At 57.5% G+C, this 57,671-nt stretch carries 45 protein-coding genes and 1 pseudogene (1 of these 46 running past the window's edge); 30 read left to right on the forward strand and 16 right to left on the reverse strand.

The window, feature by feature from the left end; genetic code table 11:
• Positions 1-409: 409 nt before the first annotated feature.
• From AB4Z23_RS15020 to AB4Z23_RS15030, 3 genes are all read right to left on the reverse strand, one after another.
• Entirely contained in the window at positions 410-2,263 is a 1,854-nt protein-coding gene (locus AB4Z23_RS15020) for an ATP-binding protein (RefSeq protein WP_441360305.1), read from the reverse strand.
• Positions 2,256-3,449: a hypothetical protein gene (locus AB4Z23_RS15025; RefSeq protein ID WP_441360306.1), complete on the reverse strand. Its 1,194-nt coding sequence runs from the start codon at positions 3,447-3,449 to the stop codon at positions 2,256-2,258. Before AB4Z23_RS15025 ends, AB4Z23_RS15020 begins: the two co-directional genes overlap by 8 nt.
• A gap of 82 nt (positions 3,450-3,531) precedes the next feature.
• Positions 3,532-4,629: a GTP pyrophosphokinase gene (locus AB4Z23_RS15030; RefSeq protein WP_441360307.1), complete on the reverse strand. Its 1,098-nt coding sequence runs from the start codon at positions 4,627-4,629 to the stop codon at positions 3,532-3,534.
• A gap of 798 nt (positions 4,630-5,427) precedes the next feature.
• Here AB4Z23_RS15030 and AB4Z23_RS15035 point away from each other — a divergent pair.
• The 5 genes from AB4Z23_RS15035 (at position 5,428) to AB4Z23_RS15055 (ending at position 11,244) form a co-directional block, all read left to right on the forward strand.
• A complete protein-coding gene (locus AB4Z23_RS15035; RefSeq protein ID WP_441360308.1) occupies positions 5,428-6,531 on the forward strand; it encodes a hypothetical protein in 1,104 nt (367 codons plus the stop codon).
• Positions 6,532-6,791: 260 nt separating this feature from the next.
• Entirely contained in the window at positions 6,792-9,458 is a 2,667-nt protein-coding gene (locus AB4Z23_RS15040) for an SMEK domain-containing protein (protein ID WP_441360309.1), read from the forward strand.
• Positions 9,455-9,820, forward strand: a complete 366-nt coding sequence (locus AB4Z23_RS15045; protein WP_441360310.1) for a hypothetical protein — start codon at positions 9,455-9,457, stop codon at positions 9,818-9,820. Before AB4Z23_RS15040 ends, AB4Z23_RS15045 begins: the two co-directional genes overlap by 4 nt.
• Positions 9,810-10,205 carry a hypothetical protein gene (locus AB4Z23_RS15050; RefSeq protein ID WP_116494590.1) on the forward strand — a complete coding sequence of 132 codons (396 nt, stop codon included), beginning with the start codon at positions 9,810-9,812 and terminating at the stop codon, positions 10,203-10,205. The genes AB4Z23_RS15045 and AB4Z23_RS15050 overlap by 11 nt, the downstream gene beginning before the upstream one ends.
• A 4-nt stretch (positions 10,206-10,209) precedes the next feature.
• Positions 10,210-11,244: a radical SAM/SPASM domain-containing protein gene (locus tag AB4Z23_RS15055; protein WP_441360311.1), complete on the forward strand. Its 1,035-nt coding sequence runs from the start codon at positions 10,210-10,212 to the stop codon at positions 11,242-11,244.
• Positions 11,245-11,351: 107 nt separating this feature from the next.
• On the opposite strand, the gene AB4Z23_RS15060 is transcribed toward AB4Z23_RS15055, so the two are convergent.
• Both AB4Z23_RS15060 and AB4Z23_RS15065 read right to left on the reverse strand, forming a co-directional pair.
• On the reverse strand, positions 11,352-15,191 hold the full coding sequence (locus AB4Z23_RS15060) for a hypothetical protein (protein WP_441360312.1): 3,840 nt from the start codon (positions 15,189-15,191) through the stop codon (positions 11,352-11,354).
• Between the two features lie 82 nt (positions 15,192-15,273).
• Complete coding sequence (locus AB4Z23_RS15065) at positions 15,274-16,407, reverse strand: RHE_PE00001 family protein (RefSeq protein ID WP_441360313.1); 1,134 nt, start codon at positions 16,405-16,407, stop codon at positions 15,274-15,276.
• A gap of 481 nt (positions 16,408-16,888) precedes the next feature.
• On the opposite strand from AB4Z23_RS15065, the gene AB4Z23_RS15070 reads away from it, so the two are divergent.
• Entirely contained in the window at positions 16,889-18,097 is a 1,209-nt protein-coding gene (locus AB4Z23_RS15070) for an MFS transporter (protein ID WP_111804160.1), read from the forward strand.
• A gap of 100 nt (positions 18,098-18,197) precedes the next feature.
• On the opposite strand, the gene AB4Z23_RS15075 is transcribed toward AB4Z23_RS15070, so the two are convergent.
• On the reverse strand, positions 18,198-19,286 hold the full coding sequence (locus tag AB4Z23_RS15075; RefSeq protein ID WP_035199154.1) for a hypothetical protein: 1,089 nt from the start codon (positions 19,284-19,286) through the stop codon (positions 18,198-18,200).
• Positions 19,287-19,633: 347 nt separating this feature from the next.
• Between AB4Z23_RS15075 and AB4Z23_RS15080 the strand changes: the two genes are divergently transcribed.
• The 7 genes from AB4Z23_RS15080 to AB4Z23_RS15110 all read left to right on the forward strand — a co-directional run bounded on the left by AB4Z23_RS15080 (position 19,634) and on the right by AB4Z23_RS15110 (position 26,852).
• The gene (locus AB4Z23_RS15080) at positions 19,634-20,071 is read left to right on the forward strand and encodes a hypothetical protein (RefSeq protein WP_441360314.1); all 438 of its coding nucleotides are present in this window, start codon (positions 19,634-19,636) and stop codon (positions 20,069-20,071) included.
• Positions 20,072-20,200: 129 nt separating this feature from the next.
• A complete protein-coding gene (locus AB4Z23_RS15085) occupies positions 20,201-20,710 on the forward strand; it encodes a cytochrome P460 family protein (protein ID WP_080850132.1) in 510 nt (169 codons plus the stop codon).
• A gap of 183 nt (positions 20,711-20,893) precedes the next feature.
• Positions 20,894-22,648, forward strand: coding sequence for a cytochrome c biogenesis protein DipZ (locus tag AB4Z23_RS15090; protein WP_441360315.1), 1,755 nt, complete (start codon positions 20,894-20,896; stop codon positions 22,646-22,648).
• A gap of 46 nt (positions 22,649-22,694) precedes the next feature.
• On the forward strand, positions 22,695-23,453 hold the full coding sequence (locus AB4Z23_RS15095) for an alpha/beta hydrolase (RefSeq protein ID WP_441360316.1): 759 nt from the start codon (positions 22,695-22,697) through the stop codon (positions 23,451-23,453).
• A 201-nt stretch (positions 23,454-23,654) separates the two neighbouring features.
• Positions 23,655-24,701, forward strand: coding sequence for an alpha/beta fold hydrolase (locus tag AB4Z23_RS15100; protein ID WP_441360317.1), 1,047 nt, complete (start codon positions 23,655-23,657; stop codon positions 24,699-24,701).
• Positions 24,702-24,798: 97 nt separating this feature from the next.
• On the forward strand, positions 24,799-25,539 hold the full coding sequence (locus tag AB4Z23_RS15105; RefSeq protein ID WP_112650479.1) for a response regulator: 741 nt from the start codon (positions 24,799-24,801) through the stop codon (positions 25,537-25,539).
• Positions 25,536-26,852: an ATP-binding protein gene (locus AB4Z23_RS15110; protein WP_441360318.1), complete on the forward strand. Its 1,317-nt coding sequence runs from the start codon at positions 25,536-25,538 to the stop codon at positions 26,850-26,852. Before AB4Z23_RS15105 ends, AB4Z23_RS15110 begins: the two co-directional genes overlap by 4 nt.
• Positions 26,853-26,964: 112 nt before the next feature.
• On the opposite strand, the pseudogene AB4Z23_RS15115 reads toward AB4Z23_RS15110, so the two are convergent.
• A pseudogene (locus AB4Z23_RS15115) lies at positions 26,965-27,087 on the reverse strand (type II toxin-antitoxin system VapC family toxin); the annotation flags it as partial.
• Positions 27,084-27,332 carry a plasmid stabilization protein gene (locus AB4Z23_RS15120; protein ID WP_441360319.1) on the reverse strand — a complete coding sequence of 83 codons (249 nt, stop codon included), beginning with the start codon at positions 27,330-27,332 and terminating at the stop codon, positions 27,084-27,086. The gene AB4Z23_RS15120 and the pseudogene AB4Z23_RS15115, both read right to left, overlap by 4 nt.
• Positions 27,333-27,913: 581 nt before the next feature.
• Here AB4Z23_RS15120 and AB4Z23_RS15125 point away from each other — a divergent pair.
• The 11 genes from AB4Z23_RS15125 (at position 27,914) to AB4Z23_RS15175 (ending at position 39,533) form a co-directional block, all read left to right on the forward strand.
• Positions 27,914-28,330: an organic hydroperoxide resistance protein gene (locus AB4Z23_RS15125; RefSeq protein ID WP_065660157.1), complete on the forward strand. Its 417-nt coding sequence runs from the start codon at positions 27,914-27,916 to the stop codon at positions 28,328-28,330.
• Positions 28,308-28,466 (forward strand): hypothetical protein, encoded by a 159-nt coding sequence (locus tag AB4Z23_RS15130; protein WP_441360320.1) that lies wholly within the window; start codon positions 28,308-28,310, stop codon positions 28,464-28,466. Before AB4Z23_RS15125 ends, AB4Z23_RS15130 begins: the two co-directional genes overlap by 23 nt.
• A 300-nt stretch (positions 28,467-28,766) precedes the next feature.
• Complete coding sequence (locus AB4Z23_RS15135) at positions 28,767-29,576, forward strand: cyclase family protein (RefSeq protein ID WP_441360321.1); 810 nt, start codon at positions 28,767-28,769, stop codon at positions 29,574-29,576.
• A 754-nt stretch (positions 29,577-30,330) separates the two neighbouring features.
• Complete coding sequence (locus AB4Z23_RS15140) at positions 30,331-32,208, forward strand: TRAP transporter large permease (protein ID WP_013761236.1); 1,878 nt, start codon at positions 30,331-30,333, stop codon at positions 32,206-32,208.
• Positions 32,209-32,273: 65 nt separating this feature from the next.
• Positions 32,274-33,284, forward strand: a complete 1,011-nt coding sequence (locus AB4Z23_RS15145) for a TRAP transporter substrate-binding protein (RefSeq protein WP_441360322.1) — start codon at positions 32,274-32,276, stop codon at positions 33,282-33,284.
• Between the two features lie 76 nt (positions 33,285-33,360).
• The gene (locus tag AB4Z23_RS15150; RefSeq protein ID WP_441360323.1) at positions 33,361-34,164 is read left to right on the forward strand and encodes an SDR family NAD(P)-dependent oxidoreductase; all 804 of its coding nucleotides are present in this window, start codon (positions 33,361-33,363) and stop codon (positions 34,162-34,164) included.
• Position 34,165: 1 nt separating this feature from the next.
• Positions 34,166-35,029 carry an IclR family transcriptional regulator gene (locus AB4Z23_RS15155; RefSeq protein ID WP_174047533.1) on the forward strand — a complete coding sequence of 288 codons (864 nt, stop codon included), beginning with the start codon at positions 34,166-34,168 and terminating at the stop codon, positions 35,027-35,029.
• Complete coding sequence (locus tag AB4Z23_RS15160; protein WP_441360324.1) at positions 35,026-36,195, forward strand: acetyl-CoA acetyltransferase; 1,170 nt, start codon at positions 35,026-35,028, stop codon at positions 36,193-36,195. The genes AB4Z23_RS15155 and AB4Z23_RS15160 overlap by 4 nt, the downstream gene beginning before the upstream one ends.
• The gene (locus AB4Z23_RS15165) at positions 36,192-37,832 is read left to right on the forward strand and encodes an acyl-CoA synthetase (protein ID WP_441360325.1); all 1,641 of its coding nucleotides are present in this window, start codon (positions 36,192-36,194) and stop codon (positions 37,830-37,832) included. Before AB4Z23_RS15160 ends, AB4Z23_RS15165 begins: the two co-directional genes overlap by 4 nt.
• Positions 37,833-37,863: 31 nt before the next feature.
• Positions 37,864-38,643: an SDR family NAD(P)-dependent oxidoreductase gene (locus AB4Z23_RS15170; protein WP_065705476.1), complete on the forward strand. Its 780-nt coding sequence runs from the start codon at positions 37,864-37,866 to the stop codon at positions 38,641-38,643.
• On the forward strand, positions 38,640-39,533 hold the full coding sequence (locus tag AB4Z23_RS15175) for a PCC domain-containing protein (RefSeq protein WP_441360326.1): 894 nt from the start codon (positions 38,640-38,642) through the stop codon (positions 39,531-39,533). The genes AB4Z23_RS15170 and AB4Z23_RS15175 overlap by 4 nt, the downstream gene beginning before the upstream one ends.
• Positions 39,534-39,571: 38 nt before the next feature.
• On the opposite strand, the gene AB4Z23_RS15180 is transcribed toward AB4Z23_RS15175, so the two are convergent.
• Together AB4Z23_RS15180 and AB4Z23_RS15185 are read right to left on the reverse strand one after the other, a co-directional pair.
• Complete coding sequence (locus tag AB4Z23_RS15180; protein ID WP_035199191.1) at positions 39,572-39,979, reverse strand: PPC domain-containing DNA-binding protein; 408 nt, start codon at positions 39,977-39,979, stop codon at positions 39,572-39,574.
• Positions 39,966-40,532 carry a hypothetical protein gene (locus AB4Z23_RS15185; RefSeq protein WP_025596087.1) on the reverse strand — a complete coding sequence of 189 codons (567 nt, stop codon included), beginning with the start codon at positions 40,530-40,532 and terminating at the stop codon, positions 39,966-39,968. Before AB4Z23_RS15185 ends, AB4Z23_RS15180 begins: the two co-directional genes overlap by 14 nt.
• Before the next feature lie 161 nt (positions 40,533-40,693).
• Here AB4Z23_RS15185 and AB4Z23_RS15190 point away from each other — a divergent pair, with 161 nt between their 5' ends.
• On the forward strand, positions 40,694-41,212 hold the full coding sequence (locus AB4Z23_RS15190) for an Lrp/AsnC family transcriptional regulator (RefSeq protein ID WP_038493488.1): 519 nt from the start codon (positions 40,694-40,696) through the stop codon (positions 41,210-41,212).
• A 154-nt stretch (positions 41,213-41,366) separates the two neighbouring features.
• Here AB4Z23_RS15190 and AB4Z23_RS15195 read toward each other — a convergent pair whose 3' ends face one another.
• Together AB4Z23_RS15195 and AB4Z23_RS15200 are read right to left on the reverse strand one after the other, a co-directional pair.
• On the reverse strand, positions 41,367-42,950 hold the full coding sequence (locus tag AB4Z23_RS15195) for a hydantoinase B/oxoprolinase family protein (protein ID WP_441360327.1): 1,584 nt from the start codon (positions 42,948-42,950) through the stop codon (positions 41,367-41,369).
• Between the two features lie 2 nt (positions 42,951-42,952).
• On the reverse strand, positions 42,953-45,046 hold the full coding sequence (locus tag AB4Z23_RS15200) for a hydantoinase/oxoprolinase family protein (protein ID WP_025596085.1): 2,094 nt from the start codon (positions 45,044-45,046) through the stop codon (positions 42,953-42,955).
• A gap of 159 nt (positions 45,047-45,205) precedes the next feature.
• On the opposite strand from AB4Z23_RS15200, the gene AB4Z23_RS15205 reads away from it, so the two are divergent.
• Positions 45,206-45,880: a TetR/AcrR family transcriptional regulator gene (locus AB4Z23_RS15205; protein WP_025596084.1), complete on the forward strand. Its 675-nt coding sequence runs from the start codon at positions 45,206-45,208 to the stop codon at positions 45,878-45,880.
• Here AB4Z23_RS15205 and AB4Z23_RS15210 read toward each other — a convergent pair.
• The 3 genes from AB4Z23_RS15210 to AB4Z23_RS15220 form a co-directional block, all read right to left on the reverse strand.
• Complete coding sequence (locus tag AB4Z23_RS15210) at positions 45,853-46,617, reverse strand: IclR family transcriptional regulator (protein ID WP_013761249.1); 765 nt, start codon at positions 46,615-46,617, stop codon at positions 45,853-45,855. The genes AB4Z23_RS15205 and AB4Z23_RS15210 overlap by 28 nt on opposite strands.
• Positions 46,618-46,786: 169 nt before the next feature.
• The gene (locus AB4Z23_RS15215; protein WP_421387746.1) at positions 46,787-48,439 is read right to left on the reverse strand and encodes a hydantoinase B/oxoprolinase family protein; all 1,653 of its coding nucleotides are present in this window, start codon (positions 48,437-48,439) and stop codon (positions 46,787-46,789) included.
• On the reverse strand, positions 48,436-50,487 hold the full coding sequence (locus tag AB4Z23_RS15220; protein ID WP_111789176.1) for a hydantoinase/oxoprolinase family protein: 2,052 nt from the start codon (positions 50,485-50,487) through the stop codon (positions 48,436-48,438). Before AB4Z23_RS15220 ends, AB4Z23_RS15215 begins: the two co-directional genes overlap by 4 nt.
• A 476-nt stretch (positions 50,488-50,963) precedes the next feature.
• Between AB4Z23_RS15220 and AB4Z23_RS15225 the strand changes: the two genes are divergently transcribed.
• The 4 genes from AB4Z23_RS15225 to AB4Z23_RS15240 all read left to right on the forward strand — a co-directional run bounded on the left by AB4Z23_RS15225 (position 50,964) and on the right by AB4Z23_RS15240 (position 56,247).
• A complete protein-coding gene (locus AB4Z23_RS15225; protein WP_441360328.1) occupies positions 50,964-52,493 on the forward strand; it encodes an ABC transporter substrate-binding protein in 1,530 nt (509 codons plus the stop codon).
• Between the two features lie 126 nt (positions 52,494-52,619).
• Positions 52,620-53,567 carry an ABC transporter permease gene (locus tag AB4Z23_RS15230; RefSeq protein ID WP_013761253.1) on the forward strand — a complete coding sequence of 316 codons (948 nt, stop codon included), beginning with the start codon at positions 52,620-52,622 and terminating at the stop codon, positions 53,565-53,567.
• Positions 53,564-54,406, forward strand: a complete 843-nt coding sequence (locus AB4Z23_RS15235; RefSeq protein ID WP_013761254.1) for an ABC transporter permease — start codon at positions 53,564-53,566, stop codon at positions 54,404-54,406. Before AB4Z23_RS15230 ends, AB4Z23_RS15235 begins: the two co-directional genes overlap by 4 nt.
• Before the next feature lie 17 nt (positions 54,407-54,423).
• Positions 54,424-56,247 (forward strand): ABC transporter ATP-binding protein, encoded by a 1,824-nt coding sequence (locus AB4Z23_RS15240; RefSeq protein ID WP_441360329.1) that lies wholly within the window; start codon positions 54,424-54,426, stop codon positions 56,245-56,247.
• Between the two features lie 170 nt (positions 56,248-56,417).
• Here AB4Z23_RS15240 and AB4Z23_RS15245 read toward each other — a convergent pair whose 3' ends face one another.
• Positions 56,418-57,671 carry the 3' portion of an NAD(P)/FAD-dependent oxidoreductase gene (locus tag AB4Z23_RS15245; RefSeq protein WP_441360330.1) on the reverse strand. It continues 75 nt past the right edge of the window, so 1,254 of the gene's 1,329 nt are visible here — the last part of the coding sequence; its start codon lies off the right edge, out of view; the stop codon is at positions 56,418-56,420.

Here is a 57,671-nt window from a genome sequence, read left to right on the forward strand (position 1 = left end):
GCAGCCGCGTGAGAGCGGCGACCGGATGTGAGGTTGTATAGGCCCGAGAACCGGGCCGGTAATTGCTATGGGCTCAGACCGTGGATCCGCCTACGAAGGAGAAATTCGATGCCACTCGAATGAACAATTGACAAAAATCCTGATGTGAAGGGATACGAACCAACGACACTGTTACTATAAAAGTCCGAGCGCGAAAAATTCCCTCAAGCGATTCAATAACTTGGCCAAGCTCGAATGACAGATTTGGGGCGTTCCTGACCGTCCCGTCCGGGGAGCAAGGGTCGTGTCAATGCCCGTAACTGCGACCCCACCATCACACCCTTTATTGAAGGCCAAGCAGGAATACAAGAATGCAGATGATCGATAGTGCCTATAGCGACGGAGACCATCGTTGTTGAAGTTGGTCGCGCTAGACTCCTTTCTCCGATTTGGTCAGCACTTTTCCGCGCCACCGATCGATGACGCTGTCGAAGTCAACGTGTCGCCAATCGGAATTCCATTCCTTAAGGTAATTCACGCTTCGCGAATGCGGTTCCGGCACTGGAAGCGCAAAATGGCCGACCGTGGGCATGAGGGGCGCGTCGCCTACTATCAAGAACTCACCCTGCCCCAAATTAGGCAGCAAGTCACCCAGCCCGGCTGACAGGTCAGGAAGAAGAGATTTCACGTAGGCCTGATCGAGGGCATTTGTCAGGCGCAGGGAAATGAAGTTCGAACACTGTGAAAATATAGTCTCCGAAACCTCTGAAGGGCGCTGGCTGACCACCATTAAAGTCACCCCATACTTACGCCCTTCCTTGGCGATGCGCTCAATCGATTTCCTAGATGCGTCGTATGCGGCACCACCCGAGCGCGGCAGGTAGTTGTGGGCTTCCTCGCAGACAACAAGAATGGGCACATCGCTGACGGCCCCCCTTACATGCCGGTTCTTGGAATAATGGAAACCGAAGTCAAAAATCATCCTCGAGATCAAGCTGACAACGATGCTCAGGACTTCGAAAGGTATCCCGCTCAAGTCGACTATCGAGACGTTCGACTTCGTCATGTAACCTACAAATTGCCGGACGACGTCGGCGAAGTCGCCGGTTGCCAAGTCCTCACCGTCCTCTTTCTTTGGATAAAAGAGGAACTGCAGTCTAGGGTCCGCTAAACGCGTGTGGAGGCGCAATATCATGCGATCGAATTCGCCGTTGAACGGGCCATTGGATGCTTTTGTAGCTACTGCCTGCGAGGCTACGATAAATGACTGCACCGCGTCGAAATAGAGTTCATCCCGATCCGACACCAGTGTTTCGTTAGCGAGTTTCGGCTTACCTTCCCCCGCCAGCTTGCCAATAACCTCATTGTTCATGTTCTCTAGATAGGTCACGACCTCGTCGATCGAGAAGTAGACCGGCGTATCGAATGAAAGATTGGTAAGTGTTGGATTGTGCCTACACTTGTTGCGGACAACCGCGTGCCGGAACTGCGAAATCTGGTTGTGCGAGTTGTGCTCGTTACTCTCGATGAAAATTTGTTCAAGTTCTTGCGCATTCATAAGCCAGTACGGCAACCGCAGATTATCAACGCCTAGCAGGTTAAGTGTGAAGGCTTCGCCTGCCTCCAGATTAAACGCAGCCGCATATTCGGCATGGATGTCGAAGATGACGATATGCGAGTTCTTCTGCGCCGCCTTGTGGGCATTGGCTTTAGATTCGATACCTACGGCGGTTTGCAGGATCTTGGCGACGGCACAGGATTTGCCTGAACCGGTCGAACCGACTACCGCCACGTGCTTACTAAAGAAACGGTCACCGTCGATCTTGAGCTTTATGTCCGGCGAGATGCCCAAAGTCCCGAGGGCGAATGGAGACTTGATCTGGTGCGAGAAAATCCCCTCAAGCACTGCTGGAGGGGTTACATAAGCGTATTCTGTGGGGACCGGTAGCGAATGGGAACCGCGAGAAAACTCACCATCTTCTGAAAGCGTACCGATCGGCTGAGTGTCAATCTGAAAACGAAAATTTCCGGAGATTCCGTCAGAGCTGTCCTCAGAATGCACCTCAGAAGAAGGACCCATAGGGTGCCGTTCGGCGTGGGTTGCCCGCACCCCCGTTATCGAGGCTAAAAGATACAAATTGTTCCCAGAAGCGACGAGTAGGTATTGGCCTACTCCCAGCATCGACTTGTACTTCTCGAAATTTTCGGCCGAGGAGATCTCGATACGGACGAGCGAAGGCGAGCTGTCGGTCACACTGCCGATTGGGGTCCCAAGGTCATGCATAGTCGCTCCTTAATTGCAAAATGTATTCGAGATCAGAAAGGCGTTCGATCTCAAAGCCATGGACATTTACATCTTCGTGCTTCCATTCGTCGTCGGCGACGTTGATCAGGAAAAGTTCGTCGGGTCGCCGTTGTGGCCCCCCGATGACTTCATTGCGCTTGGCTAGACGCAGGCTGAACTCCATCCTGAATGGGTTGCGGATGAGAATGGGCCGTCGGAACAACTCTTTGATAATAACATCGGTCCCGCCGACCTTTCCGGTTTCGCAGCGAAGGCCGGCGTCGTAAAGACGTTTTTGCAGGATGCTTAAGTCGTAGTCGCCAGTCAGCATGAATAGCGGCGGGTTCGAATGAAGGTACTTACTGCTGTAACGCTGGACGAACGCCTTGATGAATCGGACGATGTCGTCGTCGAAATTCACGATCGTGAGCGGGTCGATAACGAAAACGCGCCCTCGAGAGTTGTGGGCCAGACAGGGTCTGAGGCTCTTGCGCAGGCTGGAGAACATTTTTCCCTTGGTCGCGAGCTCTCGCGTCCAGCGGGTGAACGTCACTCGGCGAACCTCTCGTAGGCCAGCCAGAAAAACTTTAGGCTCAACCGTTCGGTCGTTGACGTCAGACCGCGTAGCAAGATCCACGATACGTTGGATCGCATTCGGGAAGATCACGGCATCGATGTCGTCGGGATCGAACCCCTTGTCCATTAGGGAGGCCAGCACAGCGACCTGTAAATCCTCTGCGGATGGCCCGAACTCAATGGCAAAGCGATCCAAAAACGCGTCATAGTCTACGCTGGTATCGATGCGCGCCACGATCGCCCTCAAGGCTTCTCCCTTGGTGGACAGAACCGTCTCAAGGTCATCCTTGGTAAGAGCCTTGATGCCTGACTCGCCAGGAAAATGGCAAAAGAGGCGGTAGCTCACTTGGGGATCCGTGCCCGAATTTTTGGAAAAGTGCTCGAGCATAAGCAGAATGGGCTTGTAAATCTTACCCAGCGTGTATTTTTCGGCCTGTTCGTGATATTTGCACTGGACGGCTGTGGTGAGACCCGCGGCGATGACGTCTACGTCTTCGATCGCGCCCTCGATGGTGATTTTAGCGCCATCGCCTGCTGCCAGGATTTCCGACAGATACTTTAGGAATTGGTAGAGATAGCCTTTTATAGAGTACTCTGCAGTCCTAGCCATTTATGCCCTTCGTCTACGTGTCGGCCAGTCCCGCAGATGTGGCCGCCCCTTTGCTCCTACGCGTAAAAGCTGCACATCCAAGCTAGCCGACCGTCGCATCAACTTTTTGATCCGCCCGCCAAGCATCGAAGCTATCGCGCGCCCTGTCCGTCAGGAGTGATGAAAATAAGTCCGGATCAGCTGCATAAAGGCTGTGCCTCATGACAGTGAATGGATTGAGTTGAGTACTATCGGCGCGGGTCTCGAAGTCGGCTTTGTACCGCCGCACTTCGCCTATCGTCTCTCGTAGATAGTAGTTGAATTTGCCCCGGCTGATGTCGGGTTTGAGGTCAATCACCTGCTGGGTGAAACCATCTACCTTGTGGGGCTCAAACTCACGCCCCGGGAAAAAATGCTTGGCGATCCGCAACAGGCTGAATGCGTTGAGTGGGGCATATCGACGAGGCGCTTCGTCGACAACAGCTTCGGTCTCGGCAGGAACGACTGCCGATTCTTCCTCAATCTCGGCGTAGGCGTCGGTTCGCTCGATCTCTTCAGCGGTCCCGTCCCGAATGGCTCGAAACTCCCGGTCCGCCAGCTCGAACAGGGCAGCGAGGGTATTGATGCGCCGCTTTAGACCGTTCGGGATCGACTTCTTGTATTTGATTTTGTGATCGAGAATACTCCAAGAATCCTGCACAACTGTCCGGATCTGAAGTTCAAATGGATAGTTCGCATAGGCGGCATACTCCTTCAGTTCCCTTCGACTTTCACTCAGGCGCAGATCTAGATGCAAGCCCTTGTATCCGAAGGCATCCGCCGTTTGCTCCATCTGCGCCGTCTTGTCGGTGACACCCAGCACATCGAACTCGGCTGATATGAGCCCTTTCACCCGCTCGACATCGTCCCCATAGAAGCAGACGATGCGCAACCCGATCAGATCAGAAATATGATCTCGAATGGCGTAAGCCGTTTTCGAGCTTTCAAGCTCGGTTTGATACTTCAGCCGAAACTTGCTTAGGCATTCCTCGCGTTCCTTGATCCGCCCTTCGACCTTCGCGCCTGCAATCGCTGCATCGGTCGCAAGAAGCGAACGTATCATGGTGATGAAGGCGTTCCGAGCCGCTTCCATCGTACCCCACGAGCTGTCGTAGAAGTTGCGAAATACGACTTTCTCCGTTTCATAATCCTGCGACGCCATTATATCCCCCAGCTTCCCGCCGTAACCCTACGTTGATATTTGCCCGAAGTGAATATTAGTCGGAGATTATCATTGATTTTTCACGCGAAAATCGCCCTAGCCACGAAATAAGTGTTTAAACAGAGATATTTAGCGAGACATAATTGCTGGAGAAGGCGCAATTCCTCGGTGCGACGGCGCTCCAGTAGCCATCGCTTAGAATATCGCTTCGTGTAGCGGACAGCCGCCTTGCGGGATGATTGTGGGAGATCCGGATCTGGGCCTGGAAGTCGTCAGCAAAAGAGCACGATAGGGTCCTCCCGGATTGGCAACTGCGCGGCAAAGATTGTTGTGAGGCAGCTGGCGGATGGCGTGACTTTCGAGTTTCAAGCCAGCAATGTGTAAATATAGATTGCCAAGGAGGACAGTCCAATCGCAAAGATCGAGAAGCAAAGCGGATTTACGCCGACGGAGCAACATCTGTCGAAGCTGGCGGATGAGACCTTTCTCGATCTGTGGTCGTGGCCAAACGTCTTCAAGAAGCCAGGACAGGAGCTCTGCGACTTACTGGTCGTCTGCGGTGATGATGTCATTATTTTTAGCGACAAATGCATCAATTGGAGCGACGCCTCTGTCGAGACGGCATGGCCACGCTGGTACAAAAGAGCTATCGCGGACTCCGCCGGTCAAATCCGAAAAGCGGCGGCCTGGCTGCGCAGCAAGCCCGATGCACTTTTCCTAGACGCAAAATGCCAAAATGCACTACCGATCCGCCTCCCGCCAATTGATCGGCGAAGAGTATACGGTGTCTGTGTCGCCATGGGAGCTGAAGCGGCAGCCTCCAAATATTTCAATGATCCGGATGGCACGTTCCTGATCCTGCCTCACCTCAAAGGTTCAGACCACGTCAACTTTCAGTCGGAACTACATCGACCATTCTCGATTGGCGACGTCGATCCTGCAGGACCTTTCATTCACGTATTCAATACGATCGCCCTAGGTATCGTCATGCGAGAGCTCGATACGATCACCGATTTTACTCGCTACCTTGCAGCGCGTGCCTCACTGATCCGATCCTCGACGCTGCTGGCATCGCCGAGCGAGGCGGAGCTCGTCGCGAATTATCTTCAGACGATTCGAAAAGACGGGTCTCATGCTTTCCCCAACAGCATGGACATTAAAGGTGCATCAGGGAATGAAAAGCTCTCCTTTGTGCAAGGAGAGTATGCGTACCTGGTGAGGTCTCCGGAGTATCAGCGGCGTCTTGCAGCAAATCGGTCGTCTTACCTGTGGGACCGGTTGATTAAGCTATTCACGGCCGGAACGCTGAACGGCACCCAGCACCAGCTATTCGATGAGGTTCCAACGGTGGACTCCTCGGAGCGAGCTCTCCGCATCATGGCCAGGGCTACGAGACTACAGCGCCGTCATTTCGCAGAGGCACTTAGCGGAGCGATCGACACCTGCGAGGAACAAAAAGCAGCACGATTTGTAAGAGTGCTGATATCGTTCGATCCGTCGACCAACGATAAAATGGCCTATGTTTTCTTGGTTATGCGCGAAACCGACACCATGAGTGTCGCTATATTCAGACGTATGAGGGCTTCGATCCTCCAAGCCTACTGCCTATCTGCGTTGAACGACGATAGAGAATTGAAGCTATGTGTTGGCATTGCCGTCAATGCACAGTCTGATCAAGGTGCATCGGAAGAGCTGATTGCTTTGGAACAGCAAGAGTGGACACCAGATTTCATGGAGATATTGCAGACCGCCAAGCATCAATTCGACATATCCCTCAATGCTACCATGCTCTCAACCCGCGTTGTCCACCAGATGGAATTCCCCGCAGATCCCAAATTCTCGGGAATGTCGCGACAACAGCGGAGGGCACTTGAACGTCAGCTTGCAAAACAGCGCAGTTGATCGATATGGCGAGAAGCGTGCTGCAAGGGTCTCAAATCTGGCCCTGCGTCAGCGCTGTTTTCCGTCGCAGTAGGCGCATGGTATGCATGCCGTTCTGTCGCTCGTCGCGGTGGGCGCTGGCGTGTCCGCCGTATCGGAAAGTATGGCAAGCTTTCGGCCGAATCGACTTGCATATCGCGCAATAGCCGAGCCGAAAACAGTAACGTAGAGGCGACATCTTTCTCGTCTCGATCACTAGTCTGGACCATGAGCGCGCAAAAATGAACAGTTTGGAATACCTGGCCCAAATCAAACGCTACTTCACGCAGGTGATCGTTGAGATCAAATGCAACAATGCATGCGACCATTTCGACATCAACAAAGTTGCTGAGAATTTCTTCATACCGATCCTTTCAATAATCTTCAACTGTCCCGACATCGAGAACCAGAACGTTATCCGCCCCAACTTTCCCTCGGTTGATCTGGGATCAAAATCGAAACGTCTGTCGTTCCAGGTCACGTCTGACCCGTCGAGCGCAAAGGTCGTGTACACGCTGGAGAAGTTTCGCGAGCATTCCCTCGAAAAGGAGTTCGACGAGGTCTACATCCTCGTAATTACCGAGAAGCAGCGTTCGTATACGTCCGAGGCTTTGAATAATGAAGTTTCAAAGCATTCGATCGCGTTCGATCCCAATGCCCACATCATCGATTACACCGACCTAATTGCGCGCGCCTCCGCTTTACCCGTTGAGAAGCTATTGGAGCTTAGCGAGGCTCTTAGAGCGGAATTCAGCAGATATTCAAATTACGAGAAATTCAAGGGTGACCTGGACGCGTTCTTGCAGTTCAGCACCTTGAAGATCGAGGTGGAGAAGAACACGAAAAAATACATTCCTTCGATCTTCATAGAGCCAACCAAGACAAAAGAAACCACGCGCATATTTGCCCATCCGGTTTTCTTTGGTCGAAAGATTGAAGACAAACTTCGGGAAATTAATTTTGATAAGCTCAACACTCATCTCGAAAAAGTCGGCATTGAAACTTTTCAATCGGAAATTTGTCCCGTTTCCGACGCCGACTTTCCCAGCACGCTGAAGGACGTTTGCTCGCACCTACAGGATCGCCGACGCCGAATTGCGCATGAGGCGAACCGCGTTAAGCCTCTGGGCTTCGAGCCGAAAGAAACTCGTGGTCGGTATGAGGTCGCACCGGAAAAAACCGCGATATATTCTATGCTGAAGTTCCCTATCGAGGGCTGTGCTAGCTCGATTGAATGGAAATATGATGAAGCGCTGCAGTTAATAGGAACCGCCGAAGCCAAGTGCTTATTGATCACGAGTGCAGCTGGTCAGGGAAAAACGAACTTCATCTGCGATTTGGTCGAGAACCAGTTTGGAAAGTTTGGCATACCGTCCGTTTTCATCCCGGCAAGAGAGTTGAACAAGTACGCTCATCCAAACCGAATTCTCTCCTTCCTTAGCCAAAATCGATATCTGCCCGTCAGGGACACCGTGCAAGGAGTGCTGGAGATATTTGACCAGGTAGCAAGCGGCGTCCAGATGCCTTTTGTGATCGCTATCGATGGGATCAACGAGGTTAAAGATCTCGATGGGTTCCGGGACGAGCTCTCCGACCTCCTGGGCGCTGTCGCTCAGTATGACTTCGTGAAAATCATCATCACGTGCCGAACTGAGTTTTTTGATAACAAGTTCTCTAAACTGATGAACGAGCCGTTTTGGGGGTCAATTATCCGCATCAAAGACCTTAAGGCTGAGATGTCAGACGAGAGCTTGAAGCGCATGCTGGCCTCGTATCTAGCACACTTCAAAGTAGACGCTGACCTTTCAGGCAGCGCCGCCGCTTTCCTGAAGAGCGACCTGCTGTTGATGCGAATTTTCTGCGATCTGCATGAAGGCAAGGCCCTCGGACACGTGGCGGATATTTACAAGATTAAGCTTTATGAGAGTTATCTTTACCGGAAAGCGGAACAGCTGCCAAAGCCGCTCAGAGCTGAATTTCTTCCGAGCCTCTATGCTATCGTCGACCAAATGCTCCGTGAGGATCGCTTCCATAGCGTAAGCGTTGCTGGGTATTCGAAGGATCAGTTGGAGGTGATCGACCTCTTGATTGCAGAAGACATTATTCTGCGCCGGGAGCCTGCGGAAAAAACGTTAGAGACCATGTTCGACGAAACAGTCTCTTTCACTTACGACGAACTGAGAGATTTCGTTATCGCGTTTTACTTGGTCAACCGGGTCGGAAAGGCTGATTTTTCCGAATTCTCGGGAGTTGTAGACCGGCTTCGGAAGCTCCAAGTTTATGAGGGCGTATTTAAATACGCATACCTGTTGGCTCGTCAAAAAGGGGAAAAGCAGGTGTTGGAATTCCTCGAAGCGGCCGAGGACTTCGATATTCACTATTCGATCGCTATCTCGACGCTACCGCATGAGTACCAAGACGACAGTGACCGTGAGCGGGTAATTGAGTATCTCTCGACCCTTCGGAAGCGAGAAATTGTCCAACGTATTGGATCATTTCTGTTCCATCGCGACGCCCCAGATCAGATTTTGAACACGCGCCTGCTTCTGGAGATCATCAATAAACTTGAGGATGATCAAGCTCCAACCTTTTTCTATCATCTCTTCAATACAAGGGCACATGTTCCGAGCTTTGAGCGGGACGCGATAAAGGATTTTCTCTCCTCTTGGAACAAAAATATCGGTGTAAAGGAAGATTTTGATGACATGCTCGTCTTTGTTATTCAGCTATCGTTTCTTGCGGATGCTGGTTTGAAATATGACCTGCGTGAGACATTGGATGCCATACGAGCTAGCGGCGAATTCGAGCACTGTTTCGCTTTTGTGGAGCAAGCCAAATGTGGGCGAATGGCGGCCTTCTCGCGCGCTATTGAAGGAATGAAAATTAAGAAAACCGAGGTGAGCGAATGAAGGAAAGGAAACTGATCTTGCCTCTCCCTACAATTCCCTCGCAGTCCGAATTCTTCGAGATGATGTCAATTAAACCGGGAGGTCTTGCTGCCCAGTTGGTTCAGGATGTCTATAAGGTTCTCTTCATCTATTCGGTTGACTTGAAAGCTGAGTACCGGCGTTACTACAGCGTGGAATACGACCAGTTTTCCGACTATTTAAAACTCTGCCACGGTGTGCGGATGCCCGAAGCTGATGAAAATCAGACGTACATTTTGCACGTAGGCAGATTACCGCAAATGCTGGATTTGGAACAAGGCGGCACGTACCTGAAACCGGTTATGGCTGCACTGCGAAATTGGAGGGCAAGTCATGAAGCTTAAGATGGACTTTGTTTCGAACAGTTCCTCTACGTCCTTTATCTACATCTCGGATCGACAATTCACGAGGGACAGCTTTTTCGAAGCGATTGGGGCCAGTGACGAAGGCCCAATAGGCGAACTCTTTTCTTCAATGTTTGACGAGCTCAATGATGCCATTTCTCGGGGCGACCGGATCACCAGCGTCGAAGGCGCAAACTCAACTCGCGATTTCGACCTGACACCCGAAGTCCTCGACCGTATAAAGAACGCGATTGCGGACGGTACCCCGGTTATTCGTGGGGGATTGAGCAGCGATGGCGCTCTGGCGGAGTCTCTCCTCTGCACGACCATCTTCGAGATCGATACTGACGCCATTTTCATCAACGCGTACCCCAGCTACTGGTAGTTCAATGCTGAAAGTAAATCGCTACAGCGACGAGGGTTACTCGACCTTCTTCAACACGAAGACCGGCTTCTTCGCGCGCGTCGAGGATAAAGGAATGCCGGAACCGTTCTGGTCGCCTCATGGTCCAGAGTTGATGGACATATCTATCACCAACTGGTGCGACAAAGGTTGCGTGTTCTGTTATAAGAAATCGACCAAAGCTGGCCATCACATGAAGCTGGCGAACTATAAGCATGTTATTGATTCAGCGGCCAATATGGGGACTTTTCAGGTCGCGTTAGGTGGAGGCAACCCCAATCAGCATCCTGACTTCGTCGATATCCTGCGGTATACGTATGAAAAAGGGATAGTTCCGAACTATACCACCAACGGCCGAGGCCTAACGGACGAAATCTTGGAGGCGACCAAAAGCTACTGCGGTGCCGTGGCAGTGTCTGCGTATCCGCCCTATGATGAGACGGCGGCCACAATACGGCTGCTTACCAAGTTCCAGATCAAAGTGAATATCCACTTCATCCTTGATGCGGACAGTGTGAACACGGCTATAGACTGGATGACTGCGCCACCGGAATTCCTTGGAGGGATCAATGCGCTGGTTTTCCTGAACTATAAGCCGGCCGGCCACAAAGTTTTTGAATCGAAGTTGGCGCGCAACAGCTCACGGCTTGATGAATTCTTCAAATTGGCCACCTCCAAGGAATCTAAACTCAAGGTGGGGTTCGACGCGTGCTGTGTCAGCGGCGTATTCGGCCGTACAACCACGAGCTCGACAGTTGTAGACGCATGTGACGCGGGACGGTTTTCGCTTTTTGTAGCGGAGGATATGCGCGTTTATCCATGCTCGTTTCAAAGCGGCCTCGCTGAAGGGGACCTGTTGTCGGCGGATAGGCCTCTGGAAGATATTTGGAGGAACTCACCTAACATGAAGGGTTTCCGAGACTACTTCCGCTCCGACCGATGTTCCGGGTGCAACCATCAGAGCTCCTGTATGAATGGCTGTCCCATATTCGAAGATCTGGTCGTCTGCGGTAATCGGTGAATCGACATCGGCAACAAGAATGGTCGCATTATCCTCAGTTTTTATACTTTTGATTACTAAAACTAGATCAAACTTAGTCCCATTTCTGGTCGTTTAAGGACACAATCTTAGCGAACTGTAACTTCCGTCAGAGGGCCGCGAGCTTCGCCTTCCAATATCCGGAACTTCACGAATGCGACCTCCGCGGCCGTTTGATCGATTTTTCCCGTGAGGACCTTATGCGGGCTCATGCAAAGCGGTTCGGCGATCGTCAACCCAGCTTTCAGATCGTCAAATTCTCCTACGAGACGAGACCAAAGCTGATCGGCGTATTCTAGCGCGAGCAATCTGTGCTCTGCACCATTGCTGGCCGCCTCCTCTAGAGCTTGGCGCTGGCGTTGGAACGAGTCGATAATCTGAGAGAGAACCTCGTCCTCCTCAGCATGAAGCGTGACCACGCCTCGCGCCAGGAATATCCCGGAAGCTTGCAGGCTGGCTGCAAACAACTTCTCAAAATTCTGTACAAGAACCGTCGATACGAAGGGCATATCTATATGCTCACACCATTCCTCTTCGAATTGAAGGTCAGGAAGGGTCAATTCAGAGGTCGGATTCATCGCGAGTGGCGCGATAATTTTGCTATTGATTTTCGGCACGATCCTGAACATCCAATCCCTTTTGAGATATTCGCGACCGAGAGCTACCACCGCCTCAAAACCAGAGTTGTAATCGTCAAAATTTTCCACGCTAACAAGTATGGCCACCTCTTTCGCTGGCCAGAACGCCGAGTATTTATCAAATGGTCTTGTGATGCATTGAACGTGGATACCCGACTGCCGCAATGCCGATTCCAGCCCGCCCAATACCTCGGTCATACGCTGTTCTGCCGCAGTGCGTGAACGCCGAGCGGTTGTCTGAACCGCCTTTCCGAGATCAGCTCTACCGGCTACTTTTATAGCCGTTTGAACGGAGACCGGAGAGCTGTCCTCCCCGAACTCCCGCAAAATCGATGCTACATCGGCGAGACGCCGCGCCAAGGATCGCAATTGATCCATTGGAGGATTTGGTACTGTACGCCAGATCGCAGAGTTTGCATGCGAGCGGGCTTGCTCGGCGAGGTCTGCGGCAAAAGCTGCAGTGGCTTTCACACCAGATTCCGCCGTAACCTTATTCATCCGGCCTATCAGATTGCCCAGAATGCCGGTCAACAATGCGCCAAGGGTATCGCTTATCGATTCCGCGGTCGATCCGGGAGGTGACAATTCCTTGGGTCCGGCATAAGCAAGGTCGTTGACACGGCCGAGTATGTCATTCACTCCCTCTGCCAGGACCTGGGCGTCCTTGACTTGTTTTCCCTTGATCCATGTTTCGGAGAAGGTGCGAAAAATCTTCTCCGTCCTAGCCACAAGATCTGCCATTTCACCAGCATAGCTGGTCAACGTCCCAGCCGATGATCTTGCCGTGACGATCTGATTAAAGGCCCTATTCCAGGATACGCGCGAGGGGGCGGGAATGTTCTCTCTCGGCATATTCTTTGACCAGGTCGCATAGGCACCGACGCGAATGGGCGCCCCTTCAGCATTGACTGCATCCGATGCCGCCGCCTCGGAACTGGGCGTTAAAGCGATCAAGGTGTCGCAAATATCGCAGACCGTCTTATGCGGTTCGGTCTGAAAATCTTCGGCGAGCAGAAACCAGTTTGATCTGATCGTCCTGCCATGCTTGCCAGCTTCAAAAGCCGGCTCGGTTACCCAAGGGGTTTGACGATGGAATGCAGCCAAAAGTGCATCCTCACCACCGAATGATTTCACAAGCGAAGCTGCCAGATGGGGATCGATATGGTAAGCGGCAGCCAACAATGTGGACAGTTCCTTGATGTCCGGCTCGCCGTCTCCGGCAATTTCCGGCGCCATCGTTATTTTTATCGGGGTGCCGCCATTGAGGGGAGCCAGAGACGCAAACAGCTTTGCGGCGTCCCGAAGGCTCGTGCAGGGCGAAATCCCGACTCCCGTCGGTAACAAATCAAGGCATTCTCCTCTCAGGTCGCGTTTCGGGGCCGCACGAAAAGCCAGAATAGATTTTTGAAAACGGTCCCAATTTTCGTTTTCAGATAGTTTGGGGATGTCGAGTTTAGGATCTGAAAACATCGCCGCAATAGACCAGTTGGCCTTTGGAACGCCGTGCTCTTCCAACACAGCTATGAATGTCCGGGCATGCTCTTCGAGACTAGCCAGTCCGAGCCCATGCAGGGTTGCCGACCAACACTCGAAATCATTCGACTGATGGAGCGTTTGCGCAATTTGTTTCAGGGCCTCCGTCACCCCCGCATCGTCCAGATCGCTGAGGAGAGATCGGACAATCTGCGGCACCGTCTCGATTGATGCGGCTCCGAGGCCTTTCCAAAGTGAAACCGACGACAGATAAACGGCTTCGTCGTGCGAAGCCTGAAGAAGAGCAGCCGAGCGGAGCGCGTGCAGGCCGCCGAGAATTCCAGGACGGCTTTCGCGGACAAGATGCTCGTCCATCAAACGCCGCAGGGCCCGGCCAACCGTCGTTGCAGGGATGCCCAGACAACCCACAAGCCTCGCTACCTCAATCTCTCCGTTTCGGGAGAAGATTGCGGACGTGCATCTAATGATGGAAAGTTCATCTTCCCGGCCTTCACGTTCGCGCAGACGAATCTGATCTGTGACTACTTCGCTGAGACGATGGCCTTGCGTAAGAATGTGAACATATTCTAGCATAAGGCCATTAGATTGCTCGAAGGCTTCGCGCCAGTGCTCCCAACAGGTTTTCGCGTCCGCTCGCAGTTTCGTCCAGACTGTTTCAGCCAACTGCCCGTCCAGTTTCACATCAACTATGCCGATTTCAGACCTAGCCATAAGGAGTTCGATGTTTTCGCGCCGTGCCGATGCAAAGAGATAGACGCCTGGAACAGCCCTCAAATCCTGGGAAAGGACATTCCACAAGTCAGCGTTGCTCGGGTCTAAATCATCAAATACCAATCCGATTAAATTCTTATCCGAAGGACGGCGTGAATGGACAAAGCGCATTAACGCCGCAACATCGTTGACGGTGGCCGACGAAGTGACCTGCAGCCAGCGAACTTCGCCTGCGAGCGCGCCGGCCGCAAGCCAGAGCAGCGCCGACTTTCCGGCGCCGGACGGCGCCGAGAGAACCACCTGACGACGGGCGCGCAACGCCTTTATGATGCAGTTCGTCTCAGAAGGGCGCGGCACAACCAGCCCCGCCGCAATGTGACCCGGCTGCACTTTGGTCCCGAGGTAAAATCCCGGTTCATTGAGAGGAGTCGTGAAATCGACGCCTCTGAGCGTACCGGAGAGCAGCGCGTCATCGATCGCAGAAGGATCCTGAGCCGCGAGCAACTCGTTGATGCGTTTTTCAATTTCCGTCGGTGAAAGGCGGCGCCTGTTTTCGTATAAAGCGGCGGCATTGAAAGTGGCGGCTTCCGCAACCAGCCTATAGATGTCGCTGGCAATACCTTCCACGATTATTTCCGCAACGCGCAGTTTGCTCGAAAGCAACTCGATGATTTCTGTTTCGGGTGATTTACAGACAATGACGTCGGGCAAGTCCGGTTCGAACAGAGCCTCTAACGATTTCTCGGAGACGCCTTGGCGATTTTTTTCGAGCGCAACGACACAACGCGCGTTGATTTGGGCGCCCGACGTTGCCTTTACTGCCATCGTGGCCAGTATATCACGGACCTTGCTCTCTCCAAACGAACCTTCTCTACGCGATTTAACTTGAACCCGGACATGCCCGGCCTCGAGCTCAATAACGCAGTCCTCAAATCCCTCTGGAACGACGAAGCCGTTAGGAGCCAGCCCGGCCCACTGCCTTAGCGCGATCAATGTCACGATAAGGTGCTGGTAGTGAAATCCGCGATGCGCCCAGGCGCCGCTACGCGATTTCTTCCATTCATTTGAAAGCTGTTCTTCTGTCATGTCCGGAGATTTGCATGACTTACTCGGTCTTCAAAGGCCTCACATCATATCTCCACTCCTTCCGGCCAGCGAAACGGCCTTTTTAGATAATTCCCCAAGCCCGAAACCTCCCCCTCCCCGTCATCTCGCGCAGGCCGAGTTCCAAAACGATCCGCCTCGCCGCCTGCGGCGTCACCTCGAGCGTCTTTGCCACCATCCCGGCCGACACCAATAGCTTTGCCATCACCAGCTCAACTAGCTCCGGCAGTTTCGACGACGTCCGCCGTCCCTCCAGTTTTCGGTCCATCATCGTTTTCGCCAGCGTCAGCCGGTCATGCTCTTTCAAGCCGATCTCGGCGGCTGCCAAGAATCCGTGAGCAATGGCGAGCAACCGGGTCTCCCGGTCACGATGCCGGCGCCGGTCGACCGGAATGGTTTTGAGGCCCAGATTGATGGCGGCCAGGTGCGGGCCGATGGTGACGCCGGCCTGGCGCAGGGTGGAGGCGGCCAATAGCCGGCCGAGCCAGGGTGCATGCTGCAGGACGGCAAGCTCGTTCCAGGCATCGAGGGCGGCGATGGTCTGCAGCACCGCCGGCAAGTTTTCGGCCTGGCGCAGCACGCCGCGCCATTCGTCGAGCCGGGCATCCTCGTCCCAGTCGATATCATAGATCATCGGATTTTGTTCGGCAGCTCGGCCGGGCTTCCTTGCTTGCGCGATCGCGGCGTCCGAGCGCACGAGCACTGCGTCGATGGCGGCATAGTCGATGCCCGGAAGATCTTCGACGTCGCCGCCGGATTCCGCCTCCCCTTCCGGTTCGATCGCGACCGCTGGCCGAATAACTGCGGCCGTCGCCGTCTCGTCCCCGCCGCCCGAACCGATTTCCGAGGTTTTCCGCAGCGAGCGGATGCCGTCGGCCGATAGTGACCAGCCGGGGAGTTGTGCGGCGATCCGTCGGCGAGTCCGCAAGACGTCTCGGGCGATTGTCAGTTCGTGGGTCGGTGTGCGAATGTCCCGCGTGGCATCATGGAGGACGAGGTCTTCGAGATGCACGAGTTCGCCGTCGATCCACAGCGAGGCACATGCGTCGGCGAAGTGGGATCGTTCGATCCAGCCCGCGCCAAGTGGCGAGCGGCCAATGCGCTCGTCAAGACGGGTCAGCGCGACGCCGGCGTCGAAAGCCGGCCGCATCAGGGCTGTCATGCTGATTTTGGAAAAATCGTAAGCCATTGAAATCATGGTAAATGATTTGCTAAAGGAACTCTATATAAATATTGAGGTTCCTAACTGGGTATGATTGCCGGTTGGCGTCGCAACCATCGATAAGTACTTCTTATCATCAGTAGACTTGACGGATTCGCAGTAAATCTATATCGATATATTCATTATTTATATTGATCTATACTTAAAGAAGCCTTGCGAATGAGATTCCGGTCAACCAAACGCCCGCGCATTGAGGGCGCGCAAGTGGCAATCGTCGCTGGCCCTGAGGACTAAGAAGTCCATCCGGATCAATATTGCCGCATCAAGCGGTGGTTCCCCTGGGATCGCAAGGCAAAGAAGGATGGCACGGATACGTGGGATAGTCCGGCCCGCACAGTGCGCAAGGAAGATTGTGCAACGCACAAATTTTGGAGGAATAGGTATGAAATTCGGATTTTTAGATACATATCATCCGAAAAAATTCGGTTAAAACTCTCCCAACTCAAGGAGAGACACCATGACGGACACGACATCAGAATTTGATGGGTCAACAATTGGCCTGGAGGCCGCAGAGGAACCCGCATGGACCGCCGCAACCTGGTTTGCGGTTCTTTCGATGGCGGCCACCAGCTTTGCGCTTGTATCGGCCGAGTTTCTGCCAGCGGGATTGTTGACGCCCATGGCGCGCGATCTCGGCATTACAGAGGGCACGGCGGGACAGGTTGTCACGGCTACAGCCTCCGTGGGTGCTGTGACCGCGTTGCTCAGCAATGTTCTCATCGGCAAACTGAACCGCAAGACCGTGCTTGTCGGTCTCAGCGCGCTGGCGATCGGCTCCAACATTCTCGCATCAGTTGCTGCCGATTTCTGGCTATTGCTGGTCGGCCGGGCCGGACTGGGTATTGCGCTCAGCGGTTTTTGGGCACTTTCGGTTGCTGTCGTGGCGCGGTTGGTCGGCGCGAATTCGACCGGGCGCGGCATGGCTATTGTCACACTCGGCGTTTCACTCGCCACCATTGCGGCTCCCTCCATGGGCGCCTTGATCAGCGACTGGGTGGGATGGCGCATTGCCATGTCGATGACGGCGGGGCTTGCCGTCATTGCCATGCTGCTACAAATATTCAGCCTGCCCTCGCTGCCGGCAAGTACGAGCAACAGTCTTTCCGATGTTTTCCGCCTGACGCGGCGGCGCAGCGTTCAGCTGGGGATGCTTGCCATCCTGTTGCTGATGACGGGGCATTTTGCCGGTTCGGTCTATGTGCGTCCGTTCCTCGAACAAGTGACGCTGCTTGAGACCACGCCGATTGCTCTTGCCCTGCTCGGCTTTGGCGTTGCTTCCGTGATCGGCAATGTGCTGGGTGGCCGCATGGCGGACAACAGTATCCGCCTCGCGCTCATCGTTACCGCCGCCCTGATGGCATTTGCAACAATCGCCCTCGTCCTATGGGGTGTTCATAGCAGCGCCGCATTCGCGCTCGTCGCGCTTTGGGGTCTTGCCTTTGGCATGGCGCCCGTGGTGCTGCCGACCAACCTTTCCCGCGGCGCACCCGACGCTCTGGAAGCAGCAGGCAGCCTGATGGTTGTTTCTTTCCAGGTGGCTATCAGTATCGGGGCTGTTGTCGGCGGCTATATCGTGGATTCCTACGGTGCCACTGCGCCGCTGGCGCTGACCGCGATACTGGCGGCATCCACGGTAGCACTTGCCTTGCTGCAGCGTCGCGATTGACCCTGTCCGTGACGGCAGATACCTAAAACGAAAGTCCCGCCCGGAATTTGGTCCGGGCGGGACATTTGTGAAAAGCCGATTTTTCTTGCCGTCGCTCTGGTTACTTGCGGTAGGAAAGACCACCCCAGATACGGCCTTCGTCTCTGTGTCGGCCACCGTGGACTGCGCCGATATAAGCAGCGGCAGCGGAAACGAGTGCGGAAGCGGCCAGCAGGAACGCGGTCAGAATGCCTGCGACGCGCGCTTTTTCTGCAGCATCCGCAGCTTTGGCCTTGGCATCGTCCAACGCCTTCTGCGCCTCCGCCTTCAGGGTTTCGACCTGCTTCTGCGCTTCATCGACTTTCTTCTGCGCTTCCGCCCTGACGGCCTGCACGCGTTCAACCGTCTGGTTTACGCGCGTTTGCGCATCCGTCTGGCTGATGTTTGTGCGGGCAGCGACCTGGTTGGCAAGCCATGTCTTATCGGCATCAGATATCTCACCGGTTGCAAGCAGATTGCCTAGGATGCCGCTGATCTGGCGCTGATAATCGCCGGCGCTCTGGTCACCCGTCAGAGGGGCGGCGGGCGCATCGGTTCTCAAAAGACTATCCGTGAAATAGTCGATTGGATTGGCTTTCAGGCCCTGCGGAAGCATTTGCTCGATGCTGGGCGCTGCAGCCTGACCGGCGCCTTGCGCCAGACCACCTGCTGCACTGCCAGCGCCGGAAATGATGCCGCCCGCAAGTTGGCCAGCACCCTGAACGGCGCCACCGACTGCGGAACCCGTTGCCTCAACCGCGGTCTGCGCCACGCTGCCGACAGCCTTGGCGCCACCGGACAGAACGCCGAGCGCTAGAAACGCCGAGACGACCGTGCCGAGACCCCATACGACCAAGCCATTCACACCATCGCGGACGGTCAATTCGTTCCTGTCGGCAGCGCCGGCAGGCCGACGCATGCGGCCGGCAATATAGCCACCCAGCATGTAGGAGCCGACCATGGAAATGATAACGAAGAGCGCGGTTATGATGAGCCAGACTGTGCTGACCTCGCCACCATTGTCCGCCGAGATTGAACTAAGGCCCAGGCCGCCCGCAAACGCGGTGAGAATGGCCATGGCGCCCGAGGAAATGACGGCACCGGCGAAAATCGCTGGCCAATCCACATAGCTGCGGTTTGGATTCGTTTCGATACCCGTTGGATCAACCATCAGCGTAGCCCCAACAATGAGAGGATGAACAGGACGACGACGACGAGGCCGACTAGATAGATGATGGAATTCATGCGATCTCCTCCGAATGGACGATCAATCCTCCGCGTAGCGGCGATTATATGCAGTGAGACATGCGAGCTGATTGCTCCTTCACCAAACTCGCCGCGCTCCAAAAAGTTTCACGACTTCTCGTTGCTTCGGAATGATTTTGCGCAATACCGCCGGCGAGGTGACGAAAGAAATGTGCTTGTGGTCGGCAAAAAGAGGTCGCCGAACGCAGGCAAGCAGCATGACCAGCCAGAGGCAAGCCACCCGAACCAGATTGCGACGGAAGGAGATATGCAATGTCTGCAATCGATCGAATTGGCTCCACCGCCTCGCTTTACATACGCCCGCGGCCACAGGACGTTTCCCAGGCCGTGCCCGATCCCACACCCGAACGGTCGGCATCGTTGATCGGAGGGGGCGCCGCGCCTTCGCTCTCCTCCAATCTTGCCAACGCACTCTGGTCGCTCCGGGGGCAAGAGGGCGGAATAGAAGAGACGCCGCTTGAGGGCGGCGGCACAGGCTCCGATGAGGACGAGCTTAGCCGCTGGGCAAATATGAGCCTTGGCGAGAAAATCCGGGCCCAATATCTGGAGGCGCGGGGATTGTCCGAAGGCGACCTTGCCGCCATGCCGCCCGACGAGAGGAAGGCAATAGAGGACGAGATCCAGAAAGCGATAAAGTTCGCGATGGAGGCTCCAAAAGACGATGACGTGAGCGTGCTCGCCGGCCTTTAAGCGTGACATGCCTTCGGGGGCACTGCGCACTGCTACGATCTGATACATAAATGCGGGTTTCAGGAAACATGCCGGATACCTGCAGGGCAGATCATTGCCTGATCTATTTCGGATCAGGCAGGAGTTCCCATGAAGAGGCAGATTTTCTTCGCCGTCGCCCTATCGGGTGCGGCAGCAGGTTTTGGAACCGTTTATTCGCGCTCAGCGGACACGCCGCCGGAACTTGCCTCTCCCATCTATGGTGTCACGCTTCCTGAAGGATATCGTGACTGGAAGTTCATCGCGCCCGCGCAGGAAGCGCCGCCGCTGGACGAGCTTCGCGCTGTTCTGGCAAACGATGTCGCCGTCGACGCCTACAAGAGCGGAACCCTGCCCTTTCCCGACGGCTCGATACTGGTGAAGCTCGCTTATAAGCGGCAGCAATCCACGGAGTTTCCGCCGGCCACGGTTCCGGGCGCGGCGACCACAGTGCAGGTGATGGTGAAGGACTCCAGGAAATATGCCGCCAGCCACGGCTGGGGCTTCGGGCGGTTTGTCAACGGCAAGCCGGTGGATGCCGCCCAGCATGAGACGTGCCTCTCCTGCCACGAGGGCAACGTCAAGGACCATGATTTCGTCTTCACGCGATATGCACCGTAACCGATGCCGGGGCTCGGGCGATTTCGCCTTCGCGACTGTTCGCGGAAAGGCGGCCTCTACACTCGATTACAAATTCACCGAAGCCCGGACACATCAGGGATACGTGAGGCCGAGAGATTGGCGCCATCGCCGGGTCGCCTTCGCCGCCCGGAGCCCCGAACTCCTGCCTGAAAGGACACGATGATGACGTTTCTGGTCATTGCCTATCTCGGAGGGGCGCTGACAATTCTCAGCCCCTGTATCCTGCCCATCCTTCCCTTCGTTTTTGCGCGGGCGGGGCAACCGTTCCTGCGCAGCACGCTGCCACTGCTTACGGGAATGGCGGCAACCTTTTGCGCCGTCGCCACGCTTGCCGCTGTTGGCGGGAACTGGGCGATCAGCGCCAATGAATATGGCCGGCTCGCGGCTCTTGCGCTGCTTGCGGTCTTCGGTGTCGGCCTGATTTCGCCCCGGGCGGCCAGCATCATCACCCGCCCGGTCGTCGAACTCGGCAACCGGCTCGCCAATGCCGCCGGCAAGCCCGGGTCAGTACCGACGATTGCGGGCTCGCTGATACTCGGCATCGCCACCGGCCTTTTATGGGCACCCTGCGCGGGACCAATCCTCGGGCTTGTTCTGACGGGGGCGGCCCTGAAGGGGGCCAATCTGGAAACGAGTCTGCTGCTTGCCGCATACGCCGCCGGGGCAGCGACATCCCTTGCCGTTGCCATCCTCGTCGGCGGCCGGGTATTTGCGGTTATGAAGCGGTCTCTGGGTTTCAGCGAGCGGATTCGCCAGGCGCTTGGCGCGGCGGTGCTTGCCGGCGTCACGGTCATCGCGCTCGGTCTGGATACGGGTTTCCTGTCGCAGATTTCCTATGCGAGTACGGCACCCTTCGAACAGCAGGTGCTCGATCGGCTCCACACCGCCAAAGCGCCTGAAGCGGCGACCGAGGCGGGCGCCAGCGCCAGCGCTGCTGCGGCCCGGTCGGAGCTGCCGGTTGAGGGCAAGGCTCCATCCCTCGACGGCGCCGTCGAGTGGCTCAATTCCTCACCGCTCACGCGCGAACAATTGCGCGGCAAGGTCGTCCTCGTCGACTTCTGGACTTATTCCTGCATCAACTGCATCCGCACCATTCCCTATGTGCGGGCCTGGGCAGACAAATACCGGGATCAGGGCCTCGTCGTCATCGGTGTCCACGCACCCGAATTCGCCTTTGAAAAGAAGATCGACAATGTCAGGCAGGCCGTCGCCGGCTTCAAGATCGATTACCCGGTGGCAATCGATAATGATTACAAGATCTGGCGCGCCTTTGATAACAGCTATTGGCCGGCGCATTACCTGATCGATGCCAAGGGCCAGATTCGCTACCACCATTTCGGCGAAGGCGATTATCGGCAGACAGAAGAGGCGATCCAGGACCTGCTGCGCGAGGCCGGCAGCAGCGCTTCCTCCAGCGCACCGGTGAGCCCGGAGGCGACAGGGGCTGAAGCCGGTGCGGATATCGGGCACATGCGCTCCGGCGAAACCTATATCGGCTACCGACAGGCTGAGAATTTTGCATCGAACGAGGCGGTGCGCGCGGACACGCCGCGCGACTATTCCGTCACAACGCCTTCTCTCAACGAATGGGGACTTTCCGGTACCTGGACGGTTGGCGCGGAGGCGGCCACACTTGATGCGACTGATGGCGGCATAACCTACCGCTTCAGCGCCCGTGACCTGCATCTGGTCCTTGGACCGGCAAGCGCCGGAAAACCGGTTCGTTTCCAGGTCACCGTCGACGGGCATCCGCCGGGTGCGGATCACGGCGCCGACACGGACGCCGAGGGCAATGGCGTTGTCACCTCAACCCGTCTTTACCAGCTCGTCCGCCAGTCCGGCACCGTCGAAGCGAGAACCTTTGCCATCCGCTTCCTCGACCCCGGCGTGCAGGCCTATGCCTTCACGTTCGGCTGAACCCGCATTTTCCTTCCCTTTCACATTAAACCAAAGGAAAAACATGATGCGCCGTCGTCTCATGCCAAAATTCGCGCTTGCCGTCGCAACCGCACTGATCGCTTTTGCCGCACAGGCGGCAGAGGTGAAGAATATTGTCATAGTCCATGGCGCGCTGGCCGATGGTTCGGCCTGGCGCCGGACGACAGAGATCCTTCAAAGTCGCGGTTTCAACGTCACGATCGTGCAAGAGCCCATCACCTCGCTTGCCGATGATGTAGCGGCCACCAACCGTGTCCTCGATCTCCAGCAGGGCCCGAGCCTGCTCGTCGGGCACAGCTACGGCGGCATGGTGATTTCGGAAGCCGGCAATCGACCGGACGTGGCCGGGCTGGTCTATATCGCCGCTTTCCAGCCGGAGAAGGGAGAGAGCCTTCTCGACCTCGCCGGCTCCAAACCGCCGGCCGGCAACGGCATCAAGCCGACGAAGGATGGCGCGTTCCTTTATCTTGATCCCGCCGTCTTTGGACAAGATTTCGCCGGCGATCTGCCGCGTGAGGACGCGGCCTTCATGGCAAGAAGTCAGGTCTTCGCCGCCAAGGCCGCCTTTGCCGCCAAGGCCGACGAACCAGCTTGGAAAACAAAGAAAAGCTGGTCGATCGTCGCAACGCAGGACCGGTCAATCAACCCCGATCTCGAGCGTGACATGGCCAAGCGCGCCGGCAGCGCGGTGACCGAAATTGCGGCAAGCCATGCGGTCTTCGCCTCCCAGCCCGATAAGGTTGCAGACGTCATCGAACAGGCCGCCCGGCAATCCTCAAAGTGAGCGCACCTCCATGAGATCAAATGCAGCCGCCCCAGACACTGGGGCGGCTGTTTGCGTTGGAGGGGCGAGCCAAATGTATCAGTCTGTATCCGGAATGCGCCCTGCTACAAAACCATTCACATTCGCCTCCCCTAGGACACATCGAGGATACACGCACCCCGTTAACTGTCCGGCATCCAACACGGACAGGAGAGACAGCAAATGACTTCCGAGATCAATTTCCAGCGCCGCCGCTTCTTTGGCATTGCCGCAATGACGGTTGCCGCCGTCGAATTCGCTTCAGTAGGCCTTGCTCATGCAAAGGGCGAAGCGCCTGCGCCTCAGCCGTCAACCGGACGCGACGGAGCGACCTCCTTTGGCGCCCTTAAGCAGGTTGAAGCGGGTGTACTCAGCGTCGGTTACGCAGAAGCCGGCCCCGCAGACGGCCCAGTCGTGCTGCTGTTGCACGGATGGCCTTATGACATCTACAGCTATGTTGATGTCGCACCCATCCTTGCATCGGCTGGATATCGGGTACTCATCCCCTATCTGCGCGGATATGGCACGACCCGTTTTCTCTCGGACGACACGGCACGCAACGGACAGCAGGCGGCGCTTGCGGTCGACATGATTGCCTTTCTCGACGCACTCGGCGTCAAACAGGCCGTCGTGGCAGGTTATGACTGGGGCGCTCGCACCGCCGACATCATGGCCGCACTCTGGCCCGAGCGTTGCACCGGGCTCGTATCGGTCAGCGGCTATCTCATCGGCAGTCAGGAAATCAATAGAAAGCCACTTCCGCCCAAGGCGGAACTTTCGTGGTGGTATCAGTTCTATTTCGCGACGGAACGCGGCCGTGCGGGTTACGCAGCGAACACCCGCGACTTCGTGCGACTGATCTGGCAGACGGCATCTCCGACCTGGAAATTCAGTGACGAGACCTTCAATCGTTCGGCCCCCGCATTCGACAATCCCGACCATGTGGCCATCACCATCCATAACTACCGCTGGCGGTTGGCACTGGCAAACGGGGAAGCCAAGTACGATAATTACGAGCGCCAGCTTGCGAAACTTCCCGTCATCACCGTGCCGACAATAACCCTGGAAGGCGACGCCAACGGCGCTCCGCATCCGGACCCTTCCGCCTATGCATCGAAGTTTTCCGGCAAGTACCAGCATCGCAACATCAGCGGCGGCATCGGCCACAACCTGCCGCAGGAAGCGCCAGAGGCTTTTGCAAGGGCTGTTCTGGACGTCGCAAAGCTTTAAACTTGCCGAAGCCCGCGAACCGTTGTCTTACTGCATGTGACAGCGAGGCGCGCGGTTTAGCGGGCCACTCGAACCGTCCGGACGACGAAGGCATCCAATGGACCATATCGACCATATTCTCGTCGTGGACGACGACAGGGAAATCCGGGAGCTGGTCTCCAGCTACCTGAAGAAGAACGGCCTGCGTACGAGCGTGGCGGCCGATGGACGGCAGATGAGAAGTTTTCTCGACGGCAATACCGTCGATCTCATCGTGCTCGACGTGATGATGCCTGGCGATGACGGGCTAGTTCTATGCCGCGAGTTGCGGGCGGGGAAACACAAAGCCACGCCGGTGCTGATGCTGACCGCCCGGGATGACGAGATGGATCGCATTATCGGGCTCGAAATGGGCGCCGACGACTATCTGTCGAAGCCCTTCGCTGCCCGCGAACTTCTTGCGCGGATCAAAGCCATCCTGCGCCGCACGCGGATGCTGCCTCCCAATCTGCAGATCAGCGAGGCCGGGCAACTCCTGACCTTTGGTGAGTGGCGCCTCGACACGGTGGGCCGTCACCTGCTCGACAGGGAGGGCACGACCGTGGCCTTGAGCGGCGCTGAATACCGGCTCCTCAGGGTCTTCATCGATCATCCCCAGCGCGTCCTCAACCGGGACCAGCTGTTAAATCTCACTCAGGGCCGCGATGCCGAACTTTTCGATCGGTCGATCGATCTTCTCGTGAGCCGCGTGCGCCAACGGCTGGGGGATGACGCGCGCGAACCCGTCTATATCAAGACGGTGCGGGCGGAAGGCTATGTCTTTGCGGTGCCCGTGGAGATTTCGGAGCCGAGGGTATGAACGGCCCACGCCTGCTCGCCGGCTGGTGGCCGCGCTCGTTGCGGTCCAGACTTTTCATCATCCTGTTTGCGGGCCTCGCCATTGCCTACGGTCTGTCGTTCAGCATCCTCTTTGCGGAACGATATATGTCGGCAAAGGCGGTCATGCTCGGCACACTTGAGCAGGATCTGGCTGTATCGATCGCCATAATCGACCGCCTGCCTGCGGAAGAGCGGGCGCAATGGGTCCATCGCCTGAGCCGCAGCAATTATCAACTCGTCCTCGGCCCGGGTGTTCCAGGTGTTTCCGACATGTCTGGCCGCGGCGCTGAAATTGCGCAGAGGATCGAGGAGGCCGCAGGACACCGTTTCCCCGTCAAGGTCGAGTCCATTCCCGGCGACGGCAAGCGGCTTCAGGCGCATCTGACGCTATCGGACGGCTCACCCCTGACAATTGACGTGACACCGCGCGGCGTGATGCCGCTGGCGGAGTGGCTGCCTTATGTCTTCGCCGCGCAGATGGCGCTTCTTGTTCTGTGCACCTGGTTTGCAGTGCGACAGACGACCAGACCGCTCAGCGCGCTGGCTGCGGCAGCCGAAGGGTTGGATCCGGGGGAAAAGGGGTTGCCGATGAGTGAGAGCGGCCCAAGCGAAGTTGTCCACGCCGCCCGCGCCTTCAACGCGATGCGCGATCGCGTCGCCCAATATCTCGAGGAGCGGGTCCAGATTCTTGCGGCGATTTCGCACGACCTGCAGACGCCCATCACCCGGATGCGGTTGCGGGCCGACATGGCAGACGATACGCCGGAAAAGGAAAAGCTGGTCAGTGACCTGCGTGAAATCGAACGTCTAGTACAGGATGGTATCGCTTATGCACGCAGCGCTCATGGCAATGGCGAGAAATCCTCACGTATCGATCTGGCCTCTTTCATCGACAGCCTAGCCTACGACTATCAGGATACCGGAAAAGCAGTCACGGTTGACGGTATGGTGCGCGGCACAGTATCGACAAAGCCACATGCCCTGCGAAGAATCCTAACGAACTTGATAGATAACGCACTCAAATTCGGGGGCAGTGCGGAAATCAAGGTCGACCGGCGCACTGAGGGCACCGTTGTCATCACGGTGCTCGATCGTGGGCCGGGCATCCCCGACGAGATGCTGCAAAATGCCATGCAGCCCTTTTTCCGGATTGAAACATCGAGAAACCGCGACACCGGCGGAACAGGACTCGGACTTGCGATCGCGCAGCAGCTCGCCGGAACAATCGGCGGCTCGGTGCGCCTCTATAACAGGCAAGACGGCGGGCTTGCAGCCGAGGTGGCTTTTGCCTGAGAGGGACGCAGATCAACGATAAGTATCCCTTATCATTTGATCAGCACTGGCTCCGGAACAACGACGGCTTGGGGCCTAGTTGAAGTAAGCACTCGCCAGATGGTCTGCGCCTCTCAGCAACTGCAACCGTCGGCAATGCGGATTCGGCGTCGTGACAAACCAGCCATGCTATGACCGCAGAATCGGCAGCTTTCCTCAAAGTCTCCGACATCAAATTCGTGTCGAGAAAAATCAAAGCTCGACGCCTTTATGAGCGCGTCTGTTTTCATCGATGATACTGTCGAAATCGATATCCGAACCCGACTGCGATGAAAGACGACTATAGAATTTCGCAGCGGGTTCACGTCCTGCCTCACGAGCCTCATAGGTTTCGAGCGCGCGCTCGACGATATCGGCAATCGTGCGATTTTCTCGGCGGGCTAGCTTATGGGCGAGGTCGCGCGATTTGGAACTGAGGACGGATAGTCGCGGTGTTACCATTGAGTGCTCCTTTCACTGGATCCACAGTAACTCAAATTGAAATGGCCATCGAGATGGCATCTGCCATCTCGATGGCTATCTAGTATTGCTGATTTGGCGCCCCGTGGTTTGGTCATCATGCATGTTCGTTCCGCGTGGAGGCCAACACATCCCCTCCCCGAACACCATACTTTAAGCAATTTCTGCCGCAGAGGGCCGCCAAAGTGCTTTTGATGCAGGTTTTGTCATGGCTTCACCGAACGCCGCATATCGAGCCTGGTGACGTTGTACTTAGCTCATACACGCTTACAACCGGTCATTTTCTCACGCATTCCTTATCTGTACAAAGCACCTGAAAAATGCGCGAAAAAACCATGGTAAAACGGCAAGCCGCCAATCCATAGCAGGACCCCAAACGGGCCGCCGACCTGGCCACCGCAGAACTCCCAACAAAATATCGAAAAGTTGGCGACTGAAGACCAGTAACAACGATACTTTTCGATACAGTTTTGCAGTTTCCGGAAACATGCCGGATACGCCGATCCGTCACAAAGCTCCTATCACGAAACGCCGCAACAGCGGCAAAATGAAAGGAACCTCCCGTGACCAAGATCGAGACTGTTCTTTATACCGGCAAGACCCACACGACCGGTGGGCGCGACGGATCTGCGCAAAGCGATGATGGCGCGCTTGGCATCAAGCTTTCCCCTCCGGGCAGCGGAAAGCCGGGCACGAATCCCGAGCAGCTTTTTGCGGCAGGCTGGTCGGCATGTTTCATCGGCGCCATGACAAAGGCGGCGGCAAAACACCAGCTCCGGCTTCCCGCCGACACCACTGTCGATGCGGAGGTTGACCTCGGCACGACGGGTGGCGAATTCTTTCTGCAGGCTCGCCTGACTGTCAGCCTGCCCGGTATCGATCGTCCCATCGCGCAGACGATAATAGACGATGCCCACCAGATCTGCCCCTATTCGAAGGCAACCAGGGGGAACATCGATGTTACGCTCATTCTCGCTTAAGCCGATGGTTTCCGCCCGCACGCTTGTCATCGCCATCGTGTTTGCGGCGATATTTGCAGTACCATGCGTATATGACGCAACATCCGAAGAGCCGTCGCCGCTTGCGGGACTTCTGGGCGCGGTTTCATCGATCTGACCTCAAGGAAACGGCTCGGCGCCCCGCCGCGGCCGTTTTCGCCAACACTTCTTTCTGCCATCCCTCTTGGTAACGCAGTCGCGTTGCGCAACGCCCTGCGGCAAGCGGACAATCTGTCCACCACCCTTTCACGATATCGGAGACCGGCCTGCCGGTGGGCAAGCGGGTACTGCCTATGGACGCCGGGCTGCCGAAACCGCCATCTGAACACGGGTCAAAAATCAGGGAAGGTCATGTCTTGCGTCACTCCATCGTTGCGCTACGGTTGCGATCAGGGATTTTCACTGGAGGGACTAAGGTATGTGCAACCATTGCGTGATCGAGAACGTGAAAAAGAACATGCTGTCGCGACGCTTGCTGTTCAAGGGCGCCGTGGCCGGTGTGACGGCGATGACGGCTGGCAGCCTCGCGGCCCCGGTGCTTGCGCAAACACCCAGACAGGTCATCGATCTCACACATAAATATGATTCCACATTCCCTACATTCGATGGCAAGCCGGGCATAGAATACGAGTGGGCAGCTCAGATAGCCAAGGACGGTTATCAGCTCCACAAACTCACGATCTACGAACATACCGGAACGCATATTGACGCACCTTTCCACTTCAGCGCCGACGGGGCGAGTGTCGATCAGTTGGAACCGCAAAAACTTGTCGCGCCGCTGGTCATCATAGACATCACAGACCGCGCAAAAGAGGATGCCAATTCCACGATCGAGGCCGAAGACATCGAGCGCTGGATATCCGCAAATGGCGACATTCCGGCAGGTTCGATCGTCGCTCTGCGCTCCGGCTGGGCAACCAGAGTAAAGAGCCCCTCCTTCCGCAATGACGATGCCGGAAAATTTGCCTTCCCCGGTTTCGGCAAGTCTGCAACCGACCTTCTGCTCAAGCATGATACGGTCGCAATAGGTGTCGACACGCTCTCGCTTGATCCTGGCAACTCTGCCGATTTCGCAGTTCACAATTCCTGGCTTCCGGCAGGGCGCTACGGCATCGAAGGCCTCAACAACCTTGAGGCTTTGCCGGTAAAGGGCGCGACAATCGTCGTCGGTGCGCCTGCACATCGAGGCGGAACGGGTGGGCCGGCCCGGATTCTGGCTCTGGTCTGAACGTAGTACGCCGGGGCCCCCCCTGACCCGGCAACCTTTTACCTGCCGCATCAGATCAATCCGCTCAGAATCCGCCGCGGTCGCAAAGGAAAGGCTGGGCGACGCGTCGCCGCGCGCTTGACAGCAAGAATTCCAAGCGGTGACGTCGCGAATAACATATTTTCTTGCCGCATAACGTTAGGTCAAGAAACCACCGCAAGGGAAGGTTTCGATAGATAATCGACGCCTTTATTGCCGTTTAGGGAGCGCTCAGCCGCACCACCGTCATTTTTCCTTTTGCGCCCAGCGGTCGTCACGTCGCAGCTTTTCCAACCCCCGCCAGTTTAACGACAGGCAGACATGTTTTCCGGCTCTAAGTGACGCGACGCAGGCATCCCGGATGTCTGGCGACCTGCTCTAATCGGTAGGCACGATTTGCATTGACTGGCCTTTGAACAGGGTGTCGCGCCGCAAGGCGACCATGAGGATGAGGCCTCTCATCAAGTATGATCCACTATATGGACCTTTTAGATGCGCGAATTAACTGCATAAATCCGTCTATTTACTGTTGATTTCATGAATTTTCCTGTGTATCCCGAATACATGATTTTGTAACGGTCCATATTGTGGAGGCAATATCCCGATACATTCAGACCTTTGGAGGGGTCTGGCCTGTCTGGCAACAACAGCTATCCTGATGTCGCGGTCGTGGCACGGACATCCTGTTTTGAAGACATGTTCATTGCGAGGTTGTTCTGTGGGAGAGGAGGCCCCGATGACCATGACCGCAAACGCGAATGACGACGTATTTGTACTCGATGGCGAACTATTGCACACCGGACAGGTAACAGGCTCCTGGTTCATGCGCCCCATCGAGGCCGTGGCGGCGGTGCTGCTGGCGGTGATGATCGGCCTGCTTCTGCTGGGCGTGACGTCACGTTATGCCCTGCATCTGCCGATTGTCTGGATCGATGAAACGGCGTCCTTGTGCTTTCTGTGGTTTGCCATGCTGGGCGCGGCAATCGCGATCGATCGCAGTGAACACCTGCGCCTCACGCTGTTTCTAAACATGTTCCCGCAACGTGTTCTGGGCTATATCAATTCCCTGGCACTGGTGCTGGTGGCGACATTTCTTGCCGCAATCATCAAGCCCGCCATGGAATACGCCATCGAGGAATGGGTGGTCACGTCAGCGGCGCTGAATATTCCGATGTCGTTCCGCGCTGCGGCGCTGCCGGTCGGCGCCTGTCTTATGCTGCTTTTGGTGCTCAACAATCTCTTCCGACGAGAAAATCTGCGCGATATCATTGCGGCCCTTGTAACGGTGGCGGTTGCCTCCGGCCTGCTCTATCTGGCATCACCAATGCTGGAATCCCTCGGCAATTTTAATCTGGCGATCTTCCTCGGCCTGTTCGTTGCGGTATTTCTGGTGCTGGGCGTTCCGATTGCCTTCTGCTTCGGCCTTGGAACCCTCGCCTATCTGACCTTCACCACCTGGGTTCCGACCATTGTGATGATCGGGCGCATGGATGAGGGCATGTCCGGCATCATTCTGTTGTCAGTGCCAGTCTTTGTGTTGCTGGGCTGCGTGCTCGATGCTACCGGCATGGGCAAGGCGATTGTCGAGCTTCTGTCCTCGATGTTTGGCCACATTCGCGCCGGCATGTCCTATGTTCTGCTCGGTTCTCTGTTTCTTGTCTCCGGCATTTCCGGCTCCAAGGTTTCTGATATGGCAACCGTCGCACCGGCGCTGTTTCCGGAAATGAAGCGCCGTGGCCACAAACCCAAAGAAATGATCGCGCTTCTGGCCACCGGCGCCGCCATGGCCGATACGGTTCCGCCCTCAATCGTGCTGATCGTTCTGGGTTCGGCGGCAGGTGTGTCTATTGCCGGCCTCTTCACCTCCGGTTTCATGATTGCAATGGTACTGCTTCTGGTGCTGGCCGTTCTGGCCCGCTGGAAGGCGCGGGATGAAAACATGGAAGGCGCAAAGCGCACGCCATGGCCGCAGGTCGGCAAGGCAGCCCTGATTGCCGCACCGGCGCTCGTTCTGCCCTTCCTCATCCGCAGCCTGGTGGGCGGCGGTGTCGCCACGGCAACCGAAGTGTCCACTATTGCCGTGCTCTATGCCATGATCGTCGGCGCAGTGCTTTATGGCGGCATCAGCCTCAGGAAGCTATATTCGATGCTGGTCGAGACGGCAGCCCTTTCAGGGGCGATCCTGCTGATCCTCGGCTGTGCATCGGCCATGGCCTGGGGGCTGACGCAGAGCGGCTTTGCTTTCCAGCTGACCGCGATGATTACCGATCTTCCGGGCGGCTGGATGACCTACATGGTCGTGTCGATCCTGATTTTCATGATCCTGGGCTGCGTCCTGGAAGGACTGCCAGCAATCGTTCTGCTCGCGCCGATCATGTTCCCGATCGCCCGCACGCTTGGCATCAATGACATCCATTATTCGATGGTCGTGGTGGTCGCCATGAATATCGGCCTGATGGCGCCGCCAATCGGTATCGGCTTTTACATCGCCTGCAAGATCGGCAACGTGTCGCCGGACGAAGCCATGGGTGCCATCTGGCCCTATCTCGCAGCCATGATCATCGGCCTGCTGCTGATTGCAGCAATCCCCGGATTTTCGACCATTCTGCTCTGAGACCGTGGCGGGTCCGCCCGCCACGCCGATGAATGATACCTGCTTTATTTTGGGAGGAGAAAGCAATGAATATCAACAGACGTACCATACTCGCCGGCGCCGGTTCCGCCGTACTGGCCACCGCCTTCGTGTCGCGCGCCCGCGCTGCCCAATACAATTATAAATATGCCAATAATCTGCCTGCGGCGCACCCGATGAACATTCGCGCCAAGGAGGCCGCCGAGCGTATCGCCAAGGACACCGATGGGCAGGTCAATATCAGCATCTTCCCCAGCAGCCAGCTGGGTGCCGACACAGACGTTTTGAGCCAGGTGCGCTCTGGAGGCGTTGAATTCTTCACGCTTTCGCCGCTGATCCTGTCGACGCTGGTACCGAACGCCTCCATCAGCGGCATCGGTTTCGCTTTCCCGAACTACGAGTCCGTATGGGCGGCCATGGATGGCGATCTCGGTAAATATGTCCGTGGCGAAATTGCCAAGCAGAATCTCGTTGCCATGGACACCATCTGGGATAACGGCTTCCGCCAGATCACCAGCGCTTCCAAGCCCATCGCTACACCTGCCGATCTCGAAAGCTTTAAGATCCGCGTGCCAGTGAGCCCGCTCTGGACCTCTATGTTCAAGGCATTCAAGTCGGCCCCTGCCTCGATCAATTTCGCCGAGGTCTATACTGCACTGCAGACCGGTGTGGTCGATGGCCAGGAAAATCCGCTGGCGATCATTTCCACCGCAAAGCTGTTCGAAGTGCAGAAATTCTGCTCGGTCACCAATCACATGTGGGACGGGTTCTGGTTCCTGGCCAACAAGCGCGCCTGGGAGCGTTTGCCGGATGACCTGCGCGCCATCGTCGCCAAAAACCTCAACCAGTCGGGCAAGGATGAACGCGCCGATGTGGCGAAGCTCAATGCCTCGGTCAAGGAAGATCTGATTTCCAAGGGCATGACCTTCAACGACACGGATGCGACACTCTTCCGCGCCGCGCTGAAAGAGGCAGGCTTCTATTCCGAGTGGAAGGGCAAATACGGCGATGAAGCCTGGGCCATTCTTGAAAAGGCCGTTGGTGCAAGCCTGACCTGACCGGCCCGTTGAGTAACTGGCCCCGCCCGTAGCGGGGCCAACCCGACTATGTCTGACGATTGGAATGGAGACTGCTTTGACAGGTCGCCTGACGGGAAAACGCGCGCTTGTGTTTGGCGCAGGATCATCGGGGCCGGGTTTTGGCAACGGCAAGGCTGCGGCGGTGCAATTTGCCCGCGAAGGCGCGCGCGTAGCCTGCGTCGACCTCTCCGCTGACGCAGCCGAAGAGACGGCTGAGATCATTCGCGGAGAAGGCTTGGAGGCGATTGCGGTTGCCGCCGATGTCACTGAACTACAGTCCGTATCGGCCACCGTTGCCCGCACCTGCGAGGCCTTTGGTGGCATCGATATTCTGCACAATAATGTCGGCGTGACCCATATGGGCGGGCCGATTGAGCTGGATGAGGAAAGCTTTCGCGCCTCGGTCGATCTCAATATCGGCTCCGTTTATCGCACCTCCAAGGCTGTGTTGCCGGTGATGTTGACGCAGGGCGGCGGGGCCATCGTCAATATCTCGTCGCTCGCCTCCATTCGCTGGACCGGCTATCCCTATTTTGCCTATTACGCCATGAAGGCAGCTGTAAATCAGGCGACTGTGGCGCTGGCCATGCAATATGCCCGGCAGGGCATTCGCGCCAATTGCATTCTTCCGGGAATGATCGACACCCCACTGATCTACAAGCAGATCAGCAATCAATATGCGTCTGTCGAGGAGATGGTGGCGGCGCGCAATGCGGCTGTTCCGGTGGGTCAGATGGGAGATGCCTTCGATATTGCCCGCGCCGCCGTTTTTCTCGCATCTGATGAGGCTAAGTTCATCACCGGCGTCTGTTTGCCGGTCGATGGCGGGCAAAGCTGTGCGGTGGGGGCGTTTTCCTGAGATGGCAACAACAACAACGATCCCGGTAGAAAAAGATCTGACGGGCGCGCGTGCGGTGGACCGGGCTCTGGCGCTGCTCTCCATGGTCGGGAGGCACGCGGAACGCGGCGTGGCGCTTTCGGTCATCGTGACAGAAAGCGGACTGAACAAACCCACGGCCCGCCGCCTGCTGCTGGCTCTGATCCGCGCCGGGCTTGTGGAGCAGGATGAGGAAACGCGGCGTTATTACCTCGGCGAAGAAACCTATGTGCTGGGCAGCCTGTCATCGCGCCGGTTTGGCCTTCTTCAAATGGCGCAGGACGGCCTGACGCGCATTTCCCGCCGCTCGGAGGATTCGAGCTTCCTTTCCGTACGCCGTGATACATTTGCCCTGTGCCTTTACCGCGAAGAAGGCACCTGGCCGGTGCGTACCCATGCGCTTCAGGCCGGTTTCGAACACCCCTTGGGTATTGGTGCGGGTTCGCTCGCCATGCTGGCGGCGCTGCCGGACGCCGAGGTGGAAAGTATCATTGCGGCCAATAGCGGGCTGATTGCCGCTAATTATCCTGGCATAACGCTTGAGGGCCTGCGCCGTGATGTCGAGTTGACGAGAGCCAATGGCTATTCGCTCAACCCCGGCCTGATCCTTTCTAATTCCTGGGGTATTGGCGTTGCCATCCGCGCGCCTGATGGCGCGGTGGTGGGAGCGCTGAGCATTGCCGCTGTGGACAGCCGCATGCGGCCGGAGCGCCAGCCGGAACTGGCAGCGCTGCTGCGCGAGGAAGTAACCCGCATCGAGACACGCATCGCAGAAATGATGGCCAGCCGCGCCCGCACGCGCGGTGAAGGCGAGATGAAACGGCAAACGAGGAGAACGAGCAAATGAGCAAAGCGCAGATCGTCGGCTGGGCGCATTCGCCTTTCGGCAAGTCGGCCCTTGAAAATACCGAGCAACTGATGGCTTCGGTCGTGGCGCCGGCCATAGACCATGCGGGCGTCGATGTCAGCGATATCGACGGCATTTTCGTCGGCGTGATGAACAATGGCTTCTCGAAGCAGGATTTTCAGGGCGCCCTGGTAGCGATGGGCGATGAGCGCCTCGCCTATGCGCCGGCAGTGCGTTTCGAAAATGCCTGCTCAACAGGATCGGCCGCCCTCTACAGCGCCATGGATTTCATCGAAGCCGGGCGCGGCCGCATCGCACTCGTTGTCGGCGCCGAAAAAATGACGGCGCTGCCGACCGCAGAGGTGGGCGAAATCCTGCTCTCCGCCTGTTACCGTGCGGAGGAGGCCAATATTCCCGGCGGGTTTGCTGGTCAGTTCGGCCGCATCGCACAGGCATATTTTCAACGTTATGGCGACCGCTCGGAAGAGCTGGCGATGATTGCCGCAAAGAACCATGCCAATGGCGCGGTCAATCCCTATGCCCATATGCGCAAGGATTTCGGCTTCGATTTCTGCAATACGGTTTCGGACAAGAACCCCTACGTCGCAGGCCCGCTGCGCCGCACCGACTGCTCGCTGATTTCTGATGGCGCTGCCGCGATCATTTTGGCCGACGAGGAAACGGCAGCCACACTCAACCGCGCCATCGGTTTCCGGGGCCGCAAGCATGTCAACGACATCATGGCATTGAGCCGTCGCGATCCGTTAGCCTTCGAAGGCGCGCGCCGCGCCTGGGCCGGCTCGCTGGAACTTGCCGGCGCAACGCTCGACGACCTCTCTTTCGTTGAAACGCACGACTGCTTCACCATTGCCGAACTTATCGAATATGAGGCCATGGGGCTTGCGAAGCCCGGTGAAGGATATCGCGTTGTCCAGGATGGAACGGCGCTGAAGACCGGACGCCTGCCAATCAACCCATCGGGTGGATTGAAATCGAAAGGTCATCCCGTCGGGGCGACCGGCGTTTCCATGCATGTCATGGCGGCGATGCAATTGATGGGCGAGGCAGGCGACATGCAAATTCCCAATGCCTCGCTGGCTGGCGTGTTCAACATGGGTGGCACGGCGGTTGCCAATTACGTCTCGATCATGGAGCGTGTGAAATGACGATGCAAAGTGCCGTGCAGCATCCCGCGGGCGGGGTTGCGCCGTCCACCACGCGGGTGATGAACCTCTCGCATTTCCTGACGCAGGCGGCACGCCGCAACCCGGACCATATCGGTTTCGTCTGGGGTGAAAAGACTTGGAGCTGGGCTCAAATGGAAGCCCGCGTCGACGCAATGGCCCATGCGCTAGAGACTGAATTCGGCGTCAAAAAGGGGGACCGCATTCTGGTGCAGTCCTCCAACAACAACCAGATGTTCGAATCCATGTTCGCATGCTTCCGCGTGGGTGCGGTGTGGGTGCCGACCAATTACCGTCAATCGCCCGATGAAGTTGCCTATCTGGCGAAGGCCAGCGGCGCACGCGGCATGATTTGCGCCAGTGCTTTTCCCGATCATGCAAAAGCCAGCCATGGGGCGGGCACGATCGATTTCAGCATCGCCATCGGCACGGCTGAGTTCGGTGAGGATTACGATGCCATCGTGGCCCGTCATATGGGGCACAAAGTCAAAAGCCAGGCAGTGGATCGGGATGACCCGTGTTGGTTCTTCTTCACCTCAGGCACAACCGGCCGGCCCAAGGCTGCAGTGCTTACCCATGGCCAGATGGCGTTCGTCATCACCAACCATCTCTCCGATCTGATGCCCGGCACCGGACCGGACGACGCCTCCATCGTCGTTGCCCCGCTTTCACACGGTGCGGGCATTCACCAGCTGGTGCAGGTGGCGCATGGCGCGAAAACCGTGCTTCCGGCAGCCGAAAAACTCGATGTGCCCGCCGTCTGGGCGCTGATCGAAAAATGGCATATCACCAACGCCTTCACTGTACCGACCATCCTTAAAATGCTCGTCGAAGACCCCTCTGTGGATCGTTTCGATCACTCCTCGTTGCGCTATGTCATCTATGCCGGCGCGCCGATGTACCGCGCGGACCAGAAACGGGCGCTTGCGAAGCTCGGCCCGGTCCTGGTGCAATATTTCGGCTTGGGTGAAGTCACCGGTAACATCACCGTGCTGCCGCCTTCGTTTCATAACGCCGAGGACGGTCCGGAAACGCGGATCGGCACCTGCGGCTTCGACCGCACCGGCATGGAAGTGCAGATCCAGAACGATGCGGGCGAGGAGGTTGGTGCAGGCGAAACCGGCGAAATTTGTGTAATCGGTCCCGCCGTTTTCGCCGGCTACTACGATAATCCCGAGGCAAATGCCAAAGCCTTCCGCAATGGCTGGTTCCGCACGGGCGACCTTGGTCATCGCGATGAGAGCGGCTTCCTCTACATCACCGGGCGCGCCTCCGACATGTATATCTCCGGCGGCTCGAACATCTATCCGCGTGAAATCGAGGAAAAAATCCTCATGCATCCTGATATCAGCGAGACTGCGGTTCTGGGTGTGCCGGACGCGGTGTGGGGCGAGGTCGGTGTGGCCGTGTGCGTGGCCCGCGAGGGCGCGGATATCGCCGCCATCGATCTGAAGGCCTATCTGGAAGGCAAGATGGCCCGCTACAAGCTGCCGAAATCAGTGGTGTTCTGGGATGCCATGCCGAAATCCGCCTACGGCAAGATCACCAAGAAAATGATCCGCGAGGAACTGGAGAAACGCGGTCAGATGCCGGCTTTCGAAGAAAAGCGGACAGGCTGACAGGCGTGACATTCAATCGGGAGGAGACGGTATGACACAAGAGAAAACAGGGACAAAAGGGGCCGTCGCGATCACCGGCGGTGCATCCGGCATCGGTTTCTCCACTGCGCAGCTCCTGATGGCGCGCGGCTGGCAGCCATGGTTGCTGGATCTCAAGCGCGAGGCGCTGGATATAGCCTGCGAAAAGCTCGGTATCGATCTCTCGCGCGGCATCGTCTGCAATGTTGCGGACGAGGCATCGATAGAGAGGGCATTCGCCGCCCTGACGGCTAACGGTGCCGATCATGCGGTTGATCTGGTCGCCGTCGTCAACAGCGCCGGCATCGGTATCGACAAGCTGTCCGTCGACACAAGCGTCGAAGAATTTCGCCGTATCGTTGATGTCAATCTCGTCGGCAGCTTCGCGGTAGCGCGCACTGCCGCACGTTACTGGCTGGAGCGCGATCTTGCCGGCTCGATCGTGAATATCAGCTCTGTTTCCGGCATGTGTGGAAATCGTGGCCGCAGCGCCTATGGCGCTTCGAAAGGCGGCGTCAATCTTCTGACGATGGTAATGGCAAACGAGCTGGGGCAATCAGGCATTCGTGTCAATGCAATTGCGCCCGGTCCGGTCGATACCCCCCTCACCCAGGCAGTTCATACTGAAAATGTTCGCGACCAATGGCATAGCCGCGTTCCGATGCATCGCTATGGCAGGACGGACGAGATCGCCTCTGCCGTTGCTTTCCTCGTGTCGGATGACGCAAGCTACATCAACGGACAGGTGCTTGCCGTGGATGGGGGCTTCATTACCGCGGGGCTTGCGGTATGACGGAGACAGGCACGCAAGAGCTTCCCCGCCACATCGTCCATCCCGGACCGATAACGCCTGAACGCTTTCGCGCCGTCGGCTGCCATGCCTATCCTGTTACTCTGACGGTCCGGTCCGGCGTAAGCGCCAACCAAGCGATTGCCGATGCCTTTGCGGAGTTGGGGTTCGAAGGCGGTTACGTCAGACTTAAGAACGTACCGATGAAACGGCTGCATTATGTCATGCCGGCAGCCGCACCGGATGACGCACATGCCGCATGGTACAGCGAAACCTTTTCCATGCCGGGTGGCACAATCATCGATGCCGGCCTGCATATGGGCCGGCGTGATAGCGCGCCGTTTCTGCATTGCCATGGTTCATGGAAGAGTGCCGACGGCGTTGTCTCCATGGGGCATCTGCTGCCTTTCGAGACCGAATTTGCTGTAGAAACAACGCTTGAAGCTCTGGCGCTAGATGGAGCGATCCTCGATGTGCAAAAGGATGAGGAAACCAACTTCCCCCTTTTTACACCCATCGCGCAACAGCGCCACCAAAAGGGTTCGGGTCTTCGGGCACTTTTATGCACAGTGCGCCCCAATACCGATATATGCACGGCACTCGAAGAGGTCTCTACCCAGTTTGGCCTGCGAGAAGCCGAAGTCAATGGAATTGGCAGCCTGGTCGGTGCGGATTATGAAGACGGAACAAGCCTCACTGCCTACGCGAGCGAAATCCTCATAAGAAACGGCCGTATCGCCACGGCCGCGTCGGGATACCGACAAGCAATGCTGGATATCGCGATGGTGGACCTCACCACACATATCAGCGGCGGGCGGCTGGTGCGCGGCAAGAACCCGGTCTGCGTTACTTTCGAGCTACTTCTGACCGAAAGACAGGGGCGCGCCGCATGAGTTGCGCTGAGCAACTCACCGGCCCGCCTTACTACAACTCACGCCGCCTGCGGCTTTTCCGCAGGCAACCATTCTTCCAGCGTCACTTCAAAAGTCATGCAAACCGGGTTAGCTCCGGCGATGAAGGGACCGCCATAAACCGAACCTTCGGTATCGGCGACGACACCGGTCAGCGAGGCGCGCAGCGAGCCGTCCGGCTGGGCACGCACTTCGCCGGCAATGGAGACGATTTCCACAGCGGGACCACGTATCTGCAAGAACGCGCCGTTGCGGGTGCCGAGACAGGCATCAACGAGACTACCAAGTGCACCGCGCACAAAGGCATTTCGAAAACCTTCGGCAAGGCACAGTTTTTCGACACCGAGAACAAGGTCTTCATTGGGTGCGATGCGGGCATAGGCCACACGCCCCATGGATCCGATTTCGACAGTGTTATGCGTGTTCATCGGCGCGCTCCGTACGGTTCCTGGGTTGAAGAAGGGGAATGTTGGTTTCAGGGTCGAAGGATTGCTGCAGCACGAAACTGTCGAGTGACGTCACCAGGGCGGAAACGCCGCTCTCGCCAACAATACAGGATTCAGTCAGCAGATGGCCGCCCTTGACCACACCTGCCGCGGTGCGCATGGCGGCATGGCAATGAACAATCGGCTCGCCCTTCATGCTGCGCCCGAGTGTAGCATTGCCGAACACAAGCCAGGCCGCACCGGCGTCGATGGGTTTCGTATAGGCAATGACCGCCTTGCCGGAAGGGTCGGGCGGAGCGACGCAATAGGACAATATGTCGAAATAGCCGCCGAGAATGGTGAGCGAGGCATTCTCAATACCGTTTTCGAAAAGCGGCTGCACGATTCCATCGTAAAGACTGCGGCCCGCCGCAATGAACAGCCGCACGTGGCGCGCGGATGGCGAGTGGAGGCTGTTGATGCGCACCGGCGAGGAAATGCCGGGGTGGATCAACGTTCTAGGCCTTGGAAAATGATGCTGTTCTACGGGTGCCACGCCTGCTCCTCCCTGCTGCCTGTACCTTGCAGTACGGTACTTAAAAATCAGCGGATGGTGCTTTCGAATGCCAGCGCCAAACCGCCCGTCTGAAAACATTTCTTTCGCAGTCTGCCGCAGTGACGGCAGGTTTTTTGCAACGTATTGTGTGGAGACAGGGGATGACGAAACCGCTGGACAGAATTGACCGCAAGATATTGCGCGCCCTGCTGGAGAACGGCAGGTTGAGCAATGCGGAGCTTTCAGAAAAGGTGGGGTTGTCGCCCAGTCCCTGCTGGCAGCGTGTCAAGCGGCTGGAAGACGAAGGGGTCATTCGCGGCTATACCGCCATTCTCGATCAGGCCAAGCTTGGACTGAGCGAAACTGTTATCATCGAGGTGATGCTGGAGCGCCACGACGACGAGGTTCTGGAACGCTTCGGGGAAGCAATGGCTGCTCTTCCGGAGGTGCTGGAAGCCTATCTGACGACAGGTGAGTATGATTATCTCATCAAGGTGGCGGTGGCAGGAACCGCAGGCTACGAGCAGTTTCTGCGCCGGAAGCTCTACAAGATCGAGGGTGTACGCCACTCCCGATCCTGTTTCGCACTTAAATGTCTCAAACACACATTATCAGTCGTACCCGATCCCGAACCTCCATCAATGGAAGCGACTGGCACCGGCCGCGTGCCGGCAAGATAGCGGCAGCGGATTGCGGGTAAAAAGGTAGTAGTCGCGTCTGCGCCCCCTTCGTTCCCCAGCTGGTGACTGAACCGACTTGAAATTGTCGTTTCCGGGCAACGGCGTGCCGCAGAAGATCGCAGATGTCCAAGGTATGCGGGAAACTCTAGCGTCTCTATTCGATCTGAACCGGAACCCTCCCCCAGCCGCCGCCGCCGGGCGTTTCCACGACGACCGTTTCTCCAGACGAAAGCGTTACCGAGCCTTTGCCGGCTAGCTGTGTCGCAATGCCGGCCGCATCGATGACCGAGTTTTGTCCCGTCGCGCCGGCATCACCGCCATGCAGACCGTAAGGACCAGTGATCCGACGGTCCGATTGAAGTGAAACACGCGCCTCGTGATCCACCGCTGTAATGGCGCGTATCAGGCCTTCGCCGCCGGCATGGTGCCCCGTCCCGCCCGATCCCTGGCGCAGCTCATAACGTTCGATACGCAGTGGATAGCTGATTTCAAGCGCCTCGATCGGGGTGTTGAGCGTGTTCGACATATTGGCGTGCACGCCATGCATGCCTGCACCATAGGGACGGCCGCCCTGCCCCCCGCCAATCGTCTCGATATAGGTATAGGGCCTTCCGCTTCGGGGATCACGTCCACCAATGCCGATCAGATTCATCGTCCCCTGACTGGCGGCGGCGATGCGATCGGGCGCGATAAGCGCAAAGGCGCGCAGTACCGTGTCTGCCACGCGTTGCGTGGTTTCAGTATTGCCCGCGCAGACGGCGGCCGGCGGCTGGGCATCGAGGAAACACCCCTGCGGAATGTGAATTTCGACTGGACGCAACACGCCGGCATTTGGCGGAAGTGTTGCGTCGGTCAGTATCTTGATGGCGTAGAACACCGCCGAATGCGTCATCGGCTTGACCGCATTGACATTACCACGCCGCTGCGGCGCGGTTCCTGCAAAATCGAATACCAGACGGTCGGGCGCAACATCGACGGCAACCTTGATCAGGACTTTTTCCGGGTTTGATCCATCGTCATCCAGCCAGTCCTCGGCCTCGTAGCGGCCGGGCGGCAACTCAGCGAGGCGCTTCAGCATGCGCCGCTCGGAATAGTCAAGAATGGCCGACAGGCCCTGTTTCAGCCCATCGACACCGAAACGCCCCACCATTTCCTGCAGGCGGGTCTCCCCGATCCTGAGAGCCGCCAACTGGGCATTGAGATCACCGCGCCTCTCTTCCGGCGTGCGCACATTGGCAAGCACCATGCGCATGATACCGGCCTGTTCCGCACCTCCGTCGTAAAGCAGGACTGGCGGAATGATCAGGCCCTCCTGGAAGATCTCTGTTGAGCTGCCGGGCATCGAACCGGGCTCCATGCCTCCGACATCCGAATGGTGCGCGCGGCTTGCCACGTGCGCAACGAGTTCACCTGCGGCGAAAACCGGAGCTATCAACGTGATGTCGGGCAGATGCGCGCCGGCAACGAAAGGGTCGTTGACGATGACGACATCGCCTTCCTTGAGCGGTGGCAACTGTGCAAGTGTCGGCGCAACGGCCCTCAGCATGGAACCAAGATGCACCGGTACGTGCTCGGCCTGCGCGACCAGCTCCGCATTCGCGTTGAAGATTGCGCAGGATGCGTCCATGCGTTCTTTAATGTTGGGCGAAAAGGCAGTGCATTTCAGCACGACGCCCATTTCCTGCGCGGTTGCTTCCAGGGCATTTCGCAGAACTTCGAGACGGATCGGATCAAACATGGTCATTCTGCTACCTCAACGATCAGACTGCCTGATTTGTGAACCGTGAGACGGTCGGCAGGATAAAGAACGGTGGTCGAAGAAACTTCCTCGATAATGGCGGGGCCGAATATCATGTTGCCAGCCTTGAGCTTTTCCCGGGCGTAGACCGCCGCCTTATAGAAGGCGCCACGCGCGCCGGTATCGCCAGGCTCGTAATAGACCGGGCGTTCGCCGGTTAGGGCATCGTCGTCGGGCACAGGGCCTCCGTCGTCGAGTTCGGGAAGCACCGGCGTTTTGATGCGGCCGATACCTGTGACGCCGAAGCCGGCGATCTCGATTGCGGCATTTTCGTCAGCATGACCGAAGCGGGCCCGGTGCGCGGCGTGAAACCGGCGAGGAAGGTCGGCCCACCAACAGGGTTCGCCGGGATTCACCGTCACTGACAGTTCAAACGACTGGCCCTGATAGCGCATGTCGATGCGTATTTCCACGTCGCGCCGGTCCGGCTCGACGCCATCATGATCGAGATGGCCGTCGGCGCGGTCAGTCAGGCGCTTGATGCGCAAAGCCGCTTCAGCTTCGCCATTGGCGGCATAGGGGACGACGTGTGTTTCGACGAAATCGTGGCGCAGGTCTGAAATCAGCTGTCCCAGCGCACACAGAATGCCAGGGGTCGGCGGCACCATTACACGCGGCATCTTGAGTTCGCGGGCTACGGGGCTGCCATGCATCGGTCCCGCACCGCCGAATGGCACAAGCGCGAAATCACGTGGATCATAACCACGTTCCACGGACACAACGCGGATGCCCCGAACAATGTTGGCATGGGCTACGCGCAATATTCCTGCCGCCGCCTCATAGACATCAAGACCAAGTGGTTGTGCAATGACATCGTTGATGGCTTTATGGGCCCCATCCAGATCAAGTGTCATCGAACCGCCCAGACGCGATTGCGGCGAGAACCGCCCCAGCAAAAGATTGGCATCGGTAACTGTCGGCAACGTTCCACCGCGACGATAGCAAACGGGGCCCGGCACCGCCTCGGCGCTCATCGGCCCCGCACGCAACGCCCCACCGTCATCAATCCAGGCAATGGAACCACCGCCCGCACCGATAGCATTGATATCGATAACCGGCAGGCGAATCGGCACGGTTTCGAGACTGGCCGAACGGGTGATTTCCGGCCGTCCAGCCCGGATGAGACTGATATCCGTGGACGTTCCACCAATATCCATGGTGATGATATCGGGAATACCTGCCAGCATAGCCACATGCGCGCTGGCGACTACACCACCGGCGGGGCCGGATAGAACGGTATGGACGGGCTTGAGGCGCGCTCCTTCGAGGCTCATCAGTCCACCGGCCGCATCCATCACCATAACCGGACGGTCGCGACCAAGGCCCAGCCCTTCCTTCTCATCCTGCAACATACCGGAGAGCGAAGACAGATAACGGTCCATGACCGGACGAAGATAGGCATTGAGCACCGCCGTCGAGCCGCGCTCGTATTCGCGGAATTCAGCATTCACCTCGACCGAAGCGGAAATTGCCACATGTGGGAGGACTTCAGCCAGAATATCGCGCGCCCGCAACTCATGGGAGGGATTGGCGTAAGAGTGGAGAAAAAGGATGGCGACGGCCTCGACGCCAGCCGCCTTCATCGCTTCACCAGCCGCGCGCACATCGGCCTCGTCGAGCGGCTGCAACTCTTTACCTGTCGGCAGAATACGGCCCCGCGCCGTAAAACAAAGTTCGCGCGGCACCAACGGTTCAGGCTTCACCCTGGTCAGATCGAACAGCGTCGGACGGTTCTGGCGGCCGATTTCAAGGAGATCGCGAAAGCCGTGATTGGTGAGAAATGCCGTCTTTGCGCCATTGCGCTGGATCACGGCATTGGTTGCCGTTGTCATGCCATGTCCCACATACGCAACATCCGCACCGCTCGCGCCCTGCAGGCCCAGGGCCTTTCGCAGGCCTTCAAGTGTGCCGAGCGCACGGTTGACCGGCGTGGTCGATACCTTCGAGACGGTGATGGTTCTCGTCGTCTCGTCATAGGCAATGCTGTCGGTGAAAGTTCCGCCGACGTCGGATGCGACACGTATATGCGGGGTCATAACTGCCTCTTGTGTAACAGTAACGTTGTCGTTACAAAAACAGAAGCAACGGGAGCTGTAAAGAGCTGTTGGCGATAACGCTGCAAAATTCGTTCCTTGCCGAAGAGAGGACAAGACGAGGCAAAGATGATATTCACCGGCCACGGAAGGACGACATGAATGAACGACAGGCCGCAGGCAACAAAGGTGAAGGAAAAGCCGCCAGGATCACACGCGGCGCGCACCTCGCGCACCCGCAAGGCCATTCTTGTGGCTGCGGCAGGCGAATTCGTTGCGCACGGTCTGGAAGGTGCAAATATCGAGGCTATCGCCTATTCGGCTGGCGTTAACAAGGCACTTGTCTATCGGCATTTTTCCCGCAAGGAAGTGTTGTTCCGGCATGTGCTGGAAGACGCTTACCGGGCGATGCGCGATGCAGAGGAATCGCTGGCGATGCCTTCGGATCCGGTTGCTGCGCTCGACCGGCTTGTGGAGTTCACCTTTGACTACTACCGGAACAATCAGGGCTTCCTGACGCTTGTCGGCATCGAGAACCTGCACGGTGGCGAGAACATCCGCGAATCGGAGCCCGAAACGGTATATGCCGGAAATATTTCCCGGATGGTGGCAGGCATTCTGGAGCGTGGCGCCACAGCTGGCGTGTTTCGCCCTCGGTTGGACCCTGTCGAGTTATGGCTGTCAATCTCGAATCTGTGCTGGGCCACGGTCTCCACGGCACACACCATCCGCTTTACCTTCGGGCGGGACGTTCTTGCTGAACCGGCGCGCAGCGCGCGCCTTGCCCATATCCAGGAAATGATCCGGCGTTACGCGTTGAGGCCGGACCACTTGTAGGGCAGTGCTTCAGACATCAGCGCGACGCAGCGCTGTGCCTCGTCATCCGAAACGCTGTTGGCCAGCGCAAGCAGAGAAACCCCGGTTTCGCCATAACGATTGTCACCGGGCGCGGGCGCAAAGGAAAGCGTCCAGACCTCGTACCCCGCCGCCTTGCGCGTACCGATCACATAGCCTTTTTCAAGGAACATCTCGATCTCGGCGCGGATGGTATCCGTTTCGATCTGCCATTGTTCGTAATGCGGGGCGTTGATTTCGAGGATGCGTTCGCGGGATTCCCTGTCCAGCCGCGCCATCATGCAAACCCCGGCATGGCCGATACCAAGCGGCAGACGCCCGCCCACGCCCGAAAGCAAGGGTTGGACCGGCGCTGCGCTGAGCTGGAAATCGAGGCAAACAGATTCGAAACCCGACCGCGCCATGAGAAAACTTGATATGTTTGTCCCGGCGGTGATGGAAATAAGCGCCGGACGGAAAAGATCGACCAGATCACCAATACCTGGCACGCGCTGCGCCAGTGCATAAATCGCGCTACCCAGCCTGTAGTTGCCGCGCCGACCGCTCTGCTCAACAAAACCGTAATGAGACAGTCCCGTCAGAGCCCGATGCACCGCCGATTTAGCATCACCGATCCCATCTGCGATTTCAGCAAGGCTCATGCCGCCGACACCCGCATTGCCTAGCGCCAGAAGAATTTCCGCACCGCGTTCGACATTGCTGGACGATTGCTTTGCCATGCTGTCCCCTGGGTTTCGGTGAATATATCATTCATTAAAATCCGATAATTGGAACTGGATTAGGCAATATGGCATGGGTAGTCAAGCGGGTTAAAAAATTGGAACCTCAAGCCGCTCGCCCAAAAAAGACCCGGCTCCCTATGGAGGGAAACCGGGCCAGCTTGGGAAATCAGAGCCCGTAAACGGATCTGGCCGCTTCGGAGGAAATGCGTCCGTCACGGACGTCGGCTGCAATGGATGCCGGGTCGCGCATGGAGGGCTCGCCATATCCGCCGGCACCGGGGGTTACGATCTCGAGAATATCACCCTTGAAGATGTCGCCGGCACCATTCACCAGCCGCTCGGGCGCACCGAGAATGGTAAAGGAGCCAAGCCCACCTGCAAGGCCACCATCCAGACCCCAGGGGCGCGAGACGAAGCGGGAGCCACCGATGGAGACCCGGCAATCTGCTTCTGCGCGATACACGCGGCGAAGCCCCATGCCACCCCTGAACTGTCCGCCACCACCGGAACCGTCGACCAGTTCATAGGCAACCAGCGTTAGCGGATACTCGGTTTCAAGCGATTCCAGTGGCAGGTTGGACGTATTGGTCATGTGGACATGCACGCCGTCCAGGCCATCCTTGTTATGCCGCGCCCCGAAGCCGCCACCGATAGTTTCGAGATAGACCCAGAGGCTGCCGTCCGCGCGTGTACCAGAGAAGCTCGCAACCGCGACAGATCCGTTGCAGGCGGCGGTCACGCGGTGCGGAATCACCTTCGCGAGTGCGCCATGGATGAGATCGACCACACGCTGGCATGCGGCAATGCGGCCATCGACGGCGGCCGGGTGAGCGCAATTGAGCAATGTACCCTTTTTCGCCGTCACATGGATGGGCCGGGCCAGACCGGCATTCGGCAGGACGGTTGGATCAACAACGGTCTTCACCGCATAATAGACTGTGGAAAGGAGCGCGGTATAGACCACGTTCAGACCGGCGCGAACCTGCGGCGGGCTGACGAAATCAAGATGCATCTCGTCACCCTTGACTGTAATTGTCACCGAAAATTCGAGCTCGTCCCGCAGCGATTCCGCATCGAACATATCCGAAAAGCTGTAGGTGCCATCCGGAATGGAAGCGATGCCGGCGCGCATCTTGCGTTCGGCATAGTCCATCAGTTCGCGACCAGCAGCGAGAACCGTTCCGGTGGAATACTTGTCGCAGAGTTCCTTGAGGCGCGTCACGCCAAGGCGGTTCGCTGCCATCTGGGCGCGCAGGTCCGACATTCGCTCATGCGGCACCTGGCAGTTCAGGAGAAACAGCTTCTGGATGTCTTCCTGAAGAATGCCCTTTCGATAGAGGCGAACCGGGGGAATGCGCAGGCCTTCCTGATAGATGTGGGCATGGCCGCGATCTGCGAAGTCGGAATGGTGCGCTGTATTGATCGCCCAGGCGATCAACTTGCCGTCCTGGAAAATCGGCTCCGCCAGAACGATATCCGGCAGATGGGTGCCGCCACCCTCATAGGCGTCGTTGCCGATAAACACGTCGCCGGGAGCAAGACTATCCGCGCCCACATGCTCCAGAATATAGGGAATAAAGCCGATAAACGAGCCGAGATGCATCGGGATATGTTCTGCCTGGCAAAGCATTGCCCCCCTGGCGTCGAACAGTGCCGTAGAGCAATCGCGGCGTTCCTTGATATTGGTGGAATAGCTGGCACGAACGAGCGCCTCTCCCATTTCCTCGACGGTGGAGGCAAATGCGCTGCCGATGACCTCGACAGTTATCGGATTGAGTGCTGCAGCAGAGTTCTGTGCGATGGCTGCATTCGTCATCATTTTCCCTCCACGATGAGGTTGAGATAGGCATCGACCGTAGCGACATATCCAGGTGGCAGAACCGTGGTCGAATCCATCTGGTCGATAATGGCAGGACCGGCGACGACGTTACCGGGTTTCAGCAGATCGCGGTTATAGAGCGACGCTGCAGTAAAACCGCCGGCTTCGGCCATCCAGACATCACGCTTGCCGGAGATCGCAGCAGAGGAATCCTCGCCCTCCATCTCGCGGGCCTTGAACGCTGCTTTTTCGACGACGCCGCTTGCGACCAAACGATAGGTAACAAGCTGCACCGGCTCACCTTCGGCGATGAAGCCATAGAGCTGGCGATGCGCCTGCTCGAAACGCTCCTTGACGAGGCGGAAGGTTTCCTCGGTGATCGGTCCTTCCGGCAAGGCGACTGCGATCTCGTAATTCTGGCCGGCGTAGCGGCAATCGACGGTGCGGGTGACAACGCGGGCGGCTGGTGCGATTTTCTCACGCTCGAACCAGGCATTGGCTTGAGCAGAAAGGCCATCATACAGCGTGGAGATCGTTCCCGACGCCACCTGGTCGAGGCGATGCAGGACAGTCGCCGAGAAGTCCGTTCTCAGATCCGTCATCAAGAGGCCAAGAGCGCATAAGACGCCCGGGGTCTTCGGCACGACGATGCGCTTCATGCCCAACTCACGGGCCAGACGCACGGCATGCACCGGACCCGCTCCGCCGAAGGCGACCAGCGCGTAGTCACGCGGATCATGGCCACGCTGGACGGAAATCACGCGAATGGCCTTGGCCATGTTGGCCGTCACGATGTCGAGAATGCCGTTCGCGGTTTCCAGAACGCCCATATCGAGCTTTTCCGCAAGCCGTTCGACGGCCTTTACCGACAGCGAACGGTCAATCTTCATTCGGCCGTTGAGCAGATATTCCGGGTTCTGTGTCTGAAGTACGACATTGGCGTCAGTGACCGTCGGCTCGTCATTGCCAAGGCCGTAGCAGGCCGGACCAGGATTGGCGCCTGCAGAACGTGGACCGACTTTCAGGTGATTGCCGGAATCGATATAGGCGATCGAGCCACCACCGGCCCCGACCGTGTGTATATCGAGCATCGGAGCCTTGATCGGATAACCGTGGACCACCGACTCGTTCACCACTCGGCACTGACCATCAGCAAGCAGTGCAACGTCAGAGCTGGTACCGCCCATGTCAAACGTGATGAGGTTGTCGATGCCGGTCATCCGACCAACCGCCTGGGCAGCGACAACACCGGTCGAGGGACCGGACAGAACCGTGCGTACCGGCATTTCGGCAGCAGCATCAAAGCCGATAACGCCGCCATTCGACTGGGTGAGCTGCGGCGCAACCGTGATGCCGAGATCGGTGAGCTTGCCGGACAGCGCTTTCACATAACCCTGCATGACGGGGCCAAGATAGGCATTGACGACCGTGGTCGACAATCGCTCGAACTCACGGAATTCCGGCGCGATACGGTGTGACAGCGAATGGAAGGCTTCAGGAAACTCATCTTCCAGAATGCGGGCCGCGATCTTCTCATGCTCGGCGTGCATGAAAGAATATAGGAAATTGACTGCGACCGCCTTTACGCCATCGGCCTTCAGAGCCCGCACCGCTTCGCGCAATGCAGTCTCGTCCAGTGGTGTTTCAACAGTGCCAGTGGCCAAAACACGCTCTTCAATACCGAAGCGCAGGTGACGCTCGACCAGAAGTTCAGGCTTATCTGCCTGGAGATCATAGAGGTCCGGGCGTTTCTGACGGCCGATTTCCAGCAGATCGCGGAAACCACCGGTCGTCAGAAGCCCTGTTTTTGCGCCACGACCCTGGATGAGCGCGTTTGTGGCAACCGTTGTACCGTGACCGACATAAGAAACATCCTCGGCCTTGATGCCTACGCGCTCGATGCCATCGGCCACACCCTGCGTGATCCCGCGCGAAGGGTCATCCGGTGTCGATGAAACCTTCCAGATCACCACCTCGCCCGTCTCATCCTCAAACAGACAAACGTCGGTAAAAGTACCACCGGAATCCACGCCAATCCGCCATGCCATGGCTCGCTCCTTCTTCTGGATGTCATAAGGCAACGCCTCATCTGGAGGTCGTGCGACACTGCCTTGATTGCATGCGCCGCCCACTGCGAAAGCCAAGCCTTCGGCCCCGGAGAAACGGCTGCCGGGCAATCCGGGCCAGTTGTTCAGACCCTATGATCGGCTTCATTCCCTTGTCAATCTCAATTCCATTATTACGACCAGAATATTTCTGCTATTCCTATAATTAGATTATAAGCCAAAATTACGCCGGAGGTTGAAAAATTTGTGGTCTTATTCCGTTATTTGACACAAAGATTTCCCAATGAATTAATTAATGGAATTTCGCTTGACACCCGGAAAAGGCTCTCTTTATTGTTTTCGATATCGACGGGACCAGATCACGCCCACCGGGACCGACACTTTTCCGGAAAGGTGGCGCGCCGAAATCGTCCACGCCGGCTGGCAAGCATGTATCAACACATAATGGGGAACTAACCATGATACTCGATCGCCGTACCCTTCTGAAACTGACCGCCGCTTCAGGTGCCGCATTTGCCATCGGAGCGTCCAGAACCTTTGCGCAGGCCCCTTCCGACACATTGCGCATCGGCCTTTCCACCTATCCCGCTCATCTGAAACCGTGGGTGAATGTCGGCTATGCCGGCCAACTCGTTTCTTCGCTGATCAACCGTTTCCTCATGGCCTACACGCCAGAAGGCAAACTTGTGGGTGAACTGGCCGAAAGCTTCGACCGAGACGGCGACCGCGCCTGGGTGATCAAGCTGAAGGATGTTAAATTCTCCGACGGCCAGCCCGTCACCTCGGCCGACATCGAATGGAATATCGAGAAGATCAAGGCGGAGGGCTCCGGTGCCTATACCCGTGATGCGATGCTCGAAGTCGAGAAGGTCGAGATTGTTGATGACCGCACCTTCAAGCTCCTGACGAAATCACCGAACGCGGCGCTGCCGGCGCTCTTCGCCAACCCCTTCCTGCAGATCATCGCCAAGGGTTCGACCGACAAACAGGACCATGGCATAGGCGCGGGCCCGTTCACGCTGGCCAATGCAGAAAAGGGCGTAGGCCTCGATTTCGAAGCCTCCCCGCATTATTTCAAGGAAGGCTTGCCGCATTTCAAGAAGGTTCGTGTCACCGCCTACGCCGACGAAAACCTACGTGTTGCAGCGATCACTGCGGGCGATGTCGATGTGATCGATTACGTTCCGTGGAGCGCAATGGACCAGCTCGACAAGGACGCCAGTGTTGCGCTTGAGACAGCTGCCACAGGCGCTTTCATGTTCCTGTCGTTCAACGGAGCTGGTGCATTCAAGGACCAGCGCCTGCGGCGCGCCGTTTCCCTCGCCATTCGCCGCGAAGAGATCGTCAAGGGCGTGTTCTTCGGTCGTGGCGCAGTGCTCGAAGGCGTGCCGCGCTCGTCCGCGACGCCGTTCTACAACGCCGAACTCGCCAAGGGGCAGAGCTACGACCCCGACCGCGCCAAGGCGCTGATTAAGGAGGCCGGTGCAGAAGGTGTGACCGTCAATTTGCTCTCGACCGCGCAGTACGGCATGCACCGCGATACCGCCGTCATCGTCCAGGGCCATCTGGCTGAAGTCGGCATCAACGTGACACTGACGATGCCCGACTGGTCCACCCGCGTTACCATGGGTAACCGTGGCCAGGGCGATTTTGCCATTCAGGGTCTCGGCCTCGACACCTTCGATCCGGATGCGACAAGCGCCCTTATTGACCCGACGCTGTCGCCGACCTTCTTCCGCTCACGCAATTTCGAGGTTCCAGGCCTGACCGAGCTGCTCGCCAAGGGCCGTGCGGAGTTCGACCTGGAAAAGCGCAAGGCGATATATGCCGAAGTTGACAAGCTCGTCATCGAATACACGCCTTTTTGCGGTCTTTCCTACCGCGCCACCGGCTTTGCCCACCTGAAGCGCGTCAACAATTTCCATATGCTTCCGGACCAGATTTCTCCCTTCTCCGGTCGCCTTTTCGACGAGCTTTCGCTGTCGTAACATCTGGAATTAGCCCGGTCGGCACTCGCCTGTCCGGGCACCCGTTTCTCATCTTCCGTGCGGAAGAGGCCTGAAAGGCAAGTATTTTCAGGCTGACGTTGCACGGCTGACTGCCGGAGGGTCTTCATGTTCTGGTTCCTGCAGCGAATTGCCATTTCTCTGGCGCTGCTCTGGGTCGTTACCAGCCTCGTCTTTCTTTCCATTTATATGGTGCCAGGCGATCCGGCTGAACTGCTGCTTTCAGGAGAAGGTTCGACGCCCGACGCGGCTTCGGTTGCGCAGTTGCGCAACGATCTGGGCCTCGACCGGCCGATACTGACGCAATATGTCGATCGGATGTCCGGCCTCATTCGCTTTGATCTCGGCAACTCGATGATCGACGGTTCACCGGTCGCACCCGAAATTGCCAAACGCCTGCCGCGTACACTTGAGCTGATCGCAGCCGCCGCGATCCTCAGTTTGATCATCGGCTTACCAGTCGGCGTTGTCGCAGCCTTGCGACAGGGCGGCAGTTTCGATCGCGTCTCGAATTTTCTTGCCGGTTTTGCCCAGGGCATCCCCGTTTTCGTCGCCGGTACATTGATAATTCTGGTCTTTGCCCAGATGTGGAAGCTGGTGCCAGCCGGTGGATACGTCAATATTTCAGACGACCCCGGCAAGCATCTGATCCTGCTGGCAATGCCCGCTTTCGCCATAGCGCTCGGTCTTGCGGCGATCGTCGTGCGCATCGCGCGTGCCTCAGTGCTCGATGTTCTGCCGCTGGATTATGTCCGAACCGCACGCGCCAAGGGTCTGCCGCAACGGCGCATCATTGCCCGCCACGTGCTGCGCAACGCGCTGATGCCGGTCATCACGGTCTTCGCGCTCAATCTTGGCGGCCTGTTCGGCGGCACGGTGCTGGTGGAATATGTCTTCAACTGGCCGGGCTTGTCCGGCATGCTGGTCAGCGCCGTCAATTCCCGTGACTACCCCACAGTTACTGCGGTCATCCTGGTCATTTCGGCCCTGTTCATCACGCTCAACCTCATCGTCGATATTGTCTACGGTGTCACCGATCCGAGGATTCGCAAATGACGCGCTCGCTTCGTCTCGTCTGGCCGCTGCTGCTCGCGCTCATCGCACTGATATGCCTGCTTGCTCCAGTACTGCCCCTGTCAGATCCCCTGAAGATGACCATGGGTCAGCGGTTCGCCGGGCCATCTCCAGCTTTCCCGCTCGGGCAGGATGAAATGGGCCGCGACATTCTCTCCCGGCTGGTCTTCGGCATCCGTATCTCGCTGTTTATCGCCCTCTCGACCTCCATCCTTTCTGGCGTCATCGGTACCGCATTCGGCATTATCGGCGGTTACATGCGAGGTTTTCCGGAAATCCTGACGCTCAGGGCCATGGATGTCGTGCTCTGTTTCCCCCCGCTTCTCCTCGCCATGCTCGCCGTAACCCTTTATGGGCCAGGTCCGATGACGCTGATACCCGTGCTTGCCGCAGTGTTCGTTCCCGGTTTCACCCGCATCGCCTATGCCAGCGTGCTTACCGTTCGCTCGCAGGATTATGTCGAGGCGGTACAGGCCATGGGTGCCAGTAACATCCGCATCATGTTGAAAACCATTTTGCCCAACATCATGGGACCTCTTCTGGTTCAGGCCAGCTTCGTCACGGCGGCGGCGGTTGTGCTTGAATCGGGCCTGTCCTTCCTTGGTCTCGGCGTCGTCCCTCCCTCGCCCTCACTCGGGCTGATGATCGGAACCGGCCGGGCGGCCATCGCTCATCAGCCCATGCTGCTTGTCTGGCCCTGTCTGGCGCTGGTCGTGATGATCCTCGTGCTCAACGGGGTCTGCGATCTTCTGCGCGACTGGCTCGACCCGCGTTCGGCGGCAGGAGCCGTCCTTGCGGGCGGCGGCAAGAGCGGCGTATGAAACAGGAAAAAGTGACAATGACCGAAACCACGCCTCATCCTGTCCTCTCCATCCGCAATCTCAAGGTCTCATTCCTGCGCGACGGCACGTTGAACCCAGTGGTTCGCGAGCTGAACCTAGACATCCGTGCTGGTGAAACACTTGCGATCGTTGGAGAAAGCGGTTCCGGCAAGAGTGTTACGGCACTGTCCGTGATGCAGCTTCTGCCGGAAAAGACGAGCCGCATCGAAGGCTCGATCAAGCTCGACGACGAAGAACTGATCGGCGCTTCCCCTGCTCGCATGCGTGAAATCCGTGGCAACCGGGTGGCGATGATCTTCCAGGAACCGATGACGAGCCTCAATCCGGTACTGACCGTCGGGGAACAGATCGCGGAAGCCCTGATTGCCCATAACGGTATTTCGAAAAGCGTGGCACGGACGGAAACTTTGAAACTGATGGAGAAAGTGCGGATTCCCTCCTCTGCCAAACGTATCGACGATTACCCGCACCAGTTTTCAGGAGGCATGCGCCAGCGCGTGATGATTGCGATAGCACTTGCCTGTCGCCCCGCCCTTCTGATTGCCGACGAACCGACCACGGCGCTCGACGTCACCATTCAGGCGCAGATCCTCGACCTCATCAAAACCCTGCAGGAAGAGGAAGGCACCGCTGTGCTTTTCATCACCCATGACATGGGTGTCGTCGCTGAAATCGCCGACCGTACGCTGGTGATGTATCGTGGCGACCAGATTGAGACCGGCACGACATCAGAAGTCTTTGCCAGCCCGCAAAAGCCCTATACGCGCGCCCTGCTTTCCGCGGTGCCGCAACTCGGTTCGGCCGGCGAAGATGGCCCCAGTCCTTTCCCGATTATCGACATGGAAACAGGACAGGCACTGCCACAGAAGAAGCGGCCCGATACCATCGACGCGGCGAGTGGCAAGCTTCTCGATGTCAGGAACCTGTCGGCGCGGTTCGAGATGCGATCCGCCTTCACCCGGATGGTGCACTCGCGCGTGCATGCGGTCGAAAATGTCAGCTTTTCGCTCTCGCGGGGTGAAACACTTGCGCTGGTAGGTGAATCGGGCTGCGGAAAATCGACCACTGGCCGCTTGCTGGCCGGGCTTAACCGGCCGCATTCCGGCTCAATCCATATCCACGGCGCGGATGTTGGCTCCTTCACCAGATCGGACCTGTCCCGTCAAGTTCAGATGATTTTTCAGGACCCGTTCGCCAGCCTCAATCCCCGCCTGACGGTTGAAAACGCCATCGCGGAGCCTCTTTTGATCCATGGGTTGGAAACGCCCCGCAATGCCCGAAAGCTTGCGCGTGATCTGCTTGGCGAAGTCGGTCTGGCTGGGGCGATGGCGAGCCGTTATCCGCATGAGTTTTCCGGCGGCCAACGCCAGCGCATTTGCATCGCAAGAGCGCTGGCGCTCCAACCCGAACTCATCATTGCCGATGAGGCGGTTTCGGCACTCGACGTTTCAGTCAAGGCTCAGGTGGTAAACTTGTTACTGGACCTTCAGGAACGACTGAAACTCGGCCTGCTGTTCATTTCCCACGACATGGCAGTTGTCGAGCGCATGAGCCATCGCATAGCTGTAATGTATCTCGGCGAAATCGTTGAGACCGGACCGCGCGAAGCTGTTTTCTCGAATCCGCAACATCCCTATACCCGGCGCTTGCTATCGGCCGTGCCGCTGCCAGATCCCTCACGCAGGCATATGCGGCGCAAATTCGCTGATACAGAGTTGCGCAGCCCAATCCGGCCGAAAACCTTCACGCCGCCAAACCGCGAATATCGCGAAGTTACACCCGGCCACATGGTTCAGGTGTGGAATGAGGAGTGGGCCTGATCTGGCCCTGGGCGTCCGTATCAGCCTGGACGACCTGACGGGAAACCTCGCCGTTTTCCGAGCCGTAAGATGTCTGCGGGATGACCGGCGCGGCAAGTATCAACTCGCCTGTAGCGTGTCTCGCAGAAGCGGGCCGCGCACCGGACGCTATCTCTTGATCTTTAAAAATCTTACCGCAAATTCTCCAGCGCGCGGTGCAATCGCCCGAAACGCTCCAGGCGGAACGGCGCCGGATCGACGCATGGCTTGGAGCCTGTCACCAGATCAGCCGTCAGCGCTCCGGCACCGGGGCCGATACCGAACCCATGGCCGGAAAATCCGACGGCCAGATAAAGGCCGGGAATGGCACTGGCAGCAGAGATCACCGGAACGGCATCCGGCGTGACATCCATGAGGCCGCCCCAGGTAGACGTGATGCGGGCATTTGCAAATGCCGGGAAGGACTTGGACAACTTGTCGATACCTTGGGAAATGAGCTTCGATGACGGAACGGGATCGAGAATGCGGATCTGCTCGAACGGCGTCACAGCGTCACTTTTCCATTGGCGGGGCATCGCCATTTCCCGCAGGAACTGCCCGCCTGTCCGAAAGCGTAATGCCCGCCAGTTTTTAACGACCGACGGCAGGTAGTCGGCGAACAGACGGAAGCTATCCGGAGTGACGGGCGCGATATCCGCGTTGCGCTGCGCTACCGTAAAGCCGCCATCATGACGGCGACGGAAGGCGAAATCGTTACCGCCCACCGGCATATCCGTCATGCCATCAACACCCGACAGACGCGCGACGCTGCCCAGGATTTTGAGGATCGGAATATCAATTCCCATATTGCCCGCAAAAAGCCTGGACCACGCGCCACCCGCCAGCACGACGGAAGAGCAGCGGATTTCGCCATGTTCCGTCACCACACTGCTTACCTTCCCGGCGGAGCGTTCGATTGACCGGACCGCACAGCCCGTGAGGATATGGGCACCCTTTGCGGCAGCACCGCGTGCCATGGCGGGAACCGCCATGAACGGTTCGGCCTTGCAATCGCTCGGAGTGTGCATCACGGCCTTGAACTGCCTGCCCATGCCCGGCACCAGCGCGTGCATTGCCTCACCGCGCACAATGCGCGAGTCGAGACCCACTGCGGCGGCATGTTGGAGCCACTCCTCGTAAAAGGCGACGTCAGCGTCCGTCTCGCACAGATAGGCAATTCCGCACTGGCGCAACCCGGTTTCGGCGCCGACCCGCTCGTTCATGCCTCTCCAGAGCCTCAAGCTTTCCATGGAAAGCGGCAACTCGGCCGGATCACGTCCCATTTGGCGCACCCAGCCCCAGTTCCGGGACGATTGCTCACCAGCGATCAGCCCCTTTTCACAGACGGCAACGCTGATGCCACGCTCGACCAGAGACAACGCTGTCGATACGCCAATGATGCCGCC

Origin of the sequence: Agrobacterium sp. MCAB5 (assembly GCF_052114365.1) — a bacterium.
In the GTDB taxonomy this organism is placed as follows: Bacteria; Pseudomonadota; Alphaproteobacteria; order Rhizobiales; family Rhizobiaceae; genus Agrobacterium; species Agrobacterium tumefaciens.

Bases quoted from the DNA above. Each gene is read 5' to 3' on its own strand.
- AB4Z23_RS15020 (WP_441360305.1), bottom strand. From the start codon at position 2,263: ATGCATGACCTTGGGACCCCAATCGGCAGTGTGACCGACAGCTCGCCT.
- AB4Z23_RS15025 (WP_441360306.1), bottom strand. From the start codon at position 3,449: ATGGCTAGGACTGCAGAGTACTCTATAAAAGGCTATCTCTACCAATTC.
- AB4Z23_RS15030 (WP_441360307.1), bottom strand. From the start codon at position 4,629: ATGGCGTCGCAGGATTATGAAACGGAGAAAGTCGTATTTCGCAACTTC.
- AB4Z23_RS15035 (WP_441360308.1), top strand. From the start codon at position 5,428: ATGGGAGCTGAAGCGGCAGCCTCCAAATATTTCAATGATCCGGATGGC.
- AB4Z23_RS15040 (WP_441360309.1), top strand. From the start codon at position 6,792: ATGAACAGTTTGGAATACCTGGCCCAAATCAAACGCTACTTCACGCAG.
- AB4Z23_RS15045 (WP_441360310.1), top strand. From the start codon at position 9,455: ATGAAGGAAAGGAAACTGATCTTGCCTCTCCCTACAATTCCCTCGCAG.
- AB4Z23_RS15050 (WP_116494590.1), top strand. From the start codon at position 9,810: ATGAAGCTTAAGATGGACTTTGTTTCGAACAGTTCCTCTACGTCCTTT.
- AB4Z23_RS15055 (WP_441360311.1), top strand. From the start codon at position 10,210: ATGCTGAAAGTAAATCGCTACAGCGACGAGGGTTACTCGACCTTCTTC.
- AB4Z23_RS15060 (WP_441360312.1), bottom strand. From the start codon at position 15,191: ATGACAGAAGAACAGCTTTCAAATGAATGGAAGAAATCGCGTAGCGGC.
- AB4Z23_RS15065 (WP_441360313.1), bottom strand. From the start codon at position 16,407: ATGATTTCAATGGCTTACGATTTTTCCAAAATCAGCATGACAGCCCTG.
- AB4Z23_RS15070 (WP_111804160.1), top strand. From the start codon at position 16,889: ATGACGGACACGACATCAGAATTTGATGGGTCAACAATTGGCCTGGAG.
- AB4Z23_RS15075 (WP_035199154.1), bottom strand. From the start codon at position 19,286: ATGGTTGATCCAACGGGTATCGAAACGAATCCAAACCGCAGCTATGTG.
- AB4Z23_RS15080 (WP_441360314.1), top strand. From the start codon at position 19,634: ATGTCTGCAATCGATCGAATTGGCTCCACCGCCTCGCTTTACATACGC.
- AB4Z23_RS15085 (WP_080850132.1), top strand. From the start codon at position 20,201: ATGAAGAGGCAGATTTTCTTCGCCGTCGCCCTATCGGGTGCGGCAGCA.
- AB4Z23_RS15090 (WP_441360315.1), top strand. From the start codon at position 20,894: ATGACGTTTCTGGTCATTGCCTATCTCGGAGGGGCGCTGACAATTCTC.
- AB4Z23_RS15095 (WP_441360316.1), top strand. From the start codon at position 22,695: ATGCGCCGTCGTCTCATGCCAAAATTCGCGCTTGCCGTCGCAACCGCA.
- AB4Z23_RS15100 (WP_441360317.1), top strand. From the start codon at position 23,655: ATGACTTCCGAGATCAATTTCCAGCGCCGCCGCTTCTTTGGCATTGCC.
- AB4Z23_RS15105 (WP_112650479.1), top strand. From the start codon at position 24,799: ATGGACCATATCGACCATATTCTCGTCGTGGACGACGACAGGGAAATC.
- AB4Z23_RS15110 (WP_441360318.1), top strand. From the start codon at position 25,536: ATGAACGGCCCACGCCTGCTCGCCGGCTGGTGGCCGCGCTCGTTGCGG.
- AB4Z23_RS15120 (WP_441360319.1), bottom strand. From the start codon at position 27,332: ATGGTAACACCGCGACTATCCGTCCTCAGTTCCAAATCGCGCGACCTC.
- AB4Z23_RS15130 (WP_441360320.1), top strand. From the start codon at position 28,308: ATGTTACGCTCATTCTCGCTTAAGCCGATGGTTTCCGCCCGCACGCTT.
- AB4Z23_RS15135 (WP_441360321.1), top strand. From the start codon at position 28,767: ATGTGCAACCATTGCGTGATCGAGAACGTGAAAAAGAACATGCTGTCG.
- AB4Z23_RS15140 (WP_013761236.1), top strand. From the start codon at position 30,331: ATGACCATGACCGCAAACGCGAATGACGACGTATTTGTACTCGATGGC.
- AB4Z23_RS15145 (WP_441360322.1), top strand. From the start codon at position 32,274: ATGAATATCAACAGACGTACCATACTCGCCGGCGCCGGTTCCGCCGTA.
- AB4Z23_RS15155 (WP_174047533.1), top strand. From the start codon at position 34,166: ATGGCAACAACAACAACGATCCCGGTAGAAAAAGATCTGACGGGCGCG.
- AB4Z23_RS15160 (WP_441360324.1), top strand. From the start codon at position 35,026: ATGAGCAAAGCGCAGATCGTCGGCTGGGCGCATTCGCCTTTCGGCAAG.
- AB4Z23_RS15165 (WP_441360325.1), top strand. From the start codon at position 36,192: ATGACGATGCAAAGTGCCGTGCAGCATCCCGCGGGCGGGGTTGCGCCG.
- AB4Z23_RS15170 (WP_065705476.1), top strand. From the start codon at position 37,864: ATGACACAAGAGAAAACAGGGACAAAAGGGGCCGTCGCGATCACCGGC.
- AB4Z23_RS15175 (WP_441360326.1), top strand. From the start codon at position 38,640: ATGACGGAGACAGGCACGCAAGAGCTTCCCCGCCACATCGTCCATCCC.
- AB4Z23_RS15180 (WP_035199191.1), bottom strand. From the start codon at position 39,979: ATGAACACGCATAACACTGTCGAAATCGGATCCATGGGGCGTGTGGCC.
- AB4Z23_RS15190 (WP_038493488.1), top strand. From the start codon at position 40,694: ATGACGAAACCGCTGGACAGAATTGACCGCAAGATATTGCGCGCCCTG.
- AB4Z23_RS15195 (WP_441360327.1), bottom strand. From the start codon at position 42,950: ATGTTTGATCCGATCCGTCTCGAAGTTCTGCGAAATGCCCTGGAAGCA.
- AB4Z23_RS15200 (WP_025596085.1), bottom strand. From the start codon at position 45,046: ATGACCCCGCATATACGTGTCGCATCCGACGTCGGCGGAACTTTCACC.
- AB4Z23_RS15205 (WP_025596084.1), top strand. From the start codon at position 45,206: ATGAACGACAGGCCGCAGGCAACAAAGGTGAAGGAAAAGCCGCCAGGA.
- AB4Z23_RS15210 (WP_013761249.1), bottom strand. From the start codon at position 46,617: ATGGCAAAGCAATCGTCCAGCAATGTCGAACGCGGTGCGGAAATTCTT.
- AB4Z23_RS15215 (WP_421387746.1), bottom strand. From the start codon at position 48,439: ATGATGACGAATGCAGCCATCGCACAGAACTCTGCTGCAGCACTCAAT.
- AB4Z23_RS15220 (WP_111789176.1), bottom strand. From the start codon at position 50,487: ATGGCATGGCGGATTGGCGTGGATTCCGGTGGTACTTTTACCGACGTT.
- AB4Z23_RS15225 (WP_441360328.1), top strand. From the start codon at position 50,964: ATGATACTCGATCGCCGTACCCTTCTGAAACTGACCGCCGCTTCAGGT.
- AB4Z23_RS15230 (WP_013761253.1), top strand. From the start codon at position 52,620: ATGTTCTGGTTCCTGCAGCGAATTGCCATTTCTCTGGCGCTGCTCTGG.
- AB4Z23_RS15235 (WP_013761254.1), top strand. From the start codon at position 53,564: ATGACGCGCTCGCTTCGTCTCGTCTGGCCGCTGCTGCTCGCGCTCATC.
- AB4Z23_RS15240 (WP_441360329.1), top strand. From the start codon at position 54,424: ATGACCGAAACCACGCCTCATCCTGTCCTCTCCATCCGCAATCTCAAG.